General features: G+C 56.3%; 46 protein-coding genes and 10 pseudogenes. 31 read left to right on the forward strand and 25 right to left on the reverse strand.

The annotated features are described in order from the left end of the window. Nucleotides 1-91 precede the first annotated feature (91 nt). The 7 genes and pseudogenes from JCM15764_RS17185 to JCM15764_RS17205 form a co-directional block, all read right to left on the reverse strand. The gene (locus JCM15764_RS17185; protein ID WP_054697928.1) at nt 92-1,282 is read right to left on the reverse strand and encodes a thiolase family protein; all 1,191 of its coding nucleotides are present in this window, start codon (nt 1,280-1,282) and stop codon (nt 92-94) included. 60 nt (nt 1,283-1,342) lie between these two features. Continuing rightward, a pseudogene (locus tag JCM15764_RS17190) lies at nt 1,343-3,293 on the reverse strand (solute symporter family protein). After that, entirely contained in the window at nt 3,290-3,613 is a 324-nt protein-coding gene (locus tag JCM15764_RS17195) for a DUF485 domain-containing protein (protein ID WP_054697931.1), read from the reverse strand. Before JCM15764_RS17195 ends, JCM15764_RS17190 begins: the two are co-directional and overlap by 4 nt. Nucleotides 3,614-3,670: 57 nt before the next feature. Next, nucleotides 3,671-4,312, reverse strand: coding sequence for an acetyl-CoA hydrolase/transferase C-terminal domain-containing protein (locus JCM15764_RS30655; protein WP_500778436.1), 642 nt, complete (start codon nt 4,310-4,312; stop codon nt 3,671-3,673). 300 nt (nt 4,313-4,612) lie between these two features. Further along, nucleotides 4,613-5,262, reverse strand: a pseudogene (locus JCM15764_RS30660) (sugar phosphate isomerase family); the annotation flags it as partial. Nucleotides 5,263-5,537: 275 nt separating this feature from the next. Continuing rightward, a complete protein-coding gene (locus JCM15764_RS24750; protein WP_243689292.1) occupies nt 5,538-5,930 on the reverse strand; it encodes an AAA-type ATPase lid domain-containing protein in 393 nt (130 codons plus the stop codon). Between the two features lie 99 nt (nt 5,931-6,029). After that, nucleotides 6,030-7,528: pseudogene (locus JCM15764_RS17205) on the reverse strand (sigma 54-interacting transcriptional regulator); the annotation flags it as partial. Between the two features lie 199 nt (nt 7,529-7,727). Between JCM15764_RS17205 and JCM15764_RS17210 the strand changes: the two are divergent. The 7 genes from JCM15764_RS17210 to JCM15764_RS17240 all read left to right on the forward strand — a co-directional run bounded on the left by JCM15764_RS17210 (nt 7,728) and on the right by JCM15764_RS17240 (nt 14,560). Then, nucleotides 7,728-8,771, forward strand: a complete 1,044-nt coding sequence (locus tag JCM15764_RS17210) for an MBL fold metallo-hydrolase (protein ID WP_054697934.1) — start codon at nt 7,728-7,730, stop codon at nt 8,769-8,771. 92 nt (nt 8,772-8,863) lie between these two features. Further along, nucleotides 8,864-9,742, forward strand: a complete 879-nt coding sequence (locus tag JCM15764_RS17215; protein ID WP_054697937.1) for an AAA family ATPase — start codon at nt 8,864-8,866, stop codon at nt 9,740-9,742. Nucleotides 9,743-9,773: 31 nt separating this feature from the next. After that, a complete protein-coding gene (locus JCM15764_RS17220) occupies nt 9,774-10,961 on the forward strand; it encodes a VWA domain-containing protein (protein WP_243689294.1) in 1,188 nt (395 codons plus the stop codon). Nucleotides 10,962-11,032: 71 nt separating this feature from the next. Beyond that, the gene (locus JCM15764_RS17225) at nt 11,033-12,229 is read left to right on the forward strand and encodes a Fic family protein (protein WP_054697940.1); all 1,197 of its coding nucleotides are present in this window, start codon (nt 11,033-11,035) and stop codon (nt 12,227-12,229) included. Between the two features lie 429 nt (nt 12,230-12,658). Beyond that, nucleotides 12,659-13,066 carry a hypothetical protein gene (locus tag JCM15764_RS17230; RefSeq protein ID WP_054697943.1) on the forward strand — a complete coding sequence of 136 codons (408 nt, stop codon included), beginning with the start codon at nt 12,659-12,661 and terminating at the stop codon, nt 13,064-13,066. 135 nt (nt 13,067-13,201) lie between these two features. Next, nucleotides 13,202-13,981, forward strand: a complete 780-nt coding sequence (locus tag JCM15764_RS17235) for a helix-turn-helix domain-containing protein (RefSeq protein ID WP_243689309.1) — start codon at nt 13,202-13,204, stop codon at nt 13,979-13,981. A gap of 117 nt (nt 13,982-14,098) precedes the next feature. Next, nucleotides 14,099-14,560: a pyridoxamine 5'-phosphate oxidase family protein gene (locus tag JCM15764_RS17240; RefSeq protein WP_243689295.1), complete on the forward strand. Its 462-nt coding sequence runs from the start codon at nt 14,099-14,101 to the stop codon at nt 14,558-14,560. A gap of 241 nt (nt 14,561-14,801) precedes the next feature. Here the strand turns inward: JCM15764_RS17240 and JCM15764_RS17245 are convergent, their stop codons facing one another. The 11 genes and pseudogenes from JCM15764_RS17245 to JCM15764_RS28745 all read right to left on the reverse strand — a co-directional run. Continuing rightward, entirely contained in the window at nt 14,802-15,215 is a 414-nt protein-coding gene (locus JCM15764_RS17245) for an acyl-CoA thioesterase (protein ID WP_243689296.1), read from the reverse strand. Beyond that, nucleotides 15,212-15,514: an MFS transporter gene (locus JCM15764_RS24755; RefSeq protein WP_243689297.1), complete on the reverse strand. Its 303-nt coding sequence runs from the start codon at nt 15,512-15,514 to the stop codon at nt 15,212-15,214. The genes JCM15764_RS17245 and JCM15764_RS24755 overlap by 4 nt, the downstream gene beginning before the upstream one ends. Then, nucleotides 15,499-16,413, reverse strand: a complete 915-nt coding sequence (locus JCM15764_RS17250) for an MFS transporter (protein WP_243689298.1) — start codon at nt 16,411-16,413, stop codon at nt 15,499-15,501. Before JCM15764_RS17250 ends, JCM15764_RS24755 begins: the two co-directional genes overlap by 16 nt. 32 nt (nt 16,414-16,445) lie before the next feature. After that, a complete protein-coding gene (locus JCM15764_RS17255) occupies nt 16,446-17,705 on the reverse strand; it encodes a putative nucleotidyltransferase substrate binding domain-containing protein (protein WP_243689299.1) in 1,260 nt (419 codons plus the stop codon). Between the two features lie 202 nt (nt 17,706-17,907). Beyond that, nucleotides 17,908-18,948, reverse strand: coding sequence for a TRAP transporter substrate-binding protein (locus JCM15764_RS17260; RefSeq protein WP_054697951.1), 1,041 nt, complete (start codon nt 18,946-18,948; stop codon nt 17,908-17,910). A 20-nt stretch (nt 18,949-18,968) separates the two neighbouring features. Beyond that, a pseudogene (locus tag JCM15764_RS28740) lies at nt 18,969-20,299 on the reverse strand (TRAP transporter large permease). Further along, the gene (locus JCM15764_RS17270) at nt 20,296-20,838 is read right to left on the reverse strand and encodes a TRAP transporter small permease (RefSeq protein ID WP_054697954.1); all 543 of its coding nucleotides are present in this window, start codon (nt 20,836-20,838) and stop codon (nt 20,296-20,298) included. Before JCM15764_RS17270 ends, JCM15764_RS28740 begins: the two are co-directional and overlap by 4 nt. A 262-nt stretch (nt 20,839-21,100) precedes the next feature. Beyond that, entirely contained in the window at nt 21,101-22,450 is a 1,350-nt protein-coding gene (locus JCM15764_RS17275; RefSeq protein ID WP_054697957.1) for a DcaP family trimeric outer membrane transporter, read from the reverse strand. An 88-nt stretch (nt 22,451-22,538) separates the two neighbouring features. After that, nucleotides 22,539-23,087 carry a hypothetical protein gene (locus JCM15764_RS17280; RefSeq protein ID WP_054697959.1) on the reverse strand — a complete coding sequence of 183 codons (549 nt, stop codon included), beginning with the start codon at nt 23,085-23,087 and terminating at the stop codon, nt 22,539-22,541. 36 nt (nt 23,088-23,123) lie between these two features. Beyond that, nucleotides 23,124-23,627 carry an AMP-binding enzyme gene (locus JCM15764_RS30180; protein ID WP_439645326.1) on the reverse strand — a complete coding sequence of 168 codons (504 nt, stop codon included), beginning with the start codon at nt 23,625-23,627 and terminating at the stop codon, nt 23,124-23,126. After that, a pseudogene (locus JCM15764_RS28745) lies at nt 23,616-24,681 on the reverse strand (benzoate-CoA ligase family protein); the annotation flags it as partial. The pseudogene JCM15764_RS28745 and the gene JCM15764_RS30180, both read right to left, overlap by 12 nt. 458 nt (nt 24,682-25,139) lie before the next feature. Between JCM15764_RS28745 and JCM15764_RS24785 the strand changes: the two are divergent. Both JCM15764_RS24785 and JCM15764_RS24790 read left to right on the forward strand, forming a co-directional pair. Beyond that, nucleotides 25,140-26,090 (forward strand): acetyl-CoA hydrolase/transferase family protein, encoded by a 951-nt coding sequence (locus tag JCM15764_RS24785; RefSeq protein WP_243689305.1) that lies wholly within the window; start codon nt 25,140-25,142, stop codon nt 26,088-26,090. Then, nucleotides 26,027-27,025 (forward strand): GNAT family N-acetyltransferase, encoded by a 999-nt coding sequence (locus JCM15764_RS24790; RefSeq protein ID WP_243689310.1) that lies wholly within the window; start codon nt 26,027-26,029, stop codon nt 27,023-27,025. Before JCM15764_RS24785 ends, JCM15764_RS24790 begins: the two co-directional genes overlap by 64 nt. A gap of 144 nt (nt 27,026-27,169) precedes the next feature. Here JCM15764_RS24790 and JCM15764_RS17295 read toward each other — a convergent pair whose 3' ends face one another. Both JCM15764_RS17295 and JCM15764_RS17300 read right to left on the reverse strand, forming a co-directional pair. Beyond that, nucleotides 27,170-27,610, reverse strand: coding sequence for an Rrf2 family transcriptional regulator (locus JCM15764_RS17295; protein WP_054697963.1), 441 nt, complete (start codon nt 27,608-27,610; stop codon nt 27,170-27,172). Nucleotides 27,611-27,651: 41 nt separating this feature from the next. Beyond that, complete coding sequence (locus tag JCM15764_RS17300) at nt 27,652-28,098, reverse strand: GNAT family N-acetyltransferase (protein WP_054697966.1); 447 nt, start codon at nt 28,096-28,098, stop codon at nt 27,652-27,654. A gap of 385 nt (nt 28,099-28,483) precedes the next feature. Here JCM15764_RS17300 and oah point away from each other — a divergent pair, with 385 nt between their 5' ends. The 12 genes and pseudogenes from oah to JCM15764_RS17345 all read left to right on the forward strand — a co-directional run bounded on the left by oah (nt 28,484) and on the right by JCM15764_RS17345 (nt 40,606). Next, entirely contained in the window at nt 28,484-29,383 is a 900-nt protein-coding gene (gene oah, locus JCM15764_RS17305; RefSeq protein WP_243689306.1) for a 6-oxocyclohex-1-ene-1-carbonyl-CoA hydratase, read from the forward strand. Further along, complete coding sequence (locus JCM15764_RS30185) at nt 29,320-29,628, forward strand: Clp protease/crotonase-like domain-containing protein (protein WP_243689307.1); 309 nt, start codon at nt 29,320-29,322, stop codon at nt 29,626-29,628. Before oah ends, JCM15764_RS30185 begins: the two co-directional genes overlap by 64 nt. A 205-nt stretch (nt 29,629-29,833) precedes the next feature. Then, a pseudogene (locus JCM15764_RS17310) lies at nt 29,834-31,791 on the forward strand (aldehyde ferredoxin oxidoreductase N-terminal domain-containing protein). Between the two features lie 47 nt (nt 31,792-31,838). Continuing rightward, nucleotides 31,839-32,379: pseudogene (locus JCM15764_RS28750) on the forward strand (4Fe-4S dicluster domain-containing protein). 10 nt (nt 32,380-32,389) lie between these two features. Further along, the gene (locus JCM15764_RS17320; RefSeq protein WP_054697969.1) at nt 32,390-33,553 is read left to right on the forward strand and encodes a (Fe-S)-binding protein; all 1,164 of its coding nucleotides are present in this window, start codon (nt 32,390-32,392) and stop codon (nt 33,551-33,553) included. A 148-nt stretch (nt 33,554-33,701) separates the two neighbouring features. Beyond that, a complete protein-coding gene (locus JCM15764_RS30665) occupies nt 33,702-34,406 on the forward strand; it encodes a DUF362 domain-containing protein (RefSeq protein ID WP_500778433.1) in 705 nt (234 codons plus the stop codon). Then, nucleotides 34,339-35,652, forward strand: coding sequence for an FAD-dependent oxidoreductase (locus tag JCM15764_RS30670; RefSeq protein WP_500778434.1), 1,314 nt, complete (start codon nt 34,339-34,341; stop codon nt 35,650-35,652). Before JCM15764_RS30665 ends, JCM15764_RS30670 begins: the two co-directional genes overlap by 68 nt. Beyond that, on the forward strand, nt 35,637-36,758 hold the full coding sequence (locus JCM15764_RS30675; protein ID WP_500778435.1) for a CoB--CoM heterodisulfide reductase iron-sulfur subunit A family protein: 1,122 nt from the start codon (nt 35,637-35,639) through the stop codon (nt 36,756-36,758). The genes JCM15764_RS30670 and JCM15764_RS30675 overlap by 16 nt, the downstream gene beginning before the upstream one ends. A gap of 33 nt (nt 36,759-36,791) precedes the next feature. Then, nucleotides 36,792-37,563, forward strand: a pseudogene (locus tag JCM15764_RS17330) (hydrogenase iron-sulfur subunit). 39 nt (nt 37,564-37,602) lie between these two features. Beyond that, nucleotides 37,603-38,055, forward strand: coding sequence for a complex I 24 kDa subunit family protein (locus tag JCM15764_RS17335; RefSeq protein ID WP_012645318.1), 453 nt, complete (start codon nt 37,603-37,605; stop codon nt 38,053-38,055). A 10-nt stretch (nt 38,056-38,065) separates the two neighbouring features. Further along, nucleotides 38,066-39,970, forward strand: coding sequence for an NADH-ubiquinone oxidoreductase-F iron-sulfur binding region domain-containing protein (locus JCM15764_RS17340; protein WP_054697972.1), 1,905 nt, complete (start codon nt 38,066-38,068; stop codon nt 39,968-39,970). Nucleotides 39,971-39,979: 9 nt separating this feature from the next. Then, entirely contained in the window at nt 39,980-40,606 is a 627-nt protein-coding gene (locus JCM15764_RS17345; RefSeq protein WP_054697974.1) for a 2Fe-2S iron-sulfur cluster-binding protein, read from the forward strand. A gap of 137 nt (nt 40,607-40,743) precedes the next feature. Here JCM15764_RS17345 and JCM15764_RS17350 read toward each other — a convergent pair whose 3' ends face one another. From JCM15764_RS17350 to JCM15764_RS17365, 4 genes are all read right to left on the reverse strand, one after another. Next, the gene (locus tag JCM15764_RS17350) at nt 40,744-41,337 is read right to left on the reverse strand and encodes an acyltransferase (protein WP_054698003.1); all 594 of its coding nucleotides are present in this window, start codon (nt 41,335-41,337) and stop codon (nt 40,744-40,746) included. Between the two features lie 237 nt (nt 41,338-41,574). Further along, nucleotides 41,575-42,510 (reverse strand): 3-hydroxyacyl-CoA dehydrogenase family protein, encoded by a 936-nt coding sequence (locus JCM15764_RS17355; protein WP_054697977.1) that lies wholly within the window; start codon nt 42,508-42,510, stop codon nt 41,575-41,577. Between the two features lie 317 nt (nt 42,511-42,827). Then, entirely contained in the window at nt 42,828-45,194 is a 2,367-nt protein-coding gene (locus JCM15764_RS24800) for a sigma 54-interacting transcriptional regulator (protein WP_243689311.1), read from the reverse strand. After that, nucleotides 45,082-45,693, reverse strand: a complete 612-nt coding sequence (locus JCM15764_RS17365) for an RsbRD N-terminal domain-containing protein (RefSeq protein WP_054697979.1) — start codon at nt 45,691-45,693, stop codon at nt 45,082-45,084. The genes JCM15764_RS24800 and JCM15764_RS17365 overlap by 113 nt, the downstream gene beginning before the upstream one ends. Nucleotides 45,694-46,083: 390 nt before the next feature. On the opposite strand from JCM15764_RS17365, the pseudogene JCM15764_RS17370 reads away from it, so the two are divergent. The 5 genes and pseudogenes from JCM15764_RS17370 to JCM15764_RS17390 all read left to right on the forward strand — a co-directional run. After that, nucleotides 46,084-46,911: pseudogene (locus tag JCM15764_RS17370) on the forward strand (AMP-binding protein); the annotation flags it as partial. 107 nt (nt 46,912-47,018) lie between these two features. Next, nucleotides 47,019-47,645 carry an AMP-binding enzyme gene (locus JCM15764_RS27165; RefSeq protein ID WP_279384523.1) on the forward strand — a complete coding sequence of 209 codons (627 nt, stop codon included), beginning with the start codon at nt 47,019-47,021 and terminating at the stop codon, nt 47,643-47,645. A gap of 151 nt (nt 47,646-47,796) precedes the next feature. After that, nucleotides 47,797-48,258 (forward strand): MFS transporter, encoded by a 462-nt coding sequence (locus JCM15764_RS27170; protein ID WP_279384524.1) that lies wholly within the window; start codon nt 47,797-47,799, stop codon nt 48,256-48,258. Next, a complete protein-coding gene (locus JCM15764_RS24810) occupies nt 48,227-48,784 on the forward strand; it encodes an MFS transporter (RefSeq protein ID WP_279384525.1) in 558 nt (185 codons plus the stop codon). Before JCM15764_RS27170 ends, JCM15764_RS24810 begins: the two co-directional genes overlap by 32 nt. 28 nt (nt 48,785-48,812) lie before the next feature. Beyond that, nucleotides 48,813-49,169 (forward strand): MFS transporter, encoded by a 357-nt coding sequence (locus JCM15764_RS17390; protein ID WP_054697991.1) that lies wholly within the window; start codon nt 48,813-48,815, stop codon nt 49,167-49,169. A gap of 9 nt (nt 49,170-49,178) precedes the next feature. Here the strand turns inward: JCM15764_RS17390 and JCM15764_RS27175 are convergent, their stop codons facing one another. After that, nucleotides 49,179-49,313, reverse strand: a complete 135-nt coding sequence (locus tag JCM15764_RS27175; RefSeq protein WP_279384527.1) for a hypothetical protein — start codon at nt 49,311-49,313, stop codon at nt 49,179-49,181. Between the two features lie 62 nt (nt 49,314-49,375). Between JCM15764_RS27175 and JCM15764_RS17395 the strand changes: the two genes are divergently transcribed. The 5 genes and pseudogenes from JCM15764_RS17395 (at nt 49,376) to JCM15764_RS17410 (ending at nt 55,217) form a co-directional block, all read left to right on the forward strand. Beyond that, the gene (locus JCM15764_RS17395; protein ID WP_054697994.1) at nt 49,376-50,179 is read left to right on the forward strand and encodes an IclR family transcriptional regulator; all 804 of its coding nucleotides are present in this window, start codon (nt 49,376-49,378) and stop codon (nt 50,177-50,179) included. 485 nt (nt 50,180-50,664) lie between these two features. Further along, nucleotides 50,665-52,716, forward strand: coding sequence for an aldehyde ferredoxin oxidoreductase N-terminal domain-containing protein (locus JCM15764_RS17400; protein ID WP_243689308.1), 2,052 nt, complete (start codon nt 50,665-50,667; stop codon nt 52,714-52,716). Then, a pseudogene (locus tag JCM15764_RS30190) lies at nt 52,713-53,266 on the forward strand (aldehyde ferredoxin oxidoreductase N-terminal domain-containing protein); the annotation flags it as partial. The gene JCM15764_RS17400 and the pseudogene JCM15764_RS30190, both read left to right, overlap by 4 nt. 156 nt (nt 53,267-53,422) lie before the next feature. Next, nucleotides 53,423-54,625, forward strand: a complete 1,203-nt coding sequence (locus JCM15764_RS30195) for an aldehyde ferredoxin oxidoreductase C-terminal domain-containing protein (RefSeq protein ID WP_243689313.1) — start codon at nt 53,423-53,425, stop codon at nt 54,623-54,625. A 52-nt stretch (nt 54,626-54,677) separates the two neighbouring features. Beyond that, nucleotides 54,678-55,217: a 4Fe-4S binding protein gene (locus JCM15764_RS17410; protein ID WP_054697997.1), complete on the forward strand. Its 540-nt coding sequence runs from the start codon at nt 54,678-54,680 to the stop codon at nt 55,215-55,217. Nucleotides 55,218-55,229: the final 12 nt, after the last annotated feature.

The following is a 55,229-nucleotide window of genomic DNA, read 5'->3' on the forward strand; positions in this document are numbered from 1 at the left end:
CCCCCCCTTTATGTTCTCCGGAGAGGGAACTTAATGCTCCCCTCCCTTTATGTACCCGCAGCATAAAGGAGGGGCTGGGGGAGGGCCGCTTTCAGCTTACCTTCAGCACCACCGAGGCGGCGGTGTCGCCGGCGGCGCAGCCGGAGAAGAGGAGATACCCTCCACCTTTTGTGGCCAGTTCCTCGATTCCTTCGATCATCAGCCTGGCGCCGGTGGGGGCCTGGGGATGACCATAGATGAGGGAGGAGCCGTAGTTGTTCATGGCGTTCACATCCATGCCCAGCTCCTTGGCCATGGCCAGGTCATTGGCGGCAAAGGGGTTGTGGGTCTTCACCGCCTTGATGTCCCCGACCTTGATACCCGCCTTGTCCAGGGCCATCTTTGCCGACGGAGCGACGGCAGCCGCCATGTGCGCCTTTTTAGTGCGGGCGTAGCCGAAGGAAACGAGCTGGACCTCGATGCCGGGGTTGGCGCTCATTTCCTTTGCCTTCTCCCGGGTGGTGACGCAGATGCCGCAATTGCCATCGGCGGGGAAGGTCTGGGCGCCGAAGGTGAGGACGCCATCGGGCAGCACCGGCTTGAGGCCGGCCAGTCCTTCTTTTGTGGTGGCCATAACCCCTTCGTCTGCTTCCAGGGTAATAGTCTTCTTTTTCGAGATCTGGACTTCCACCGGGAACATATAGCGTTTCTGGAACTCCCGGTCGCCGGCCAGGGCCTGTTGGTACTGCTCGTAACGCCTGAGGGTCAGCTCGTCGCACTGCTCGCGGGTGATGCCGAAGTCCTTAGCCACGTTCTCGGCGGTGCGGATCATGGCTTCCCCGGCCCAAGGATCTTTGTTCACGTTGTCCATGAACCAGTCTTCGGCGATGGGCTTGCCACCGGGGCCGGCTGGGTTCGGCCAGACGGCATGGGGACCATTGGAACAGCGGTCAGCCATAAGGCACCAGCTGTTACCGAACATGCCGGTTTCGACGCCCATTCCTGCCTGGTAGAGGGAAAAAGCGGAGGTTGAGCAGGCCTGGGTGATGAGTACGCCGGGAGAGCTTTCTGCCCCCATCATTGCCGCGGCCCACGGGCCGCTGTAGAACCACTGCTGCTGATAGACGGTGCTGCCGACCAGGACATATTCAATAGTCTTCGGGTCCCACCCCTTGCTCTCGAAAAATCTCTTGGAGGTGGCAGCGCCAAGAACGATGGAATGCTCGTTTGCCAGGGTCCCCTGCCACTTGGCGAAGGGGGTGCTGTAGTAACCGCGGTAGGGGATGTAGGCTTTGGTTAACATGTGTATCTCCTTGCTGTTTGGAATAACTTCCCACTGATGGGGAAGCCGTCATGAACGGAATTAATGATCACTGGCGTCGGCCATGCCGTAACCTGTATTCTGCCGGATATACAGCTCATCGAACATCTCCTCTTCCCGGCGACTGCCGAAGAGGAAGGTGCCGGCGATGGCGGCCAGGAAGCCGACCGGCACCGAGAGGATGGCCGGATTCTTCAAGGGGAAGAGCGGTGCATCGAGACCGACCAGGGACTTGCCGTCCTTGTTCTTTTCATAGTCAGCCCGCGCCTTCACCAGAGCCTTCGAGTCCTTGTCGGCCAGCACCATCGGATGCCTGTTTCTTCTCCAACTGCTCGACGATTTTTTTCGCGTCGGCAGCGATCTTTTTCGGATAGGTCATGGTGGGAGAAACCAGGACGACGCCGATGGCGAAAATGGCGCCGACGCTGAGGCCGGTGACGATACCCCCGGCATTGAAGCGCTTCCAGAAGAGGGCGAAGAGGATCACCGGGAAGTTGCTGGAGGCGACCACGGCAAAGGCGAGCACCACCAGGTGGGCGATGTTTTGCTTTTCGCAGGCGATGCCCAGGACAATGGCAATGGCGCCGATGAAAAAGGCGGAGATCCTGGCAATCTTCATCTGTTCCCGCTGGTCGGGCTTGCCGTCCTTGAGGACATTGACGTAGAAGTCATGGGCGACGGCGGCGGAGACCGCCAGGATCAGCCCGGAAACCACGGCGATAATGGTGGAGAAGGCAACGGCACAGACGAAGGCGAGGAAAATGTCGCCGCCGAGGGTACCTGCGCCGCCACCCACAAACTGGGCGATCATCGGGGCTGCCATGTTGCCTCCCTTATCGACAGCCGTGATCTGCTGGGGGGTAATGAACAACGCGGCGCCAAAGCCGATCATCGTCACCATGATCATGAAGCGCCGATGAGCACCATGGAGATGACGACGCTTTTGCGCGCTGCCTGGGCGTTGGGAACGGTAAAAAAGCGCATCATGATGTGGGGCAGCCCGGCAGCGCCGAGGGCGAAGGCTATGCCCAGCGATATCTGGTCCAGCGGGTCCTTGAGGATCAATCCCGGCTCAAGGAAGCGCTGGCCGTAATCAAAACCGGGCTGGGGAGTGGCATGCTTCAGCAGTCCGCGGACATGCTCCTGAATGGCCGGGCTGGAAGCTACCGCATCATAGAAGGCGAAGAGATTGAAGCCGAATTTTCCCAGCATCAGCACCGTGATGGTGACACCGCTCAGGACGAGGAGAAATGCCTTGATTATTTGCACCCAGGTGGTGGCCTTCATGCCGCCGAAGGTAACATAGAGGATCATCAGGCGCCGACGCCGATGACGGAAACACTGTAGGGGATGCCCAGCAGCAGCTGCATCAGTTTGCCGGCGCCTACCATTTGCCCTAAAAGATAGAAGGTGGAGACCACCACCGCCGACAGGGCAGCCGTGCCGCGGACTACCTTTGAAGCAGATCGCAGGGAAAGAATGTCTCCCAGGTATATTTGCCAGCATTGCGGCATGGCTCGGCGATGACCAGCAGGATAGTGACAAAGGAGAAGAAAGGTCCCACCGCATACATGAAGCCGTCGGCGCCGAAAACGGAGGTAATGCCGGCGATGCCGAGGAAGGTGGCGGCCGAGAGGTAATCGCCGGCAATGGCCCAGCCGTTCTGGAACCCGGAAATTCCACCGCCGGCGGCATAGTAGTCGGCGGTGGTCCTGGTGCTTTTTGCTGCCCGGACGACGATATAGCCGGTAAAGAGGATGATTGCCACAAACATGGTCAGGGTAATGGCCTTGTTTGTCTTTACCTCGCTTGCCAGAGGGGCGGCGGTTCTGGTGGTGACCGGGTCCTTTGCGGAAGGGGCAACTGCTGCTGAAAGAGGGACAGGCCCGGCGCTTGTGGAAGTGGCTACCTTTGCCGGCTCATGGGACGGCGCGGCGTAGCAGAGCGGAGCAATGGTCATGCACAGGATCAATGGAATCAATAAACGTTTCATGCCTGACCTCCTCCGTTAATATCTGCCAGCACCTCTTTTGTCAGTGGGTCGAAATAGGTGTTGGCCCGGTGGGTATAGATGATGGCAATTGCCCAGGTCATGATAAATTCGAAGAGGCAGAAGAAGTAGGTTACATTAAGCCGACCCAGAAGCTTCATCTTCATGAAATCCGGCGCATAGCCGGCGCAGATGGGAAGCAGGTAGAACAAGATGGAGCCAATGCACCACAGGGTGAGGAGAAAGGATTTCTTTCTGCTGTGCAGCTCGATAAATTTCGGCATGTTTGCCAGTTTTGCCCAATCTTTGCCAATTGCTGTCATGAATAACTCCTTCTCATAAATTCAGCCCATTACAGTATTGATTGCTTCTTCCCCTGGTCAGTCCCAGTTTTCCAGCTTCATGGTCCCTTTTTCCTCCAGGTTCCGGTACATCTTGAAAACCTTATGGAGCATGTGCGGCTCATGGGCACTGTTACTGGCCAGGCATTCCTTCAGCGCACGATGGAAATAGTCCTGCAAGAGCGGCTTGTACTCGGGATGGGCGCATTTATCGATGATCCTCAACGCCCTTTCCCTTGGTGACAGGCCGCGCAGGTCGGCAAGACCCTGTTCGGTGACCAGGACGTCCATGTCGTGTTCGGTATGGTCCACATGGGTTACCATGGGCACCACGCAGCTGATGCCGTGGAGGTCCGCCTGGGATGGGCGGGTGGAAGGAGTGTGCATGATGGACAGGTAGGCATTGCGCATGAAGTCGCCGGAGCCGCCGACCCCGTTGAGCAGGCGCGAGCCGTTGACGATGGAGGAATTGACGTGGGCGTAGATGTCGAACTCCACCGGGGTGTTCATGGAAATGAGACCAAGGCGTCGTACCGGCTCGGCATGGTTGGTGATCTGGATGGGCCGCAGCAGAGTCCGCGATGTATATTTGTCCCAATTGGCCAGAAGGCGCTTGATACCGCTGTCCGACAGGGAGAAGGAGGCGGTGGTCACGTAGTCGAGCTTTCCCGAATCGAACATGTCCAGCAGGTTGTCCTGAAAGACCTCGGTCCAGACATTGAGGTTCTCGAAGGGACTGGTAAGCAGCCCGCCAATGACCGCATTGGCAATGGAACCGACGCCGGACTGGAGCGGCAGCAGGTTTTTCGGCAGCCGGCCGTTTTTCACCTCGAACTGCAGGAAATCGATGATGTGGTTGGCGATCAGCACCGAATTGCCGTCCGGCGCCCCCAGGGGCCGTCCCACCGGGTCTCTGTAGGACTCGACTATGGCCACGATCTTGTCGGGATTGCAAGGAATGCTGGTGGTGCCGATCCGGTCTTTTACACTGAGGATGTTGTAGACCTGCTTGTTTGGGGGGAGGGTGACGCCGACGCAGTCATGGAGCCCTTCCAGGGAAGGGATCTTGCTGTTGATCTCGATAATGATCTTGTCTGCCCGCTCGACGATTTCGGCAATGATGCCGACCGCCAGGGTCGGCACGATGCTCCCGTCTTCGGTGATGCAGCTCGCTCGATGATGCCGATGTCGATCTTGCCGCCGTTGTCCAGGGTGTAGTAACCATAGCCGAAATCCTGGGCATACATTGACAGGTAGCGGTCGCCGTAAGCGATCTCGCCGGCGTTGATCGCCTTGCGGATGGCATTCCCCTGCTGATGTGGCCAGCGGCGGCCAAGCATTCCCAGCTTCGCCCAGCGGTCATCCACATCGGTGCCGATTGAGGCGCCGGTGTAGACGTTGAACTTCATTTTGCCGATACCATGTTTTTCCACATGGTCTGCCAGCAGTGCCGGAACGGTTTTCGGGTGCCCTTCGGCAAAGCCCGAAAATCCCAGATACATACCATCCTTGAAAAATTGGAGCGTATCTTCCGCATCCATAATCTTGCCGAAAAGGGCAGGATTTCGAATTCGCTTCAAAAACTCGCTTTCCTGTTTAACCGCCAGTTGGTTCATTTCTCGTTCTCCCATTTACAGGTGACATGGAATATTATCATTATGCAAACACTGTTTTGCACAATGCATTCCATTGAGAGATCTTGTTAAAATGATGGCTGCAAACAGCGTGATATTGGTGAGTTAGAAGATAAAATAATATTTTGTAAGGCAAGGGTAGAGGTGTATCTACGAAATATCGGATGATGGTGCAGACGGCAGAGGTCTTATCCTTATGGCAACGGGAGGTAACTGTGTGAAAGCGGAAGAAAATCAGGCGGGCAAAAATAACCTCCGATATTTCGGAGACGTTACGATATTTCGGAGGGTGACAGGCAGCGCTTGATACCCAGCTTTTTCATTCTCGATTCCAGGGTGGTCGGCTTGAGTCCCAGAAGTTCAGCAGCGCCGCTCTTGCCGCGGATGCGCCAGCCTGTTTTTTCCATGATGGAAAGGATATGCAGCTGTTCCACCTCTTTAAGCAGTGCTGCCCTGGCTATAGTTGTCGAGGTACCGTCAGGAATATCAATCTCAAGGACCGGGCCGTTGCTGAGGATCATGGCCCGTTCCACCATGTTGCGCAGTTCACGGATATTCCCCGGCCAGGTGTAATGCACCAGTGCATCCATGTTTTTTTTCGGCACCCGCTCGATGGCCTTGCCGAAAGCACCGGCAAATTCCTTGACCATGGCCGAGACGAGCAAAGGAATATCCTCCTTGCGCTCCCGTAGCGGAGGGACCGAAATGGGGAAAACGTTCAGCCGATAGTAGAGATCCTCCCTGAATCGCCCCTCCTTGACTTCCCTGGCCAGTCCCGGTTGGTGGCGGCAATGACGCGGGTATCGACGTCGATGGGCCTGGTGCTGCCGAGTCTTTCAAACTGCCCCTCCTGAAGAACTCTGAGCAGCTTTGACTGAAGGTCGAGGGGCAGCTCCCCGATTTCGTCCAGGAAAATGGTCGAGCCGTTGGCGGCTTCAAAACGTCCAACATGCCTTGCCGCGGCTCCTGTGTAAGCCCCTTTTTCATGGCCGAACAGTTCGGTTTCGATCAGGGTGGCCGGCAGGGCGGCGCAGTTCACCTTGATCATGGAGCGTTCCCGGCGTCCGCTCAGGTTATGGATGGCGCGGGCCAGCAGTTCCTTTCCCGTACCGGTTTCCCCCAGAAGGAGGACGGTGGAGTCGGTATGGGCCACCTGTTGCAGTTGCCGCAGCACGCCGCGGATAGCCGTCGATTGGCCGATGATATCGTCCGGCTTGTACTCGATGTCGATCTGGTCGCGAAGATAGATATTTTCAGCTTCGAGCCGGTCTTTCAGGGTCTTGATTTCCGCCAGGGCGTGCTGAATCTTCTGATCCGCCCGTTTCCGCTCCAGGGCATTGGCAAAAATCTCCCACAGGATGCGCAGGCGCTGAATGAGATCGTCGGGCCAGGCCCGGATGACGCTGTACGAGACAAAGGTGATGAATCCTTCGACCACACCGCCAACGCGGGAGGGAATGAACATGATCGAACGGATGCCCCCCCGCTCGCGACAGTATTCCTTTTCCCGCCGAAACCTTTCCGGCAATTCGTCGATGTCGGAGATCTTGAAAATCTCACCGGATTTGACCAGGGCGTTCCAGACCGGCACCATCCCGGGGGGGAGCACGGCGAGGGGAGCTTTGATGCCGGGGAGTTCATAGGAATGGGTGCAGATCATCTCGCCGGTGTCGGGATGGACCCTCCAGACGGTACTGCGGTCGAAACCGAGGAAGTCGACAATCTTCTGCAGTCCCTGGACGATCTTGCTGTCAACTTCACTGACCGGTACGTTGATAAAGGTTGTGGAAAGTGTCGAGAGAAGCGATTCGAATTGCAGCCGCTCAATCTGCGCTGCTTCTCTCAGCTTCTGCTCCGTAACGTCCAGTACGACGAGGCTGACACCCAGCACTTCGCCATCATCGGCGTTAAGGGGGTAGCAGCGGACCTGCCAGGTGTTGTCCATTGTCGTGTGGGCTGCGGCGGTGCTGTGTATGTCTACCGCCAGTTCGAAGAACGGCCTGTTGTCCCTCATGACGCGGAACAGAATGGGCTCCATGGCCAGGGCGATCTGCGGGTTTATATCTTCGATGCTTCTTCCGGCATGTTGCTCGACGGGCTTGCCATCAATCTTTGCCAGCTGCCCATTGACGTGTATGAAGTGCAGCTCCCTGTCAAGGACGGCAAAACCAAACTGCAAATCGGCAAACAAATCTTCAAGCTCCCGGAATTTTTCCAGAAAGAAATCAGATGCGCTCTTCATTCGTCGGCCTTTCACTTGCATGAGTGAACCAGTCCTTTGCGGATATATAAAGTCGTTCTACATCAAACATGGTGTGGGTCGTGCAATTTCAGCTTGTGCCATTTCCTGCATTATGATACCAGTTTAGAATAAAAGCAAACCGTTTTATATTTACTCCCTTGCCATCCGAGCGAGGAAGTCTCGCTGAAGTTGAAGCTGTATATCAGCAGTAGGACATACTATGACAGAGCAACATGTTGCCGTTTCATCCCCGGCGCCCCTGACATTTCCCTATGACGCCCCCCAGTCCAAGGCAGAGCTGGTAGATATCAGCCCGGAAATCAAGTGGCTTCGCATGCCCATGCCCTATGCCCTCGATCACGTGAATATCTACCTGCTGCAGGTTGGGGGAGGGTGGCTGATAATAGATACCGGCCTCGATTCGACTGAGGCGCGGGAAATATGGGAGGAGGTATTTTCCGGGCCGCTGCGCGGTGAGAAGGTGGTGGGCGTATGCTGCACCCACTATCATGTGGACCATCTAGGATTGGCAGGTTACCTGACGGAGCGGTGGCGGGTGCCGCTGTTCATCACCTACGAGGAATACTTCACCCTGCGTGGCTGGCCCGACCTGGTAACGGTGCCCTGGCAGCACGCGGAATTCTTCCAAAGAGCCGGCTTCCCGCAGGAACGGCTGCAGGAGACCCTGGTGATGTTTCAGTTTTTTCCCGAGATTTCGCCGATGCCGCCGTCCTTTATCCGTTTGCAGGAGGGAAGCATTCTTCCAATTTGCAAGGACTGGCGGGTCATTATCGGCCGGGGGCATTCACCTGAACATGCCCTGCTGTTCTCTGGGGATCGTGGAGTTCTTATATCCGGCGATCAGCTCCTGCCAACCATCACCACCAATGTATCGGTCAGCGTCATGAACCCGGAGGACGACCCGCTCAGCCACTGGCTTGTTTCCCTCGACCGTCTCGCTGGGATTCCCGACGAGGTCCTGGTGCTTCCCGGGCACGGGCTCCCCTTCCGCGGGGCGAGGAAGCGGGTTGCGGAGTTGCAGAGCCATCATCAGCGAAGGTTCCAGGTGATACGGGATGCCTGTTCCGACAGGGAGCTGTCTGCCTATGAGCTGGTGCAGGTCATGTATCCCGCCCCTCTTTCCGATTTTGATCTGCAACTGGCACTGGGGGAATGTCTTGCCCATGTGCGCTATCAGATTGCAGGCGGGGGATTGACGGTGAGGCTTGATGGGGGCGGGGTCAACCGTTACAGAACACTTTGACGGAGCAGTTTGTTGACAGTAAAAGGGTAAAATGGTACTTTTTTACATGTTTGAAATAGGTATACTTTAAATCACCTAAAGGAGAGATCGCTATGGGCAATCTCCAGTTTCATCAATTCCGCGGCACCGAGGGTTATGTGGCCTCCAGGGCGCTGCAGGACGTGGTCAATGTGGCCATTGCCCTGGAGCGGCCGCTTCTGCTCAAGGGGGAGCCGGGTACCGGCAAGACGCTCCTCGCCCATCACATTGCCGAGGCTCTTGACATGGAAATCATTCTCTGGAATGTGAAATCCACCACCAAGGCCCGTGACGGCCTCTATACCTATGACACGGTCCAGCGCCTCAACGATGCCCGCTTTGGCGACGGCGATGTGAAGGACATCCGCCATTACATCAAGTACGGTCCCCTGGGGCGGGCCTTTGCCAGCGGCAAGCGGGTGGTGCTCCTCATCGACGAGGTGGACAAGGCGGACATCGAGTTTCCCAACGACCTCCTCTTCGAGTTGGACGAGATGCGCTTTCACGTCCTGGAGACCGATGAGTGGGTGAAAGCCGACCAGCGGCCGGTGGTCATCGTCACTTCCAATTCGGAAAAAGAGCTGCCGGATGCCTTCCTGCGACGTTGTGTCTTTCACTATATCGACTTTCCGGACGAGGCACAGATGCGGGCCATTATCGAGGTCCACTTCCCCGATCTTGGCGTGGAACTGATGGCCAAGGCCTGCAAAATCTTCTTTGGCCTGCGCGAGGTGCCGGGGCTGCGCAAACGGCCATCCACCTCCGAGCTTCTTGACTGGATCCGCGTTCTTTTGGCCAGTGGAGCAAAACTGCCCGAGGGGGATGTCCCATCCCTGGAATCGGTGCCGTTTCTCGGTGCACTGGTCAAGATGCAGGAGGATACGGAGACCCTTTCCCGTCACGCCAACCGACCGGCCGATGTGCGTACCGCGGGCCGCCGCTTTTTCAGCTGATGTTTCTGGCGCTATATCATTCACTGCGGGCGTGAAGGTACCGGTCAGCCTTACCGAGTGGCTTACCCTGCTGGAAGGGCTGGCGAAGGGGCTGCATAATGACAGCCTTGAGGATTTCTACTATCTCTCCCGCAGCCTGCTCGTCAAGGACGTGGCCTATTACGACGCCTTCGACCAGGCCTTTGCCTACTGCTTTAAGGAGGGAGCCCTACCCGACGACCTGGCAACCAGGGAAAAGATCCTGGAATGGCTGCAGGACCCGCGAATGCCAAGGCCCTTCTCCCAGGAAGAGCTGGACCGGCTCAAGGCGCTCCCCCTGGATGAGCTGTTGCGGCAGCTGGAAGAACGGTTGCGTGACCAGAAGGAGGCGCACAATGGGGGAAAAAAATGGATCGGCAGCGGCGGTACGAGTCCTTATGGCATCAACGGCAGCCATCCATCGGGCATTTCCTTTTCTGCGGAGCGACAGGGGGGACGGGCGGCGCTGCAGGCCTTTGCCCGCCGCTACCGGAACCTGCGCAATGACCTGACCCTGGACGTGCGCCAGATCGGTGTCGCCCTGAAAAGGCTACGTGATTTGCGGGATTCGGGCGCAGAGGAGATCCTGGACATGGACGCCACCATCGACAAGACCTGCAGGAATGCCGGAGAAATCGACCTGATCTTCGGCCGTGAGCGGGAGAATCAGGTGCGCCTGCTCCTGGTGATGGACTCGGGGGGCTCCATGGAACCGTACCGGGACCTTTCCGAGCGGCTCTTCTCGGCGGCCCACGGGCTCAACCATTTTAAGGACTTCCGAGCCTTCTACTTCCACAACTGTGTCTATGAAAATCTCTATACAAACCTGAATACGGACGAATTCGTGCCGACTGCCGAGGTGCTCCGGGAGTACGGCAAGAACTACCGCCTGGTCATCGTCGGCGACGCCGCCATGTCCCCCTACGAGCTGATGACCCCCCACGGCACCCTGGAGCGCTACCGGACCAGCAACGTCACCGGTCACGAATGGCTCTGCCAGCTCTCCGACGCCTTCCCCAAGCGCGCCTGGTTGAACCCCTCCCGAAACCTACTGGAACCAGTACGAAACCGTTCCCACCGTTGCCGGCCTATTCCCCATGTTCCCCATGACCCTGGAAGGGCTGGGGAGAGCAGTAAGGCAGCTGCACTGACGCTAATCCCATCTTCCTTCCCGAGTCTCTGTCCGGAGCAAAACTTTTAATAACGTTGTTGCTTATTTAAAGTTTCTGGCGTAATTTTAAATAAAAAAATTAGTTGTTAAAGGTTTTGCTTATGCGCAAGAGTGATTTAAGTCCAGAGCGGCGAGGGTTACTTGTCCCTGTCAAGGAGTATCCCGGCAGCTTTGCCCTGGTTCCCCCTCCCACCCCTCGTGCCCGTGATCTGGTCGGATTACAAGGACTGGAGGATAAACTGGTCAGGGCTCGCGAGGCTCTTAACACATTGCAACGGTTATCGGCGGTGCTGCCGAATCCGGATCTGGTTACAAGGACTGCCGATCGCCGGGAGGCGGTCAGAAGCAGCCAGATTGAGGGAACCCAGTCGGGAATCAACGATCTTCTTTCATTCGAGGCGACCGGTAGCGATGAGGGCTTGCCACCGGACGTTCAAGTAACGAAAAATTACGTATATGCACTTGAGTATGGCCTGGAGCAGGTACGGGAGAGCGGTGTTACGGCGTTCAGCTGCAGGCTCATCAAGCAGATTCACGTCCGGCTGATGGAAAAAGTTACAAGTTTTCAGGGAATTCCCGGAGAGTTCAGGGACAGGCAGAACTGGATTGGTGGAGGGTTGAAGATCGATCAGGCAAAGTTCGTTCCCCCCCCTGCCGAGTACATAGACCCCTGTATGGAGGACCTTTTCCAGGTGCTGCATTACACGCCGGAGGAGGAAGATTTCTTCGAATTTTCCATCATCACGAGGATGGCTGTCGTTCATGCCCAGTTCGAAACGATCCATCCCTTCATCGACGGCAATGGAAGGGTCGGGAGGATCCTCCTCCCACTGATGCTGGCCGCCGAGGGCCTGCCCCCGGTGTACCTGGCAGGTTACCTGAAAGAGAACCAGCGGGAATACTACGATGCACTGGCAGGGGTGCAACTGCGCGGAAGATGGGCAGAGTGGCTCCGTTTTTTTTCAGCCGGTGTGGAGGCCGCTGTTCAAGAAGCGATAGATACCTCCATTGGATTGGACGAGATAATCAAGAAATGGGAAGCGATGGTGGCAGATATGGGACTTCGACGACAGTCCGTCTTGCATAGACTTCCCAGACTCATGGCCGGTACACCTGTCCTGACTGCAAACCAGGTCAAAGAGGCTCTCAACATATCCTTCCCGTCGGCAAGTGCGGCCTTAGCGAAGTTCGAAGAAATTGGAGTTTTAGTTCAACGACAACAACATCGGCGCAACAGGTGCTTTTATGCGAAGGAAGTCATAGAGCTTCTTGACCAGGCGCCCAAGGCTTGGAGATGACTGGGGAACCATATTCCATGGACAGCTTTTGATCACCAGATACCAAGCCTAACCCAGTTGCCCCTCAAGTGTCCTTGACCCCGACCCTTTTGCCCCAAGTGGGTACCATATAAAGCAGGTGAAAGTTTTAATAATTAGTGATATCTTCGTCAACGATTATTCCGGAAACCTGGTATTGATATTGCCAGTTTGCTGGTGCAGGAAGGCTATTAACTGCTACTACTGGAAAAACAAATTGTTGGACCTGAAAAGCTTCAACGCACGCTCATGTTTATAGATGTATAAATTCGGCAAGAATGGCGAAAAAGGCAACCTTTATAATAATAGAAACCCAGAAGTTTATAGATGTAGAAATTATTTATACATTTATAACTTCCTAACTGCTCAATAGCGAGTTGGCATTAAAAAACATAAAGAGGACATTTAAAGATGAAAATTAATTTTGCTGAGTTGATGGCCCAACGGACTGACGCGGAGCTAATTGAGATTGTATCCCGCAAGACCGCAGACTATTTACCCGAGGCCCTTGCAGAGGCACAAGCTGAACTGGAAAAAAGAAAACTATCAATAACTCAGATAAATTTAGCAAATGAGTCATTGGACGCTGATGATGCGGCTAGAAAGGCAAAGGCTCTTATCCCGTTGAGCATTCGATTGAAGCTTTGGGCTTTTTTCATACCCAAGCCTGGTAACTTATTAATAGCTAAAACTTTTAAAGCAGAGGGGCATTTAAAAAAGCACGCGGATGTTATCAAATGGACAAGCTTAGGGGGCTGTTTTTACGTAACATTAATCTCACTGCTCTTCCTGCTTGCGAAGTTTGGACTCTTGAAGTAGCCCCTGAAAACAAGGCTGCAATGTCTCAGATTCGCAAGTCTTGGGCGAGAAGATGAATATCAATAAGTCATAATTCGAGGCAATGCGGGCGATCCTCTGTTCTTAGAGGATGGTCACAGGTATCACTTTTACAGGATTCTCCAGGAGGGATCTGCACGCCTCCAATATCGCATCCATGCTTTTTGCCTCATGACTAACCATGTCCACCTTCTCCTTCAGGTGTCGGACATTCCGCTCTCCCGGCTGATGCAGAATCTCATGCTGCGGTACTCGACGTGGTTTAACAGGAAACATCAACGTATTGGTCATTTATTCCAGGGAAGGTACAAGGCCATTCTAATCGATGCCGATGCTTACCTGTTGGAGCTGGTCCGGTATATACACCTGAACCCTGTGCGGGCCAGGATGCTGAAGCTGCCGGATGAGCATCCGTGGTCTGGACATCGGGCGCTACTGGGGAAAGAGGTATTGCCGTGGTATAGTACCGATTACGTACTTTCTCTTTTTGACGGCGAACTCATGACGGCATCGAAAAAATACGCAGAATTTGTCCATGACGGATTACACGAGGGGACCAGACCCGAATTCGGGTGCGGAAGTCACGAGGGGAGGCTTTTGGGCGATGATTCGTTTGCAGATGATGCACTACTGCGTGCGAAAGAGAAGCTCCCCAACCGCGTGACGCTGGACGCGGTAATATCGGAAGTTTGCAGGTGTTACGGCATATCGGAATCTGAGCTCGCCGCAGCAGGCAAGACCCGCTCCGCAAGTGAAGCACGTGCAGTTGCGGCTTATGTTACACGAGAGATCCCACATCTTTCATTGACGGAGCTGGCACAAAGAATGAGGCGGGAGGTTTCCGCAATCAGCCAGGCCGCGCGGGAGGCTGGGAGAGAAGGAGGAAGTGGGTCGTAAAGTTCTGGCAAATCTTCAAATGTCAAACATGACCCCATAGCCCCTGACCCCATAGCCCTGACCCCATAGCCCAATGACCCCATGCCCATGACCTTATCTGAAAGGAATAATGACCTAATGATGAGAAGAAGAGAAAAGGAAATTAAAGATGAAACAACGCTCAGGGCTGTTATTCGACAATCGTTAGTGTGCCGACTTGGACTGTGCGATGGTTATCGACCATATGTTGTGCCCCTCAGTTTTGGATATGAAGATGGGTATTTATATTTCCATGCAGCACACGAAGGAAAAAAAATAGAGATAATCAGGAGAAACAACTCTGTTTGCTTTGAATTTGATGCCAATGCTGAGATTGTTGAAAGCGAAGAGGCATGTGATTGGGGTATGAGATACAAAAGCGTGATAGGATTCGGAAAAGCGGTTATCGTTGATGATGTTGAAGAAAAGCGCAGAGCGCTTGAGATTATAATGAAACAGTATTCAGAGAATTCCTTTTCCTTTTCAGACCAGTCAGTTGCAAGCACAACAGTTATACAGATTGAAATTGAGAGTATGAGCGGGAAACAATCTGGATATTAGCACTGCATTCAGATAACCAAGCGCAGCAGCGGTGAAGAGAATGTAAATTGAACTGGGAAAATCACCGGGGTCAGGGAAAATCACCGGAGGAAAATCGGGGACACAATACGCTTTTTTGATGCTGTTGGAGAAGGTTTCTTGAATACAAATACTTTTATGTGAAGCTTATGCTTTCCACCAGTTTCCTCAAGTCCTCAGGACACTCAATCTTCTCTTGAAAGATAGCCGGCATGGTCCGTAATCATCCCGGGCGCCCGGCTATTAACGCTTCCTTGTGGCGCTCCAGGAGGGGGGTCTTCTGCATGGTCCGCTCATCGATGAGGACGAGGACTGATTCCACCGTGGCCAGTAGGGCATCCTGTCCAGCAATACGGAATTCGGTGGCGAGGGTGAAGGAGGTGGTGCCGATGTGCCTGGTCCAGACGGCAGCCTCGATGACATCATCGAAACGCGCCGGAGCTTTCCATGCGGTGGTCTGCTTGACCCATTGGAAGCCATATGTGCCGCTGCTGAATTCCTGGCGCAGGCCTAAGGCGCGCATGAATTCGGAGATGGCCACGGCAGTGTATTCCCCATAGCGGGCGTTGAATACAACCCGTTGCATATCACAATCAGCATAGCGGACCCGCAGGTAGTAGCGAAAATGGCTTGTCATGGGAATTCCTTTTCCGGGATTCGTTCTTTGAGATCGGCCTTTCCCGCCTGGCGCACGATGTAATAAAAAGGTGTGCAGGCAAGGGTCAGCAGCCCCAGTGAAAGATACACGTTGGCGTAACCGAAGGCAAGGATACTTCCTCCCAGGAGGTAGGCCCCCAGACCGACTCCCCCGTCCAGGCAGGTGAAGACGGTGGCGGTTACCTCACTGGCCCGGTGTGGGGGTGAGATTTGTATCGCCAGGGTCTGGATGGCGGGCACGGCCATGCCGTAACCCGTACCGATCAAGCTGCAGCCCACAGCATGCCTGCAGTAGACTGGATGCAGCCCAGTAGAAGCAGACCGGCTGCCATGGATACAATGGCAGGGTAGATTGTGGCATCGGGTCCGAAGCGATCATACATACGCCCGGTTATAAGCCGGGTGGCAACGGAGACGATCGCCATCACCACAAAAAAATAACTGGCCACGGCCGGCAGTTGCAGTTCCGCAGCATAGACCGCGACAAAGGTCAGTACCCCGCCATAGGCCATGGCAATCACCAGAACGATCAGCGATACCGGAACAGCCTTACCCTCATATAAACCTTGAAAAGAGAATCCTGGTTGAATTTGCGGTCGCTCGTCGGGGATTTTCATTGAGCAGAGAATCAGCATGCCCAGCAAACTGACCAGGGCACTAAAGACGAAAACCGCTTCATATCCCGAAGCCTGTGACAGGCTCAAGCCGATATAGGGACCTATGGCGCCACCGGCCAGCACCATGGTTGTAATATAGGCCAGTCCTTCACCTGTCCTCGACCTGGGTATCAGGCGGCTGCCCATGGCCTGGATGCCGGTATTTGCCACGGCAAAGCAGGCTCCGCTGAAAAATCTGATCAGCATGACCCCTGTCACCGTTGTGGCCGAAAGATAAAGGAGGTTGGTCGCCACGAAGAGAAATCCACTTGCCAGAAGCACGCGGCGGCTGCCGAACCGTGCTTCGAGCCGGGCTGTCTGGGCGCGGAAGAGGACAGCGGCAATAAGAAAAATGCCGTTGACGGCACCGGCGGCCTCCATTGAGCTGTGCAGCTCTTTCAGCAGGTAGACCGGCATGACCGGAAGGTACAGGGCAAAGGGGATGAAGAGAAAAAACATCCCCAGGGTGGTCAGGGTAAAGGTTCGCGACCAGAGGATTTCTTTTGTACCGGTGTGTGCCATAAGTCCCGCACTTCAGCCTGCCTGGATGCTGGTCAGCAGCTGCGATTGATAAAACGATCAGCCGAAGTCGCCATGGAAAACTCGCTGCGGATCATGTTCTGCAGGTCGTCGATGATGCCGATGGCCTTTCTCAACCGTTCCCGTTCAGGTCCCGGGAGTTCGTGTGGATTGATATAACAGGCGTCATCGATGATTCTTTTGCGCAGCCTGTTTTGCTGCAGAAGTCGATGGCCGGTGATGACATGATAGGCGTCGGCCAGCTCGCTTGCCATCTGGTCCGTCAGGCGACCTGTGTCCCTCAGCCGGTCGATCCTGGCCGGGGTGGAAGTCTCCTCTATACCCACGTGGACCGCCAGCAGCCGGATGCACATCACGAGCGGCATCCAGGCCATGACCTTGATATTGAATTCTCCCCGGTGCAGCCCGTCGGCCTCGACGACAAATCGCCTGAGGAACCCTTTGGACAGCCGCATGGAACTGACGACTCTGGCCATGTGCCTGATGGCCTGGGGGTTCTCTCTCACCCGTGACCGGACCGATTTGCCGAAGCCAAGGCCCAGATCACGGTCGCCGCAGATGAAGCGGACGTCCATCAGGGCGATGAGATTGACGATACTCTTTTCCCAGTCGCTCCTTTCCAGGCGGAGCATGTGGGAAAGTCGGCTCTCCCATTGCTGCACGGATCCACGCCATGCCTCATTGACCGGCATGATGCCGCCGCTGCATCTGCTGATGCCGACTGCCTCCAGTTTATTCACGAATACCGAGCCGAGTCTGGCGAAGTAATCGCCTGGCTCCTCCCCCATTTGCACGGATATGACTTCGCCAGAGCCATGGAGAAAGAGGTAATCCTGGTCCGAAAACAGCAGTTCTTCCCTTCGGCCGGCGCTGCCGACCGCGAAAAGCGACAGGGGGGCCTCGCAGTAGGACCCGGCGAAATAGAGCTCCCGGCGGGCCAACTCCAGCACCCGTTCTACAATCGCTTCCCTGGCGGCCGTACAGATCTCCTGAACCATCGGTGCCGAGCCTGTGGCTAGGAAAAGGTCACTGGCCACGCCGACCAGCTGTTCATTGATGGAACGCAGGACAGCCAGCTCTTCTGCAGCGGTAGCCATGGCAACCAGTGACCTAAGCTCGCCTCGGGCTATATCGATGCTACCCTGCAGCGGTTCCAGTGCCCCCCTGACCTGGGCCAGGAACTCCTCCCCCAGGGAGATATCCAGTCGGGACAGCCGTTCGCGCACTATCCGGTCCACCTGGGACAGGGACAGCTCCGTTGGGAGTCGGTCCACATTCACCTCATCGTTTTTTCATCAGGCTGTCTGTATCGTAAGTGTCACAGCCTCAATTTCAAGACATGGGTGGCAGCGTCTGCAAGAGAGCCGGTCATGGCAGTGCCTTGAACGGCAGGAGATGTGATCAGACGAATACGGGCGGGGCTTGAGCCGCCGCCCGTAGACAGACAAAATCAAATGCCCGTTTCCAGGCAGACAATCAATCATGATACTTTTTGAGCAGCGCCCTGGCATCCTTCAACAGGGCCACGCCGTTGCCCCCTTTGGCATTGACCTCCTTGATCCAGTCATTATCCACGTTTTCGCAGGCTTTCACCCAGCGCTTGTATTCGGCATCGGTCAAGACATTGAAGGTGTTGCGGCGCTCGACTGCGATCTTTCTCGCCGCCACCGTAAAGCTGTCGAAGGTCCTGCCCGCCCACTTGGATGCTGCAAGGCCACTGTTGTTGTCGATTACCTTCTTTAATTCGGGAGACAGACGGTTGTACTTGGCCGGGTTCATGGCGAAGGTGAAGATGGAGTAGGCATGCTTGGCCTGTCCGGGACCGGTTTCCGTGTGGGTTTTGCAGATTTCCTGCAGCTTGAAGGCCGTGGTTACCTCCCAGGGGATACTGGCTCCGTCCACCACGCTTTTGGCAATGGATTCGGGAACGGCCGGCGCCGGCATCTGCACCGGCACTGCGCCGAGCGCCGTCAGGGTCTTGGAGCCGATGCGGCTTGGTGCACGAAGTTTCAGCCCCTTCAGGTCTTCCAGGGTCTTGACCGATTTCTTGCCGAAGTGCATCTGGTTGCCGTCATGCAAATGGGTGAAGAGCAGCTTGGTGCCTTTGAATTCATCCTGGGCATTTTTCTGGACATATTCCCATAAGGCCTGACTCCCGCCTTCGGAACTCTTTGCCATGAACGGCAGTTCGAAGACTTCGGCCTTGGTGAAGCGTCCCGCCTGATAGGTGGGCAAGGTCCAGACGATGTCGGCTACCCCGTCACGGACCTGGTCCAGGAGTTGTGCCGGGGTACCCCCCAGCTGCATGGAAGGATAGATCTGGCACTTGAGCTTGCCACCTGACTCCTTGCTTATTTTCTCGCACCAGGGGAGGAGTATTTTTTGATGGAAATTGGAGCTGGTCGGCAGGAAATGGTGCACCTTAAGGGTTACCACGTCCGATGCGGCACCGGCCGGGACGGATACAAGCAACGTGGCGGCAATGGACAACATGATCAATTTTTTCAGCTGTTTCATGACAGGCCTCCTCTTTGGGGTCAGGGTTGGAACGTATGTACCAGGTACAGGGATATGATGGGGAAAAATAGCAACAGGGCAATGCGCACGAAATCGGAGAACAGGAACGGCATCACTCCCTTGAAAGTTTCCGTAAGGGGAACGTCCTTGGCCAGGCGGTTGATGATGTAGACGTTCATTCCCACCGGCGGGTGCACCAGGCCGATCTCTACTACCATCAGGGCCAGAATGCCGAACCAGATGGATTTGTCTTCCGGCGCCAGACCCCAGTAATTCAATCCCATGACGATGGGATAGAAGATGGGAATGGTGAGCAGGATCATGGCCAGGGAGTCCATGACGCAGCCCAGGAAGATATAGATCAAAAGGATCATGATCATGATGAGAAGGGGAGACAGACCGCAGTTCTGCACCCAGGTCGCCAGTTCGGTCGGCATCTGGGAGACGGCAAGCCCGGTGTTGAGCATGTCGGCGCCGAGCAGCACCAGGAAAATCATCGCCGTGGCCTGGGCGGTGCCGACCGCGCTTTCGATTACCCCCTGCAGACGCATGCCCCCGGTGACGACGGCGAGAATGCCGCAGGCAGCAGCGCCGATGGCAGCTGCCTCTGTGGGATTGGTCCAGCCGCCGTAGATGCCGACGATGACCACAACAAAGACAATCAGCACCGGCGTTACCAGCATCAGGCTGCGCAGGCGCTCCGACCAGGGGACGCTGGGGCCGGCCGGACCGGCGGCAGGATTGATGGTGGTGAGAATCCTGACGACGATCATATAGCCGAGCATGGCGATGATGCCCGGCAGGACCGCGGCCATGAACAGCTTGCCGATGGACTCCTGGGTGAGGATGGCGTAGATGACCAGCGGCACCGAGGGGGGATCATGATGCCCAGCGTGCCACCGGCCGCCAGGCAGCCGGTGGCGAGCGAACCTGAATAGCCGTAGCGGCGGAGTTCCGGAAGGGCAACTTGTCCCATGGTGGCGGCGGTGGCCAGTGATGAGCCGCAGATGGCGCCGAATCCGGCACATGCGCCGATGGCCGCCATGGCGATTCCCCCCTTGCGGTGCCCCATAAATGCGCTGACGCAGCGGAAGAGGGCGTTGCTGAGGCCGCCATGGGTGGCAAATTGCCCCATCAGCAGAAACAACGGGATCACCACCAGGTCGTAATTGGACAGCCTGGCATAGGCGAGGTTCTTGAGCGTGGCCATGAGCGGCTGAAGCTCGCAGCCCGAAAGAAAGAAATAACCGCCGGCGCCCACGGTGAACATGGCAATGCCGATGGGAATGCGGATGACCAGAAGGCCCATCATCACCGCGAACATGAGGAAACCGATCTGCGTGCCGCTCATAAGGACCTCCAGACGGCCAGGCGCAGCTGGTGGATGCTCATGTAAAAGCCGGCCACGGCCAGCAGTACGAAACCGGGTACCATGAGTGCCTGGGGGATCCAGACGGGCCAGCTGAGGATGGCCGAAGTTTCCCCAACCTCTTTCAGTGCCAGGGCTCCGGCGGCAGTCCGCCAGGCGATCAAGGCGCCGAACAGGCCGACCATCAGCGAACCAAGGCAATCGAGAAGCGCTACCTTGTGCGGCGCCATTTTATGGGTGAAAAAATCAACTTTGATGTCACCATGGATCAGGTGACAGTAGGCAAAAAAGGTCGACAGGGCCAGTGCTGCACACATTTGCAGGACTTCCACGTCTCCGGGTACGGCAAAGCTGAAGAGCTTGCGGCCGACAACGGAGACCAGAGACATTATCACCAGTCCCATGAAAACCAGTCCACCAGCAAGGGCAAGGGCACGCGACAATCTCAATAGCAAATTGCCGAAAGGCCCGAAACTGTCGGAGGTGGTGAAAGGGGCGTAGGATAGAGGTTCTTCGCGCATGTACTTGTTCCTCCAAGTTTGCCTGGTGATGGAAAGGCTTCGACCTTACACTTACACCATGGTCAAGCAGCTGATCTTTGAAATTCATCTGCTAAATAATGTTTAAGCTGGTAAATCGGCCCCGGGTGAAGTCTTGTGGGACATTGCTACGAGTACGGAATCAAGATGAAGCTCTGGCGTTCTTTTCACAGGGGGAGTCCGTGAAAGTGGGGGCACCCTGTGCAGAGTGCCCATGGTCATCACATTTCAAGCATTAAGAGTTTTAAAAGAAATAATAGGCAGCGAAACGGACAATATTGTTCTGACCGCTGGCGGTGGTAGCTGCGCCGGTGGTTGTGGCCATATACTGGGTTTTGTTGTGCTCGAATTCGGTGGCCAGCCTGATTGCCGCATTCAGATCATAGGTGATGTTGGCGTAGATAAGCTCGTTATACCGCTCGACTCCGTTTACGGCGCCCTGGCTGAGACCTATGGTGGCAGCGGAAAGGCCGTTGTAGTTATCGGAATTAAGCACACTGCGGCGATTGTAGCCACCGGTGATCCCCATATCCTGGGTCGGATAGAATTTGAGCTGGCCATAATAGCCGTATCCCTTGGCGCCGGTCAGGTCAGGTTTAGATCCGACAACCGACAGGGCAGTTGCCCCCTGCATGTCCATCCCTGAGGCGATGTAGGCCTGGGTCTCAAGGGACATGGTCATGGCCCGGTTTTTACCGTCCTTGGACTTGAGGAGCGGGACAAAGCCGTAGACGCCGTAGCCATACACATCAACCTGGTGGTTCCCTGCGATTTTTTGCCTGCCGCCAAGGCCGAACAGGCCAGCCTGAAGCGGACTCATGCCGAGGCCCATGAATCCGGGCGAAACACCGAGTGCTTTGCTGGAGAACATGATTTGTCCGGCTGCGTTAACGATGCTGCCGTAACCGCCAGTTTTGGAGAATGAGGCGGCAGCGACCGAAGCGCTGTCCTGGCCCGGGTTCTGGAGGGAAAGGACCAGCTTCAGGGAGTTGTCTGCGTTCAGATTGTATTTCTGGGTCAGGCGGATCTGGGGTACCCGTGGGTTGTTGGGAGCGCCGGTTGAGCTACCCTGGGAGAAATCGATGGTATCGGCTGCGGCCGGGCCGAAAACATCCCAGAACTGACCGAACAGCACCTGGGTGTTGGCCCAGTCCAGGCTGCCGTAAGCATGGCGCAGCCTGAAGTTGGGGTTTTCGTTCGTTGTGGCGGCTGAACCTCCGCCATAAAAGTCTGCCTCGACAAGGGCGTTGGTTTTTGCCCCCAGAAAGGTCGGACCCGCTACCTTGAACCAGAGCCGGGACTGCTTGGCGGTAAAGATCGATTCATCCTTGCTGCCGTTGATGGGGAGGTTTTGAAAAGCTACCGGACTGCGGGGACCGACGGCATTGGTGTTATGGGCATAGTCGAGTTTGACATAGCCGCCGACGGAAAGATTGAACTTGCTCTTTACCGGCGAAGCCATGGCGCCGTAGACACCTGGAGCCACTTCGCATGATGGTGAATAATCACAGTTGTACGGGGCTGTTTCTTCCGCCAGGGCGGGTGCTGCAAAGAGCAAGAGTGTTGCTGCCGACAAACCTAATCTTTTAATCACAGTTGCCTCCTTCATTGCATCAGTGTCTAAACGTCACTGTGGTTAATAAACTGCCTCACCAAATTTCTTCTACTGCTCCCCCTTCGTGTCAATTTCCGCCAACCAGATCGTTCATCTGTGCAGGGCCTCCCTGCTTCATGACTCCATAACCTCCTTTGCTACCGACAAAGCCAAGGACTTCAATCGTGCCCACCGCTTCACCCGGCGCCAGTCCAAGTCCTTCAACGACAGTTCCCCCACGGAATACCTTCAGTTTCTGTCCGATGTTGATTCCTGCCTCCCGGCCCAGGTTGAAGTAGACCTTGTCCTTATCCACCGCTACGACCAGTCCGAAACGGGGAATGAGTGCGGCCGGGTTGCCGCCCGGTGCAACTATGCCTGCCTCCCCGGCTGGTACAGGCGTCGAGCCCTTGATGGCCTCATAGCCTTGTTTAGCCAGCTCGCTTCCCCGGGGTACGCCGCTGTCCACATAGCTCCGCGGAACCCAGATGGTTTCGGGGGCATTGGGGGACATGGTGAAGGCAGGATTGGCCACCTCAACATAGTCACGCCTGCTGGAGGAACCGGTGTTAGTACCGGCACAGCCGGCCAGAAACAGCAGGCAGAGGGTGATCACTATCTTGTTCAAAGTCCGCATATCTTTCTCCTGTTAGCGCGTGTCGACACCAATCGGTCAGGCTGCCTGGCTATAGACCATGTTGCGTAGCTCAAAACGCTTGATTTTTCCGGTGGCGGTCTTGGGGAGCTCCTCGAGAAAGCGGACCCACCGCGGATATTTATAGAGGGCGAGGGATGATTTGACGAAATCCTGCAGTTCCGCTTCCATGTGCGTTGCGGATTGATCGGGCTTTTTCAGCACCACGAACGCCATGGGTTTGATCAGGTTATTTTCATCGGGAGCGCCGATGACGGCACACTCCAGAACGGCAGGATGCTTGATCAGGCAAGACTCCACTTCGTTGGGGGATACCCAGATCCCACCCACCTTGAGCATATCGTCGGAGCGCCCGGCACAATAAAAGTAGCCCTGCTCGTCCTGGTAATATTTGTCACCGGTATTGACCCATTGTCCCATAATGGTCTGGCGGGTCTTCTGGTGCTTGTTCCAGTAAAAGGCGGCGGCGCTGTCCCCCTTGACCAGCAGGGTGCCGATCTCTCCCGGCGCCACGTCGGTCATCTCCTCGGAAACGATGCGGGCTTCATAGCCGGGAACTACCTTGCCGGAGCTGCCGGCATGGATGTCGCCGGGAAGATTGGAGATGAAGATGTGGGCCATTTCGGTAGAGCCGATGCCGTCCAGAATGTCCAGGTCAAAACGGTCGTTCCAGCGATTGATATAATCTCCGGGGAGTGCTTCTCCTGCCGAAACGCACAGCCTGACATTATTCATGCTTCCTTCCGCTTCCAGCATCTGGCCATAGAGGGTCGGCACGCCGAAGAAGAGGGTGGTCGATGGCGATGAATGGTGCCGTAAACCTGATCGGGGGTTGGTCTTTTCGGCAGGTAGATTGCTGTGGCGCCGACGCCGAAGGGAAAGTAGAGGCCGTTACCCAGGCCGTAGGCGAAGAACAGTTTTGCAGCGGAAAAGCAGTAGTCGTCTTCTTTGATGCCGAGCACCTGCTTGCCGTAGGTTTCGGTGGCATAGACCATGTCGTGCTGGAGGTGGACCGTGCCCTTGGGCGAGCCGGTGGAGCCGGAGCTGTAGAGCCAGAAACAGGCGTCATCGCTGCAGGTGGGCGCCGTTTCCAGGTGAGTTGACTGATTGGCTGTGAGTTGGTCCAGGGAGAGATCACCGGCAGGCGCTTCACCATTGGCGACGATGATCTGTCTGACAAAGAGCAGGTTGTTGCGGATCGGCTCGATCAGTTCCAGCAGCGAGGAGTCCACAACCAGCACCCGTGCCCGGCTGTCATTGAGATAATATTCGAAATCCTTGGAGCGGTTCATGGTATTGAGACAGATGGGGACGCGCCGATCTTGATGGCGCCGAAAAAGGCCTGGGGATAAATTTCCGTGTCCAGGAGGAGCAGTGCGACCCGTTCTTCCATGCGGACATCGAGGGATTTGAGGGCGTTGCCGAAGCGGTTGACATTTTCCTGGAGCTGTCCGTAGGTGAAAGCCCGCTCCTCACAGAGCACTGCCGTTTTATTAGCGCGTCCTTCGCGGATATTGCGGTCAATGAAATAGTCGGCCGCATTGAATTGTTCCGGCAGATTCAGGTTGTAAGGCATGATGCACCTCCTTGGATGTCGATGCTGATTTAGTAAAATAATGTTTTGCAAATTAGGAACCCAATAAATAAAAACAGGGAAATAATTATTGCAACTTTGCGTAATAAAAGAATAAAACAAGATATTATTTTTCTGTTACCTTGTTTTACTAAGTTGTAAATAATGGCGATGTGTAAAATTTTGATCAAGGGATGTAAAGAAATGATCAGGTGAAAACGACCGGGTGGATATGTGGGCCATATGATCTCAGGGGGGGAGGAGGAGTTGCTTGCAGCTGGCATACACGGGTTTTACCCGAATCTGGAAAGAAGGAAGAACATTGTTTTAAGGTGTGATGATATATGTGGCGACAGGCAGGGGGATTCTGCTGTACAATCACAGGGGCCACCGGTTTATTGTTAACGGGCCGACTTGTGATATATAAGGATACTGCCGTTTCACGAGGTCTGGGAGATAGTGTGGACAGTGACCAGGGGGGAGGGCTGATGAATGGCGATATTTTGACGAAGTACGGACGCATGGCGATAACTCCCGATGAGGCGGTTGCGCATATTCGATCGGGCTGGCGGGTGTTCGTGGGGTCGGGCTGTGCTGCGCCCCAGGAACTGGTAGCGGCCCTCTGCCGTGGGGCTGACCGGTTGAATGATGTGGAACTCATCCAGCTGCTCACCTATGGCGATGCTGCCTATCTCCAGGAGGAATTTGCCGGCCATTTCCGGTATAACTCTTTTTTTATCAGCAAAAAGGTGCGGCAGGCGGTCTGCGAGGGGAGAGCCGATTACACCCCGATTTTCCTCAGCGAGATCCCCGAACTGATCAGGAGCGGCCAGCGGGGGAACCAGGCCATGCTGCTGCAGGTCTCGCCTCCGGACAGTCATGGCTACTGCAGCATGGGGGTCAGCGTGGATATCCAGCGCGCAGCCCTGGATCGGGCACAGCTGGTCATCGCCCAAATCAATCCCCGCATGCCCCGCACCCACGGCGATGCCCAGGTGCATCTGAGCCAACTTCACCACCTGGTGGCAGTGGACAGCCCCATTCTGGAATTGGAAATCCCCGAACCGGACGAGGTGGCCCTGCAGATCGGCTACCACATTTCCCGGCTGGTGGAGAACGGCAGTTGCCTACAGATGGGCATAGGTACCAGCCCCGGCTCCGTCCTGAAATTCCTTCACGACAAGCATAATCTGGTATTCATACGGAAATGTTCACCGATGAGCTCATTCCGCTCCTGGAAAACGGCAACATCACCAACAAGGCAAAGGCGGTGCTGCCGGGGAAAACCGTCACCAGTTTTGTCACCGGCACCCGCAGGCTCTACGATTTCATCGATGACAACACCGCTATCGCCTTCCATCCATCTGACTTCGTCAACGATCCCAGGGTCATTGCCCGAAACGACAAGGTAGTGGCGATCAATGCGGCGCTTCAGGTGGACCTGACCGGCCAGGTCTGCGCTGACAGCCTGGGATACCGGTTTTACAGCGGCATTGGCGGCCAGGTGGATTTCATCCGCGGCGCGGCCATGAGCCGGGGGGGCAAGCCGATCGTCGCCGTGCGCAGCACTGCTGCAAACGGCTCCATCAGCCGGATTGTCCATTGCCTTGACGAGGGGGCGGGGGTGGTGACCAGTCGAGGTGATGTGCATTACGTGGTCACCGAGTACGGCATTGCCTATCTGCACGGCAAGACCATCCGGGAACGGGCACTGGCGCTGATTTCCATCGCCCATCCCGATTTTCGCCGGGAGCTTTTGGAGTTCGTCAAAAAGAAACAATATGTCTACGAGGATGAGCAGGTATGGCAGCAGGCTTTGGACCGCTACCCTAAGGAGCTGGAAGAGCAGAAGTTGTTCGGCAAGAAGCGGCTCTTGGTACGGCCGCTCAAGGCTACGGACGAACGGGCACTGCAAGAATTTTTCTACAGTCATTCGCCGGAGACAATATACAACCGTTATTTCGGGCCGAAGCAGCAGCTTGCCCATCTGGAGGCGGCAAAATTATGCTGCGTCGATTACCAGAGCCGCATGGCACTGGCTGTTTTTGAGCAGGAAGATGAAAATGTGGAGAAGATTGTCGCCGTGGCTCGCTATGCGGCCAATCCGCGCAGCAACATGGCGGAAACGGCAGTGGTAGTCCATGAGGACTATCGGCGGCTGGGCATGGCCCGCTACCTGCTGGCCCAGCTGGAGCGCCATGCAAAAGGACAGGGAATCAAGGGGTTTCAAGCGGAGATACTATCGGGCAATGAGGCGATGCTCGCCTATCACAGGCGGCTGGGGCATCCGCTGACCTATTCCAGGGAATCGGACACCTATACCGTCGAGTTCGATTTCGAGCGCTAGTGCCCCGTGCTGTTAGTTCTCAGCAACAATTTTGAGGGATTTTGATCCCGGCAAGGCGCGGCGACACAGGCCCAGCTGGGCCCAAGTCGAGGAGCCGCAGCATGGCAGGGATGATCTGCTAAGGTTGGTTGCGGAAGGGGAGAGTCAGGACGAGGAGCCTGCCTTTTTGCCGGCTTCGCTACGCAGATGCATATTTTTCAAGGCGGCGGCCAGGGTGATGGTTTCCAGTATCGCCTTGGTCACATCATCGATTTCGTTGGTGATGCTTTGCAGCTCAGAAATAATAGGATCGGCGGCCTTGTTCCAATGGGGAAGGTCGAGCTCCGATTCCATGGTTTCGAAGAGCTGGATGATATCCAGGAGGGTCGTGCGGTTCGGGTTGCCGGCAAAGCGGTAGCCCCCGCCGACGCCGCGCATGGCTTGAACCACCCCTTTGTGCACCAGGTTCCGCATAACCTTTGCCAGGTGATGGGTGGAAATATCGTACTTCTCGGCGATATCGGTAGTAGAAAGCTGTTGTTCCGGGTCATCGGCCAGTTCAAGCACCGCTATAAGCCCCAACAGGCTGGCTTTATTCAGTTTCATATCAGGTGTGCTCCTGTTCAGACAAGGTTGATGGATTGCCTTCAATCAAGCTGCTTTTCCAGTTCGATGTAGCGGCCGGTACGCAACCCCATGCTTCGAAGAAAAGACAGGGTCAGTTTCTGGTCCAGATTTGCCATGGTCCGGACCGTAGAGACACCTGTCTTTTTCAGGCGACTGCATATCTCATCCCACATCTTCTTGCCCGTTCCCTGCTCGCGCACATCGGGAGATACTGCCAGGGCGAAGACCCACCCGCACGGCGGCGAGCCGAACTCCCAAGCCCGTACCTCGCCAACTATGAACCCAATGACCGTGCCGGCCTTTTCGGCCACGAGAAAAATACGGTCGGCTCTTCCTTTTACCACATAGTGCTCGAAAATCCCTTGCCAATAATCGGCCTTGTCCGCATCGGGAGTGGTCCGATCCAAAGAGATGATGGCTTCGAGATCGCTTGGCAGGGCATTCCTGATCAATAGATTGTTGCTCATATAGTCGCTCACTTCTGCAATGTCTGACAGGCTGTTAAAGCATTGGTCGCACCTTCGAAGGGAGGGTGCCGGCTTTAGAAAATTGTTAAACGTCCGGTAACAGGCATTTCGTATAACTTGGTAATTAGGTACCATAATTACCATTGAATGGCAAGCGGTTTGAGAAAATATCTGAGCAACGGTAACAGGAAGGGCATAAAGAAGAAAGGGGCACCGGTTTAATCCCGCTCGCTTCACTCGGTGTGGACGCTGTTCGGGAAAAATAAAAAGAGAAAGAAAAAATGCTTGACAGTAAAATGGTATTGTAGTACCAATTTACATAAATAATGTAACGTTGTTTTGTAAATCGATGTTGCAAGCAACATAAAAATAAGGGGGAAAGATAATGGCCACAACAGATGAGATAATTGCCAGAACCGCACCGGGACACCTGATCGATCATAACCTGATCGACCGTGATGTGGAGAGCCTCTGCGACGGCATGGTCCGTTACGAGAAACGCCCGGCCAAGCGCCACGACGGCAGCGTCGCTGAAGGAATCTACAATGCCTGGATCATCTTCAACAACCCGAAGCAGTACAACTCCTACACGACGGAAATGGTCAAGGCGACCATCCTCGCCTTCCGCAGAGCTTCCGCCGACCGTGAGGTAAATGCTGTCGTGTTTACCGGAGTTGGCGACAAGGCATTCTGTACCGGCGGCAACACCAAGGAGTACGCCGAGTACTATGCCGGCAACCCCCAGGAGTACCGTCAGTACATGCGGCTCTTTAACGACATGGTCTCCGCCATCCTCGGTTGTGACAGGCCGGTGGTCTGCCGGGTCAACGGCATGCGCATCGGCGGTGGCCAGGAAATCGGCATGGCCTGCGACTTCAGTATCGCCCAGGACTTGGCCAATTTCGGCCAGGCTGGCCCCAAACATGGTTCTGCCGCCATCGGCGGCGCCACCGATTTCCTCCCGCTGATGATCGGCTGCGAGCAGGCAATGGTCTCCGGCACGCTGTGTGAGCCATTCTCCGCACACAAAGCAGCACGACTCGGTATCATTGCCGATGTGGTACCTGCACTCAAAGTTGGCGGAAAACTTGTAGCAAATCCCACCGTTGTCACCGACCGTTTCCTTGATGAATATGGCCGTGTAGTTCACGGGGAGTTCAAAACCGGTGCTGATTTCAAGGCTGGACAGGCCAGATCAAAGAAGGGGAAATCGATCTCACCATGCTGGATCAGAAGGTCGATGAGTTGTGCGCCAAGCTGCTGGAAACCTTCCCGGAATGCATGACCAAGAGTCTGGAAGAGCTGCGCAAGCCGAAGCTTCAGGCGTGGAATCTCAACAAGGAAAATTCCCGCGCCTGGCTGGCATTGAACATGATGAACGAGGCACGAACCGGCTTCAGAGCCTTCAATGAAGGCACCAAGGAGACCGGCCGTGAGATCGACTTTGTCAAGCTGCGCCAGGGATTGGCCAAGGGCACTCCTTGGACCGAGGAACTGATTGAGAGCCTGATGCCGGCGGTGAAAAAATAACAGCGATATGTGCGCCCGGTACCCTCTTTCACTTGTTGGTAGCGGTGCCGGCGCAAAGATAGAACAGATCTTCTAAAAAATAGCTCAAAATAAAATAACGTTTGACATAAAATAAGCATTGTGGTACTAAATTACTTAAAGAACGTAAACGAGGCATCCTTCCTAGTCGGAGCCCGTATCAAGGTAACCTGCGAGGGGTAACAATATGAGGTATGCAGAAACAGGGTATGTATTAGAAGTTGATCTGACCAAGGGAAGCATCGAGAGAGTGGCGACAGATCCGAAAGACACCGAGCTGTATCTGGGCGGATTGGGCACCAATGCCAAACTGCTCTGGGACCGAGTCCCTCCTGAAGTTGATCCTTTTTCGCCCGACAATCTTCTCATATTCGCTGCGGGCCTTCTGTGCGGCACGCCGGCTACTGGGTGCAACCGGACCATCGTGTCCACCATTTCCCCCCAGACCCGGCTGATGGCCTTTTCCATGATGGGTGGTTCTGGGCTCCGGAACTGAAATATGCCGGTTATGACAAGGTAATCCTCCGCGGCAAGTCCTCCGACCTGGTCTATCTTTACATTAACAACGACAAGGTGGAGATCCGCGACGCCTCCCACCTCAAGGGCAAGGGGGCCATCGAAACGGCGGAGATCATCAAGAAGGAGCTGGATGAGCCGCGGGCCCAGGTGGCGGCCATCGGTCTGGCCGGTGAAAACCGGGTCTACTATGCTTCCATCGAGCAGGGCCGCTCCAGTGCCAGCCGTGGCGGCATCGGCGCCGTCATGGGGGACAAAGGGGTCAAGGCGGTCGTCGTGCGCGGCACCAAGGATCTTTGTGTCGCCAAGCCACAGGAGTATATGGATCTTTGCAACGAGGTGCTCGATTACATCAAGCACCGGGAGGAGAACCCGATCCCCGACGTCATGCCCATTCTGGCCGGGCTGGGTTCGCCCCAGGAGATGAAGGTCCATGATGAGAAGTGGCATACGGAGAACTTCAACTGGGGAAATGCCCGCACCCGCCGCAAGGATTTCTGGACCGAAGAGGTCGATCATGCCTGGGCGGAGACCATGGAGAAGGCCCGGACCCGCCTGATCAGCTGCTATAACTGTCCCATGAAGTGCGGCGCTACCATTTCCATGGAGGGGCTTCCCACCTACATGATGAAATGCTTCACCAAGCTCACCTACACCATGGCTGCCTATTCGGACCTGGATTTCGGCTTGAGGATCGCCCAGAAGGCTACGGAATACGGGCTGGACGGTTTCTCCGCTCCCCAGGTCATGGCCTTTGCCTTTGAACTGTTGGAAAAGGGCATTCTGACAGAAAAAGACTTCCCTGGTCTGCCCGAGGACAATGAGGAGAAGTTCTTCTACCTCCTGGACAAGATCGTCCGGCGGGATGGGATTGGCGATGTGTTGGCCAACGGCACCTACTGGGCGGCGCAGGAAATCGGCAAAGGCGCCGAAGAATACGCCCACAACAACATCAAGAAGCATGAGCAGCTGCCCCTCAAGCTCTCCATGCTCAACCCAATCTACTATCTCATGTACTGCACCGGTGAGAAGATCAATATCACCCAGATCGAAGGGCAGTTCCCCCAAGCGCCGTATCCGAAGCGGGAGCAGCGTGAGGAATTCGTCAAGGATTGGTTCCAGGTTCCCGACGAGAAGTTCAAGCAGATTTTCCTGGACTGGGAGCCGCGCGGCGAAAAGTCCATGCCCCACTACCCGACCGTTGACATGTGCTGCGACATCGTCGACTGGCAGGAGCGTATGCACTATATCGACGATGCCCTGGGACAGTGCGCGGGTCTCTCTTCGTTCCCCCTCAAGCCCCCGTACCATATCCACAACTACCCCAAGTTCATTGAGGCAGGGGCCGGCATCGAGATGGATGAAGAGAAGCTGACCCTTGCGGCCAAGAGATACCGGACCCTGGTACGGGCCATCAACATCAGTAGGGGTATGAGAAGGATCGATGAGACGCCGCCGGCGAACCACTGGAAGAACCGGTTCCCTGAGCTGGAAAAGGAGTTGCTGGATTCGTACTATAAGCTCAAGGGGTGGAATGACGACGGCATCCCCACCAAGGAAACCCTGGATGAACTGGGGCTGGGCTTTGTCAGCGAGGAATTCGTCAAGCGGGGCATCCTGACCAATTGACGGCCGGTTCTGCGGCAACAGAGATCTTAACGTGGAGGGCGAGAACCTTGAACAATGATACGAAAACAAGAACAGTCAAAACCATAAATATCGATGCGGATAAATGCAACGGCTGCCGGGCCTGCGAGGTCATCTGCTCGGCCTTCCATGCCATGCCCAAATACAGCAGCAACAATCCGGCACGGTCGCGGGTCCGGGTGGTCCGTGATCCGCTCAGAGACATCTATGTCCACTGTATGCGGGCGAGTATACGGAATCCGAATGCATCGGCCGGGACAAATACATAATCGACGGCAAGGAGTACGATGAGTGCGGCTTTTGCCGGGCTTCCTGCCCGTCCAGGGACCTTTTCCGGGAACCAGATTCGGGACTGCCGCTCAAATGCGACCTCTGTGACGGCGAAGACGAGCTCTCTGTGTCAAGTGGTGTCTGGTCGGCGCCCTGAGCGTCACCGAAAGGGAAGTGGCCGTAATACCGGAAGAAGAGAAACTGGGCGAGATGGAAATCGGCCTGGAATCGTTGATAAGCAGGTTCGGCATCGACAAGGTCGCCGATACGGTTGCGCAGAAATCCAAAGAGAAACGCTAACCAGAACAGGATGGGTGCTATCGTGGAAACCGTAACTCCATACAAAGAGATTATCGATGTCATAAAAGAAAAGGGTGGCGATTCGCTCAAGTACTGTTATCAGTGCGGTTTGTGCGACTCCGTCTGCCCCTGGAACCGGGTACGCAAGTTCAGCATGCGCAAGATCGTCCGCCAGGGAACATTCGGCCTGACAGAGATCGAGCAGGAAGATATCTGGCGCTGCAGTACCTGCGGCACTTGTCCCAGCCGCTGCCCGCGGGGAGTGAACCAGATCGAGGCCGGTGTTGCCATGCGCAAGGTCGGTGCTGAATACGATGTCTATCCCGGCCATGCAGGTACCATCCGCAACGTGGTGGCCAGCCTGACCTCCGAGGGGAACTCACTGGGGGGGGAACGGACCAAGCGGGCTGAATGGGCAAACGGTCTGCCGGTCAAGACCTATAAGGATGGGATGGAAGTTCTCTACTTCACCGGCTGTTACCTGAGTTACGACCCGAGAATGAGAAAGGTGGCTGCCGCGACGGCCCAGATTCTCAACAAGGCGGGGGTGGAGTTCGGCATCCTCGGTGAAAAGGAAAGCTGCTGCGGGGAGAGCATCCGCAAGACCGGCAACGAGGAGCTCTTTAAGAAGCTGGCCAAGGAGAACATCAAACACTTCATCGACAACGGTGTGAAAAAGGTGCTAGTTTCCTCGCCCCACTGCTACCACACTTTCAAAAACGAGTATCCCGAGTTCATGGTGCACTTCGAGGTGGTTTTCATCTCCCAGTTCATCGCCCAACTCATCAACGAGGGACGGCTTACCATCAGCAAGGAATTTGCAAAGAAGGTCACCTATCACGACCCTTGCTACCTGGGACGCCACAACGGCATCTACGACGAGCCGAGGGAGGTCCTGCAGAAGGTCCCCGGCCTGGAACTGCTGGAGATGGCCGATTCACGGGAAGCCAGCCTTTGCTGCGGTGGCGGCGGCGGCAGGATCTGGATGGAGACCCCGAAGGAAGAGCGATTCGCAGACCTGAGGCTCAGGCAGGCGGTCGATGTGGGGGCCGAGGTTCTGGCAACTTCATGCCCATACTGCATCACCAACTTTACAGACAGCAGCCTGGATCTGGCGGAGCATGAGGCAGTCGAGATCAAAGATCTTACGGAAATCATCCTGGAAGTGATCTAACCCCCCTCAGTCCCCCCTTGTCAGGGGGAGGCATAGAAGTCTCCCCTGACAAGGGGAGATTTAGAGGGGTTAGCGATTTAAACGGTTAGAGTTGACAAGTCAGAACAACCGAGCATTGAAAAGCACTCAAGTCGAAGGATAAACTTCTATGAATACTGAAGACAGAAATATTGGCGATGTACTGATTGTCGGTGGAGGGATCAGCGGTATCCAAGCCTCGCTGGATCTGGCCAATTCAGGGTTCCGGGTTTTTCTGGTCGACAAATCGCCGGCCCTTGGTGGAAAGATGTCCCAACTGGACAAGACCTTCCCCACCAACGACTGTTCCATGTGCATCGAGTCTCCAAAGTTCATCGAATGCGCCAGGAACCCGAACATCGAGATCATCACCTACACGGAAGTGGACCGGGTCGAAGGTGAGGCCGGGGACTTCAAGGTGACCCTGACCAAGAAACCGCGCTACATCTCGGAGGAGAAGTGCACCGGTTGCAACATCTGCGTCGACTACTGCCCGGTAAAGATTTCCGACCCGTTCAACCAGCACCTGTCAGAAAACAAGGCCGTGCATATCTACTTCTCCCAAGCGGTGCCCCTGGTCACATACGTTGACCCGGAAACCTGCTTATATCTCAAGGAAGGGAAGTGTCAGATCTGCGTTGGCGCCTGTAAGACCAATGCCATCGATCTCCATCAGAAACCGGAGACCATGGTGGTTGAAGTGGGGGCGATCATCCTCTCCCCCGGCTACGAAACCTTCAATCCCAAGCTGCGCGGAGACTTCGGCTATGCAGATGAAGAACGTGGTCACCAGCCTCGATTTCGAACGCATTCTCTGCGCCACCGGTCCCTATGAGGGGGAGATCCTGCGTCCTTCGGACGGCAAGCACCCCCACAAGATCGCCTGGATCCAGTGCGTCGGTTCGCGGCAGGTGAACGAAGGCGGGAACAACTACTGCTCGGCGGTCTGCTGTGCCTACAGCCAGAAACAAGTGATCCTTGCCAAGGATCATGATGCCGACCTCAAGGCGACCATCTTCCATAACGATGTCCGCGCCTACGGTAAGGATTTCGAGCGTTTCCATCAGCGGGCGGAGCGGCTGTCCGATGTTCGCTTCATCCGCAGCTACGTGACGGTGGGACGGGAGATAGAGAGCAGCAAAAACGTCACCATCCGCTATTCCACCCTGGATGATGGGGTGAAGGAAGAGGAATTCGACATGGTCGTCCTCTCGGTGGGGCTTAATCCGCCGAAGGATGTGGAGATGCTGGCCCAGAAGATCGGCATCGAGCTTAGCGACCAAAAGTTCTGCAAGAATAACCCCTACAACCCCATCGAGACCTCACGGAAGGGGGTCTTCGTCAGCGGCGCTTTCCAGGGCCCGCTGGACATACCGGAATCGGTCGTCACCGCCAGTGGTGCAGGTGCCCTCTGCGGACAACTCCTCTCCTACCGGCGCCACAGGTTGGAGCGGGAAAGGGTCTATCCGCCGGAGAAGGATGTCTCCAAGGAGGAACTGAAGATCGGAGTTGTCGTCTGTTACTGCGGCGCCAACATCGGCCGGGTAGTCAACATTCCCGAAGTGATCGAATATGCCGCAACCCTGCCCAACGTCTCCTGGGCCGGTGAGAACCTCTTCGCCTGTTCCACGGAAAACGCCAAGCAGATTTCCGATGCCATCGTCGAGAAGGGGTTGAACCGGGTGGTGCTGGCGGCCTGTACACCCAGGACCCACGAGCCGCTCTTCCGGGATACCTGCCGTGAAGCGGGACTGAATCAGTATTTCTTCGAATTTGCCAATATCCGCGAGCACTGCTCCTGGGTCCACTCCCGGGAAAAAGAGGCTGCCACGGCAAAGGCCAAAGAGATCGTCCGGATGTCGGTGGCCAGGGCCGCCCATCTGGAGCCGCTCCAGGAGTTCCAGCTGCCGGTGGATCACACCGGGCTGGTGGTCGGCGGCGGAGTTGCCGGCATGACCGCGGCGTTGAACATGGCCGAGCAGGGCTTCGAGGTCTACCTGATCGAGAAGGACGACGATCTTGGGGGTATGCGCGCAGGCTCCACTATACCCTGGAGGGACTGGACGTGCAGTCCTACCTGAAGGAACTGGTGAAGAAGGTCTACCGGCATCCCCAGGTCCATGTCTGGACCGATGCCACCATCACCGAGGTCACCGGCTACGTGGGGAATTTCGTCACCAAGGTTGTTTCCGAAGGGCGGACCAGGGAAGTGAAGCACGGGGTGGCGGTGATCGCCACCGGCGCCCAGGAATACAAACCGACCGAATACCTGTACGGCACCAGTGACCGGGTCCTGACCCAACTGGAGCTGGAAGGGGAGATCGTCGACAAGACCGACAAGGTGACCGGCGCCCAGAGCGTGGTAATGATCCAGTGCGTCGGCTGCCGCCAGGCGGACCGTAACTATTGCAGCCGCGTCTGCTGCAGCCAGGCCATCAAGAACGCACATAAGCTGAAAGAGATCAATCCGGAGATGGAGATCCAGATCATCTTCAGGGACATGCGGACCTACGGACTCAAGGAGACCTACTACCGCGAGGCTTCGGAGAAAAACGTCAAGTTCATCCGTTATGAGGCCGATACCAAACCGGTGGTGGAAGCTGCCGGAAATGGGTTCAAAGTGACGGTGCCCGATCCGGTCCTGGGGCAGATGATGGAGCTTGAAGCGGACCTGGTGGTCCTGGCCGCAGCGGTCATTCCTTCCCCATCCAGCGCCGATGCCGGGAAATTCTTCAAAGTCTCCAACAACCCGGACGGATTCTTCCAGGAGGCCCATGTGAAGCTCAGACCGGTTGATTTCGCCGCCGACGGGGTCTTCCTGGCTGGAACGGCCCATTATCCCAAGCATCTTACGGAGACCATCAGCCAGGCATACGGCGCGGCCGGACGGGCCGTGGGGATCCTCTCCCGTGAGACAGTCATCGCTTCCGGGGCCGTCTGCGATGTGACCGAGAGCGATTGCGTCTCCTGCGGGGCATGTATCACCGCCTGTAAATACGGCGCCATATCGTTCCACGATACACCCCAAGGGAAAAAGGCCAGGGTTGAGCCGATTCTCTGCAAAGGAGATGGCCTCTGCAATGCCAAGTGCCCGACCGGAGCCATATATTTGAAGCACTACACTGATGAAGAAATTTTTGCCCAGATCGATGCGGCCCTTCCGGCCCATCAGGAAGACCATTTATGAAAGGCAGGGACTACTGCCTGAAAGGAGGAAACAATGGCTGCCGGATTTGAAGATAAACCCAGAGTTGTCGGCTTTCTTTGCACTTGGTGAGCGTACGGCGCTGCCGACCTGGCTGGAGTTTCCAGACTGCAATATACAACTGAAACAAAGATTATCCGTGTAATGTGCACCGGCAGAGTCGATCTGGCCTTCGTGATCCGGGCTTTCTCCAAGGGAGCGGATGGGGTATTTATCGGTGGGTGCTGGCCTGGTGAGTGTCATTATGTCACCGAAGGAAACTTCGATGTATTGAAGAATGTACATATCGCCAAGAAGCTTTTGGAACAGATCGGGATCAATCCTGACCGGCTGAGGCTTGAATGGATTTCTGCCTCGGAGGGGATGCGTTATGCCGAGGTGATGAATGACTTCGGCAAAAAGCTGAAGGAAATGGGACACTGGGCAAGGGGGAAGGAATAGAGGAAAGTGCCCTGAAGCTCAAGCTGGAAGCCGTCACCAAACTGGTTCCCTACATCAAACTGGTGGAACGGGAACGGCTGCGGCAGCGGTTTGATACGGAGGAAGCATACAGCCTGTTTTTTGCCAGTGATGAACTGAATAGGCTCTTTGCCGAGTTGGTGGGTAATAAGCTGGCGGTAAGTCAGATCACCCTGCTGCTGCAGGATAAGCCGCTTTCCACCGGCGAAATTGCCCAGGCTCTCGGTCTCAACGCATCTGAAGTATCACGGCACCTGAAGACCTCCACCATGCACGGGTTGATCAGGTTCGACGAAGGCTGAAGCGCTACGCCCTGGCTCAAGTGTAACGGTGGATCAAACGTAGGAACAATAAGAGGAATGGGACCATGGATATCGCCAAAATAGATCAGATCATTGACAAGCACAACGGTGAGGAGAGTTCCCTGATCCAGATCCTGCTGGATATTCAGAGCGAACATCACTGGCTCCCCAAGGAGGCGCTCAACCGGGTAGCCGAGAAGCTGCAGGTTCCCATGAGCCGCATCCAGCACATAGCCACATTTTACAAAGCCTTCAGCCTGGTGCCCAAGGGGCGCCATGAGGTTCATGTCTGCATGGGCACAGCCTGTCATGTTCGAGGCGCCCAGCGTGTCCTGGATACGGTTCAGGACGCGACCGGCATCAAACCGGGGGAAACCGACGCAGAACTGAAGTTCAGCCTGGAGACAGTCAACTGCCTCGGCTGCTGCGCCTTGGGCCCGGTAATGGAAGTGGACGGCAAGCACCATGGCAATATCGCACCGTCCCAGATCGCATCCGTGTTGAATAACTGTGATTAAGGGTCAAATTATGACAAGGTTAAGCTCACCAGAAAAATTGGAATGCGCCAGGAAGGAAATAATCTCCAAGATAGATCCGGCCAAGCCTTGTATCTCAGTCTGCGCCGGTGCCGGCTGTCTTGCCTCGGGGGCGGCAGATGTCATTGCCGCTTTCAAGACGGAGCTTGAATTCCATAACCTGACGACGGAAGTGAACACCAAGGGAACGGGCTGCCCCGGCTTTTGCGAGCGGGGGCCGATCGTGATGATCTATCCGGAGGAGATCTGCTATCTCCGGGTAAAGCCCGAAGACGTTCCCGAGATCGTCTCCCACACCATCAAGGAGAAGAAGGTGGTGGAGCGCCTCCTCTACGTGGACCCGGCGACAGGAAACAAGGCGACCAAAGAATCGGACATTCCGTTCTACAAGAACCAGCAGCGCAATATCCTCAGCGAGAACATCAGGATCGATTCCAAGAGCATCGATGACTACCTGGCCATCGGCGGCTACTCGGCCCTCTCCAAGGTTCTTTTTCAGATGAAGCCCGAGGATGTCATGGCCGAAATCAAGAAATCGAACCTGCGCGGTCGTGGTGGTGGCGGCTTCCCCGCCTGGCGCAAGTGGGAGGAATCCCGCAATGCGCCCGACCCGATCAAGTACGTGATCGTCAATGCCGACGAGGGGGACCCCGGGGCATTCATGGACCGGGCGCTTATCGAAGGTAATCCCCACTCAATCCTGGAGGGACTGATCATCGGCGCCTATGCTGTCGGCGCCCATGAGGGATTCATCTATGTCCGCCAGGAATATCCCCTGGCCGTGGAGAACATCAACCTGGCCATCAGGCAGGCTGAGGAGCGCGGCCTTGTGGGCAAGAATATCCTCGGCTCCAATTACGATTTTACCGTCAAGGTCCACATGGGGGCCGGCGCCTTTGTCTGCGGCGAGTCTTCGGCACTGATGACCGCCCTTGAGGGGCGGGCAGGCGAGCCAAGGCCCAAGTACATCCATACAGCCGTCAAGGGGGTCTGGGACCATCCGAGCGTGCTTAACAACGTGGAAACCTGGGCCAACGTGACCCAGATCATCAACAAAGGGGCCGACTGGTTTACACAGTTCGGAACCGAGGGGAGCAAGGGGACGAAGATCTTCTCCCTGGTGGGCAAGATCACCAATACCGGCCTTGTTGAAGTTCCCATGGGCGTGACCCTCAAGGACATCATCCAGAACATCGGCGGCGGTATTCCCGGGGGCAAGAAGTTCAAGGCCGTGCAGACCGGCGGTCCTTCCGGAGGCTGCATCCCCGAGGCTCAGCTGGATCTGGTGGTCGACTTCGATCAGCTCACGAAAGCGGGCTCGATGATGGGCTCCGGCGGTATGATCGTCATGGATGAAGATACTTGCATGGTGGATATTGCCCGGTACTTCATCGACTTCCTCAAGGATGAATCCTGCGGCAAGTGTACCCCGTGCCGGGAGGGGATCAGGCAGATGCTCAAGGTCCTGACCAACATCACCACCGGTAAGGGTAAAGAGGGGGACATCGAGCTTCTGGAGGAACTGGCAGAGTCCACGGGTGCCGCTCTGTGCGCACTGGGCAAAAGCGCCCCCAATCCGGTCTTGAGCACCATTCGCTATTTCCGGGATGAATACGAGGCCCATATCCGGCATAAGAAGTGCCCTGCACTTTCATGCAAGGAACTGATCGCCTTTCATATCCAGCCGGACAAGTGCAAGGCCTGCGGCACCTGTTTCAAGCAGTGCCCCGCCGAGGCCATCGAGGGGGGCAAGAAGCGGATTCACATTGTCGACCAGGATAAGTGTACCAAGTGCGGAACCTGTCTTGACGTCTGCCCGAAACAATTCGGTGCGGTGCGGAAAATTTCCGGGGAACCGGTTCCGGCCCCAGTCCCTGAAGAAAAAAGAGCCCTGTGAGAGAAAACTATGAGCGAAATCCACTTGCAGATCGATGGAAAAGAAGTTGTCGCCAGTGAAGGAATGACAATTCTGGAGGCGGCGAAGACGGTGGGCATCTCCATCCCCAGCCTTTGCCACTCTGAAAAGCTGGAGCCTTACGGCGGATGCCGGATTTGTACCGTGGAAGTTGAAGTCCGCGGCTGGCCGAAGTTGGTCGCCGGCTGCATCTACCCGGTTGAGAAGGACCTGGTGGTAAGGACCAAATCGGAGAAGGTGAACAAAATCCGCAAGGTGCTGATAGAAGAGATGCTGGCCCATGCTCCCGACGCCGAATTATTGAAAGAGCTGGCCACGGAGTACGGAGCGGACAAGGATCGCTTTGAAAAACATCCCTCCTTCTGCATTCACTGTGGCCTGTGTGTCAGGTACTGCGCCGAGATCAAGAAAAAGAACGCTGTCGGTTTCGTCGACCGGGGTTCTAACCGGGAGATCAGCTTCATTCCCGAGATTGCAGCCAAGGAATGCTGGGACTGCAAGGAGTGTTTCCCCCTCTGCCCCACCTCGGCGCTGCAGGCGGCATACGTGCTGGCCGAGTCGCTGATGACTCCGCCGGAGAGTATGGGCTGTTCCTGCAGTAGCGGGCAAAAGGGATAGCCGGACCCGCTGAACCCTTGCAGTTGACCGGCAATATACTGGTCAGGCCTTGAGAGGAGCCGAATCGTCCGGTCTTATTTCAAGGCCTTTTTTTTTACCTCCAGCTCACCCCCTGCTCACTGGCGTTCGCTTCCCCCCTATGGAATAGGGGGGATTGAGGGGGGTGGACTTATCCTTCCGCGATTGGGCTCGGCCTCCGTGAGCGGCTTCGCTTCCTTCATGGACACCAGGGACTGGGCCGCCAGCCACTGATAGAGCAGGGTTCCTTGCGCCTTCCTGTTGATCTCTTCTTTTTCCAGCGGACGGATTTCCCTGGCGGGCATCCCCCCGATCAGCATGTTCGCACCGGTCGTCATGCCCGACTTGACGAAAGCCATGGCGGCAACGAAGGAATTCTCACCAATGACTGCGTGGTCCATCACTACGGCGTTCATGCCGATCAGCGCATTCCTGCCGATGGTGCAGCCGTGCAGGATGGCCCCGTGGCCCACATGGCCGTTTTCCCCGACGATGACATCCACCTCTGGAAATGAATGGATGACGCAGGTGTCCTGAATGTTGGCTCCGGCGCCGATGACGATACGGCCGAGATCGCCCCGCAGGCAGGCGCACGCCCCGATGTAGCAGTTCGGCCCGATGATCACGTCGCCGATGAAGACCGCATCGGGATGGACGAATGACGTCGGATCGATTACCGGGATCATTCCACCCATTTCATATACTTTTGCCATGGTTATTATCCTCCGAAAAGCCATTAGCCCCATTCCTCGCGATGCCGGAGAAATGGGGCCGTTTTGGGTCACCCTGTAAGATAACTAGCCATATCAGCAAGTCATTGAAAAATCCAGGTTGTTCAAAAATGGCCAGGTCGTCGCACCCGCAGAAAGCCCTGCGGAGGCGTAGCAGCGCTACGCCGCACAAGGTGGCTTTCGAGGACGGCGGCGAGATGGCCGTTTTTCAACGACCTGCTAAGCTAAGGGCTGCAGCATCTCCTCAGCGGTGCCTATGACATACTTGGACATGTCCAGGGGCTTGGGGTTGCGGGGGTCGCTCCAGTCGTAGAATCCCTTGCCGCTGCTGGCGCCGTACTCTCCGTTCTTCACCATCCGCATGAGCGTCAGGGGCGGATACATGCGGGGATCGTTGGACGCCTGATACATCTGCAGGGCCACCCGCAGCATGGTGGGGGCGGTGACGAAATCATGCAGCTTGAAGGTCCCCTGGGGGTGCCCCAGACTGGTGTACAAGCCGGTATCCCCGTCCTCCACCGTAATCTTTCCCTGCTCCAGCAAGCGCACCGCATCCAGCATCTGGGGCACGAGCAGACGATTGACCCAGAACCCCGGAATGTTCGGCGCCAGGAACGGCGCCTTTTTCATGTTCAGCAGGGTCTGGCGGGTAAATTCAATGGTCTCGCTGCTGGTCTTGGCTCCCGGCACCACCTCGACCCCCGGCATCAGGGGGACCGGATTCATGCCGTGGGTGACGATGGAGCGATCCGGCCGGCCGCCGGCCTGGGCCATGGGGTCGATGTCGAGGCTGCTGCTGTTGGACCAGAACACCACCGATGGGGGAAGCTGGGGCAGGTAGTCGGCAAGCACCGAACATTTCAGCTTCAGATCTTCGAAGATCACCTCCAGAAATACGTCACAACCCTTGGCTGCATCGATAAACGCTCCCTTCTCGTCGTGGACGCGTATCTTTCCCATGGCATTCGAAACAAAGTTCGGGTCGTCGTGCTTGAACTTCTTGGCAGCGGTGGCAGCAAGCTTCTCACAGCCGGCGACCGTCCCGGCCAGTGTCTGCGGGCTGGCGTCGTGACAATGTACTTCGTGTCCGTTCATGGCGCATTGGGTAATCCAGCCGCGTCCCATAATTCCCGTACCCAGAATGGCAAATTTCATAATCTTCCTCCTCCAGTGGATTTACAAATCGGCAACGTGATCAGTATATGGTGCCGCATCTAAATCGGTAATTAAGCACCATAATACATATTTTATGCCAATATGGCCACCTGTCAGCTGACGAAATGCCGTAACCTTGTAACATTACGGAATCGAAAGGTTATTTTTGATGGCTGGGGGCAGGTTGGACGCTGGGGGAGTGGCAGTCGGAAGGGCAACCAGGCGCTCATGTGAAACAAGTTTGCCTGCTGAGGGAAGATAAGGGAGAATTTGCAGCGTTTTCTTTCACATTGTAAAGAAAGAATGGAAAGAAACTTTCACCTCAGCGTTGTTTTTCCCAGCCCATAGGTTCTTATTTTTGCCCGCAGGGTCGGCCGGGAAATCTGCAGGGCCTGACAGGTCTTGCCCAGACTCCATTCGTAGGATTCCAGGGCGAACAGGATATGGTCGCGCTCGGCATCGGCCAGGCTCTTTACCGAGCGCTCCGTGGCCGGCTGGTAGCGGTCTCCGTCCAGGGACGCTGCCAATTCTTCCTCGGACAGTACCGTCGATTTGGTCATCAGGGCGGCACGGGTCAGGGTGTTTTCCAGCTCCCGCACGTTGCCAGGCCAATCGCGCTTCATCAGTTCACCGATCGCCCCTTCCGACAACATCCGGGGGCGCAGGGCGGTGCGTGCGGCAATCTTTTCCAGGAGAAACCGGGCCAGGTCGGGAATATCGGAACGCCTGTCCCGCAGGGGGGGCATATGGATGGTGACGACCTTGAGCCGGAAGTAAAGGTCCTCGCGGAAGGTTCCCTCGGCGACCATGGCCAGGAGGTCGCGATTGGTGGCGGCGATGATCCTGGCGTTGGACTGGATGGGCGCTACTCCCCCCACGCGCACGAATTGCCCCTCCTGCAGGAAGCGCAGCAGGCGGCTCTGCAGGTGCAGCGGCAGTTCACCGATCTCGTCGAAAAACACCGTCCCGTCGCCGGTCAGTTCGATACGCCCGGCGCGGGTCCGGTCGGCCCCGGTGAATGCCCCTTTTTCGTAACCGAACAACTCGCTCTCCACCAGTGACGGCGCCAGGGTGGAGCAGTCCATGACGGTAAAGGGTTTATTGTTCCACGGGCTGTTGCGGTGGATCGCCTGGGCGACCATGTCCTTGCCGGTGCCGCTCTCACCCTGCACCAGCACTGTGACCCTCGCCCCGGAGGCAAGGGCGATCTTCTTGAACACCTCCTTCATCGCCTTGCTTTTGCCGATCAGGTGCAGCGTGTCCAACCCAACTAGCGGCTGGTTTGCCGGCTCATCCTCAACCGTTGCCGGAGCGGCAGTCCTCATCGCACGCAGCCTTTTCAGGACGCTGTCCATCTCGTCGATGTCTATGGGCTTGTGCAGGTAATCGAATGCCCCCGCCTTAATGGCCTGGATGGTGCTCTCCATGTCCTGGTGGGCGGTGATCATGATCACCTCGGCATGGGGCACACGGGAGCGGAGTTCTTTCAGGACCTCCAGGCCATCCATGTCGGGCAGCCTGATGTCCAGAACCACCAGGTCGGGTTGCATCCTTTTAGCCAGAGAAATTCCCTTTTTGCCGTCGGGGGCCGTATGGACGTTCCATGACCGCAACTGGAAGAAGACCTCCATGGACTGGAGGATGGAGGCTGATCGTCGATAACGAGAACCGTATCTGCCATGGTCACTGCTCCAGGGGCAACCGCAGGCAGACCCGGAGTCCCCGCGGTTGACGAATGCCGACTTCCACGCTCCGCCGTGTGCTTCGACGATTTTCTTCACATTGTCCAGTCCCAGGCCGATGCGCCGTTTCTGTTTCTCGTCAAAGTAGTAAGGCAGGAGTTCCACGGGAATGCCCGGCCCGTTGTCGGCGACGCAGATACTCCCCCACCGGCTTCCCTGGTGTTCAACCCTTCCCGATGAAACATAGATCCGACCCCCTCGCGGCACCGCCTCGATGGCATTGAAAAGGAGGTTCACCAGGGTCTGCTCGATGCGGTGGGGGTCGATTCTCAGGCGATCAAGCTTGGGACTCAACCGCAGGGAGACGTGCACTCCCTTATGCTCCATGCGCGTCCGGAGTGCGTCCACGCAATCCTGGATGAAGGGGCGCAGGAGTACGATTTCCCGGTTCAGGCTGAACGGCCGGGCGAGGTGCATCATCTCCAGCACCGAGCGCTCGATGCTCTCCACCTCTTTGCGGGAGATCTCCAGCAGGCGATGGTGGGTGGGATTGCCGTGAAGTTCCGCTGCCAGCATCTGCACATTCATCTTGATGGCGGTCAACGGGTTGCGGATATCGTGGGCCAGGGAGGCAGCCTGTTGGGCGAGGGCGTTGAGCGTCTCCGCCTCCCTTGTTTTCTGCTCTAGTGCTCTACGTTCGCTGATGTCCCTGCAGATCCCAAGGCTGGCCTCTTTCCCTTCATAAAAGGAAATTCTGGACAGTGTTTCTGTCGGCAGTTTCCTGCCGTCTGCCAGCAGGCGGGAGTATTCCACAGGGCTGGACCCCAGGCTGGCACGGGATTGGGTGTAGGAGGTCTCCACATCCCCCCTGGATTCCGGGGTGACCAGCTCAAGAAACGGCATCCCCACAACCTCTTCCACCGAGCGGCCATGCATGGCGCAAAAGGCGCTGTTGGCAAAGACTACCACCCCGTCGTGGAGAACATAATAGCCGTCGCGGATGTCCTCCACCAGCCTTGTACTTGCTCTCCGATTCCGACAGTTCCCTTGTCCTCTTTGCAACTTCATTCTCCAGCACGACGGTCTGCTGCCGCATATACTCTTCATGGAGCCCCTGGAAAAAATCGCTGAATTTTCCCACCGTCTGGGAGATGCAGCTCCCCAGCCGGGCGATGGCCTCGTCCCGCTCTCCATCCCGTGCATTCCTGATGATAAGCGGCGTCACCACCTGCTGATAGAGCATGAAGGCCTTTTGCACGTCGGACAGTTTGTATCCCTGGGCAAGTCTCCTGCGCGCAATGAAGGTGATGAAGGCATCGAGCTCGTCCCAGCCTCCTCCGTCGAGAACCAGGCTATAGGCAGCAGTCGCCTGACTGACAAGTGGTCTCAGATCGGACTCATTTTCGTGAGAGTAGGGAGCCGCCTGATCGGAAAGCAACCTGCTGACCCAGACATCGATTATCTCTGACTGGTATGTATCCAGTATTTTAAAAATATCCATTACAACTCCCGGTTGTCCGATTCTTCCGGGACAACGGCGCGCACTGCCTGGTGAAAGTAATTTTCCCTGTATTTCCGCGCGAGTTCATTCTCATGAAGTAAAAAACGATGTTATTGAAAAGAATCATCACGTCCTAACTATACCATTGAAAGATTCTTTCCACAACCATTTAAAAGACCGCAACAAAACACTGTTTCCGTATGGCATGATGCTTGCTGATCCTCTCATAAACAGGCCAAAACGATGAATGATTATCGGATGGGTGGTTGCCATGAACAATACTGAAAGGAGGATTACTAGTATGATAAAAAACGGTTTTATTGATTGGCCGGAAGATTTTGCACAGCGGTACCGGGATGCGGGCTACTGGCGAGATCAGACAATAGCGAGGTGCTGGCAGAAAGCTTCGGACGTTTCGCTGACAGAACCGCCCTCATCGCCGAAGACGGGACACGCTATACCTATGCCGATCTGGAGCGGCTCTCCACCCGCCTTGCCCTGCATTTCAATCACCTGGGACTCCAACCGTACGATCGGGTCATCCACCAGATTCCCAACAGCCCGGTGAGCGTCCTGACGTTTCTCGGGCTGCTCAAGGCGGGCGCCGTGCCGGTGATGACATTGCCTCCCCACCGGGAGGCCGAGGTCGGCCACTTTGCCAAGCTTTCCGGGGCGCGCGGCTATGCCATAGCCAGCCAGGTGCGTGAGTTCGACTTCCAGGCCCTGGCCGGAACGATCCAGGAACAGAATCCGTCCCTGGAATTTGTACTGGTAACCGGCGGCATGCCCCGTCCCGGCTACCAGTCCATCGATGCCATGCTGCTCGACCACATCGAGGAACGGGCAGACAGTACCAGCCTGCCGCGACCCGATCCGGATTTTCCTGCCGTGCTGCTCCTGTCCGGGGGGACCACCGGCATTCCGAAGCTCATACCGAGAACCCACAACGACTATGCCTACAACTTTCTCCGCTGCGCAGAAGTATGCGGGCTGGACGGGGAGACCTCCGTTCTCGTCGCGGTGCCGCAGGCACACAATTTTGCCCTTGCCTGTCCGGGGCTTTTGGGCACCCTTGCCACCGGCGGCTGCGAACTGCTGTCGGCAAACACCGCTACCGAGCGCCTCATGAGGCTGATAGAGCAGCACCGGTTGACCCATTTCATTGCCGTGCCGACGATGATTCTCGGACTCCTCGACCACCCCGAGCGGCACAGGTACGATCTCTCTTCCCTGCGGATGATCCTTACCGGCGGCTCGAAGCTCAACCCGGAAGTGCCCTGCGTCTGTGTCCGGAACTGGGGTGTGACGTCCTGCAGGTCCTGGGCATGGCGGAAGGGCCGCTCTATTGGACACGTCTGGAAGACCCGGACGAGGTTCGGCTGCACACCCAGGGGCGTCCCCAGTCCCCTGGCGACGAATTCCGCATCGTCGACCCGGAGAGTGGCAAGGAAGTGGCGCCGGGGGAAGTGGGAGAGCTCTGGTGCCGGGGTCCCCATACCATCCGTGGTTACTACCGCGCCGACGAGCACAATGCACGTGCTTTCAGCCCCGATGGCTTCTACAAGTCGGGAGACCTGGTGCGGCTGCACCCCAGCGGCAACATTGTTGTCGAAGGGCGGAACAAGGACTGCATCAACAGGGGAGGGGAAAAGATCAGCGCCGAAGAAATCGAGAATCATCTCATCGCCCATGGATCGGTGCTCAACTGTGCAGTCGTCGCCATGCCGGACGCCATTTTCGGTGAAAAATGCTGTGCCTTTGTCGTCCCCGCTCCGGGCGCTTCCCTGACCCTGGAGGGTCTGTGCGAATTTCTCATCAAGGAAAGAAAGATCGCCCGCTTCAAGCTTCCGGAGCGGTTGGAGACCTTGGACGCCCTTCCCCTGACCAACGTGGGCAAGGTCAACAAAAAAGCCCTGCGTGAGATCATCGTGCAACTCCAGCAGGCAGCATGATCACCTGGTGACATGCCCGCAAAGGGGCGCATGGCAGGACATTTCAACATTTTTATGCATATATCGCTTTCCGGCGATTCGGACCACCTTCAACCATGGGGCGGCCGGCAGAGGGAAAAGCCGATGCCGCCCGGAATCTGAGAGGATCAACATGACAACAAACACCCAGACAAAACCCTGCGTAAGCTTTACCCAATGGTGCGACAGCTTGTCGTTCAACCGGTTCCACGCCATGGTCATGGGGCTCGCCGCCCTGATCCTCATCTTCGACGGTTTTGACGCACAGATTATTGCCTACGTCATGCCGCAACTGGTCAAGGAGTGGCACCTGACGCCGGTTGCCGCCGGTTCAATGGCTTCCTATGGTTTCATCGGCCTCATGATCGGCGCGGCCGGCTTCGGTACCTTCGCCGACCGCCTTGGCCGCAAGAAGGGGTTGATGATCGCCCTGGTCGTTTTTTCCGTCTTCAGCGGGGCGGCATACTGGGCGCCCAATTTCCAGGTATTCTGTTTGCTTCGCTTTCTTGCCGGCATCGGCATGGGGGGGGCGATGCCCCTGACGATCACGCTGGTGACGGAGTTTGCCCCTGCCAAGCACGGGCCAAGGCGGTGAGCGCCATGTTCGCCGGATTTACCCTGGATGGGGAGTCGCAGCTCTGGTGGCCATGGTCGGCATACCCGCCCTGGGATGGCGGATGGTGCTTCTTTTCGGCTTTCTGCCGGTGCTTATTCTTCCCCTTTTGCAGAAGGCACTGCCGGAGTCGGTGCGCTTCCTGGCATCGAAAGGGCGTCACGAGGAGGCGATACTTGAAATACAGCGGATGGAAAAAGCCGCAGGATTTCCACCGGCTGCGTGGACCAAGGAGTCGTTTCAAACCGGACCGGTTGAGCCAGGCAGCAGCCTGACCCAGCTTTTCTCTCCCGGATTTTCATTTATGACACCGCTCATCTGGGCAACTTACTTCCTGAACCTCCTGGTGGTCTACGGGCTGGCTACCTGGCTCCCGTCGCTTCTCGTAAAGGCAGGGTTTTCCCTGGTCAAGAGTTACAGTTTCGGCATGGTCCAGGCAGTAGGCGCTTCCCTCGGCGGATTCCTTCTCGGCTGGATGATGGACCGTTTCGGCCGGAAGAGCGCCTGATCTTTGCTACATGGCCGGAGGGGTAGTCGTGGCATTGTTCGGCACCGTATCGAGCAATGCCGCCTTGTATATTATCGGCGCAGCAACGGGCGTTTTCGTCATCGGCGCCCAGATAGCCCAACATGTGGTGACCGGCGAACTCTATCCCACCAACATTCGTTCCACCGGGGTCGGCTGTGCCCTCACCGCAGGGAGGCTCGGTTCGATAGCTGGCCCCTTGCTGGGCGGAGCGCTACAGATGGCGGGCGTTACCTTCAGCCAGTATTTCCTGATCTTCGCGGTTCCCAGCTTCCTGTGCGCCGGGCTGGTCTATTTGTATCGGGTCAATGTGAAAGACGAAGGACTTGAAACTGTCCATGAAAGACTGGTATCCGTTGAAGACTAGGTAATTGCTTCACTGCCACCTGTCCTCGGCCATGCCGGGGGCAGGTGCGCCTCGCGGGCTCACCGGCGGCACCGCCTGGGCTGTAGTCTGGCCTGCAATACGTGCCCTCCTGCTGTTGTGTTCCACAAAAAAGTAGCGTTTCATGTGACGAAATGCTATTACAAGGGGAAAAGCCGGGTGACTGGCAGGAAGGTCGACAGGTTTCGATGACCGGAAACAACTCCCCAACCAAGATCAAGGAAGACGAAAAATACAACATTCGCGCCATCGAGCGCGCCCTTTCAGTGCTGGAAGCCTTTTCCATCGAGCGCCGCAAGCTCTCCCTCGATGAACTCACCAAGCTGATCGGGCTTTCCAAACCCACCGTCTTTCGCATCCTTTCCACACTGCAGAGCAGGAAATTTATTTATCTGGACAAAGGCGACGGGCGCTACCGGTTGGGCTCTGTTTTTCTCACCCTCGCCTCCGCGGTCCACGGCTCATCCGGTCTCGGGGCCATTGCCCGTCCGCATCTGACCACATTGCGCAATTCCACTCAGGCGACGGTCCTTCTTGGCGCCCTCCTGGAGGATCATCTTGTCTACCTGGACAAGACGGAAGGTCGGGGTCCGGTGCGCCTGGCCAACGATATCGCCTGGCGGCGTGATCCCGCCCACTACGGCATGCTGGGTATGACCCTCATGGCTTATCTGGAGCCCTCGGAGGTGGAACGTTTGCTTGACGAATTTCCCCTTGCTCCCCATACCCTGAAGACCCTGACCGACAGAAACCTTTTCCTCCAGCGGATTGGGGACATCCGCCGCATCGGCTATGCCCTGGAATTCGAGGAGGCCATTGACGGCGTCTGGGGGGTGGCCGCACCGATCCGGAATGCAGGTGGTGAGGTGGTCGCTGCTGTCGGCGTGGCATTGCCCATGTCCACCTGCAGCGAGGAACACATCGCCGAGACCATTGCCAGCGTCACTGCCTGTGCCGCAGCTATTTCCTCGGATCTTGGCCACAGAAGATAACCCCATCCTTTCATGGGGAAAATGCTGCCCGATCCTTCCTTTTTATTTCACTCCTGTATACCTGTGCAATAGACCCACACACTTTACTTCTGCTGATCAGTGTCCATCTTGTGCAACCGCCAAGTCCCCTTTGCAAAGGGGGATTCAGGGGGATTTCACTGGATCACCGATGCGGTAGAAATCCCCTTTCTCCAAGGGCCTAATGTAGGTCTTCTGGCGTTTCATCGCAAAAAGTAATTCAGTAAAACATTATTTTATTGACAAGTAAATTACAGCGTGGATAATAATATCAAAAATAAAATCCTATTTCATACAATGAAATTTAAACAAGACGGGTACGCTGGCAGGGAAGTATGGAAACACGAGTGAACCGTCTTTGGGTTGAGAAGCGAAGAGAACAGGAATTTTTTTGACGGTCTAATGGTATTAGAGTACTGGGTTACCGTTTTGATGGCGAAAGTTTTAACCCGGGAAGGGGTAAGCGAATGAAGTTTGCAGAGACTGGCTTTGCGCTGGAAATCGATCTGAGCAGAGGAAACATAGAAAAGGCCCCGACAGACCCGAAGAAGACCGGGCTCCATCTGGGTGGGGACGGTGTTGCCGCTGCCATTCTTTGGGAACGGGTCCCACCTGAGATGGACCCCCATTCACCCGCCAATCTGCTCATTTTCAGTGCAGGGCTCCTGGCAGGCACCCCCGTTCCCGGCGCCAACCGCACCTGCGTCAGCAGTATCAGTCCTCTTTCAAACCTCCACGTCAATACCAGCTTCGAGGGCTTTTTCGCTCCCGAGCTGAAGCATGCCGGCTATGACCGGGTTGTCATCCGTGGCAAGTCACCCAGCCTTGTGTATGTGTGGATTCATGACGACAAGGTGGAGATACGTGATGCCGGTCATCTTCAGGGGAAAAGCGCTCTGGAAACCACAGCCATTCTCCGCAAGGAGTTGAAGGACCCTAACATTCAGGTGGCTGCCATTGGCGTGGCCGGGGAAAACATGGTTGCCCAGGCCAGCATCGAACATGCCAACAGCAGTGTTTCCCAGGGGGTCGGCCTGATCATGGGGGAGAAGGGGCTGAAGGCAATAGCGGTCCGGGGCACCAAGGACCTGGCTGTTGCCCACCCGGATGAGCTGTTTGCCCGCTGCAACGCCCTCTATGGGGAGATTTATGATAACCCTTCCTGCGGTGACCTTCTCCTGAGCGAGGATGACAAGGCCTGGCATGTGGCAAACCTTCCCTGGACTGCTGCAGAGCAGCGGGTCAAGGGGTTCTGGGAGCCTGAGCTTGGACAGAAATGGGGAGTGCGGGTCGAACGGGAAGAGATCAGCTACCAGTGGGAAAACTATAGCCAGGAAATGGAAGAGGTGCGGGAGACGGTTGTCGAGAAGAGCGAGCTGTTGCGCGGCACCGGTTGCTACAACTGCCCGAAGAATTGCCATAAGGTGATTTCCCTGCCAGGTGAGCGCCAGTATTTTCTCAAGTCATATGGCAAACATGCATACGCCATGGCTGCCTACGGAGACCTGAAGCTCAATTACGACGTTCTTTTTGCCATGCAGGAACTGGGTCTGGACGAAAACGCCATGGTACAGCTGTTCGCCTTTGTCCAGGACCTGCAGCAAGCGGGCATTCTGACCGAAAACGAGCTTCCCGGTTTTCCTGCCGATGACATGGGCAGATACCTCTACCTGCTGAAAAAAGTGGCTCACCGCCAGGATATCGGCGCCATACTAGCCGAGGGCCTTTGTCAGGCGGCGGGGCAGATTGGCAAGGGTGCGGAAGCGCACATCCGTGGAATTAAAAAGACCGGACAACTCCCCCTTAAGTGGAAAGAAGCCCATTACCCATCTTTCCTCATGTACGCCACCGGGGACAAAATGGATATCACCCAGGTTGAAGGCTCCTTTCCCCAGCTGCCTATTCCGGACAGGAAAGAGCGGGAGGCATTTGTCGAAGGCTGGGATGCTGCGCCCCAACGGTTCAAGGAGTGGTTTCTGGGCTGGGAGCCGGGCCAGCAGCTTCCTCTTGAGGCGGCTGTGGAGATCGTTGATTGGAACGAGGCCATGCATTACGGGGACGACATTCTGGGGATCTGCCCGCTGCTCTCCTCCTTCAGGGGTCAGTTCGGCGGTCGGCCTCCCTATCACCTGAACAACCTGCCCCAGCTCATTTTCCTGGCGACCGGAATTGAACTTGATGTGGACGGGCTATTGGAAGTATTACGCCGCAATCGACAGCTGATAAGGGCCTTGAATGCAGGAAGAGGACAGAAAAGGGCCGATGAAGCCATCTCTGCAGAACTCTGGGAAAACAGAAATCCGGAGATGGAGCAGCAGCACCTGGACGCATACTATTCCTTCAAGGGATGGAATGCAGAAGGGATACCGACGCGGGAGACATTGGATGGAGCGGGACTGGATCATGTGAGTACAGCTCTGCTGGCACGGGGAATCCTGCATAGCCTTGGTGGGTTTGGAGGCAGTTTCGGGACCCGCAACAGTGTGCAGACATCAACAAACGGAAGAGGTAGACAATGAGGTACGCAGAGACAGGGTTTAATTTAGAGGTTGATCTGTCGCAGGGCAGCGTGAAGAGGGTGCCGACCGACCGGAAACTGACTGAGCTTCATCTGGGGGGACAAGGTACTGCCGCAAGGATACTGTGGGACCGGGTTCCACCGGAAACCGATCCACTGTCCCCGGAAAATATGCTCATCTTCAGTACCGGACTTCTGCACGGCACTCCGGTGCCCGGCGCCAACCGTACCTCCATCAGCACCTTTTCTCCCCTGACGGGCTCTATGTCAATTCGCTGATGGGGGGGTGGTTCGGGCCGGAACTGAAATTTGCCGGTTATGACAAAATCATCGTCAGCGGCGAGTCACCCAACCTGGTCTATCTCTACATCAACAACGACAAAGTGGAGATCCGTGATGCCAGCCATCTCCAGGGCCAGGGGTGCCAGGAGGTCGCAACCCTGCTGCAGAAGGAGCTGAAGGAGCCGAAGCTTCAGGTTGCCGCCATCGGGCTGGCGGGCGAAAACAAAGTCTTTCAGGCCACGATCGAGCATGCCAACTCCAGTGCATCCCGCCACGGGGTGGGGGCGGTCATGGGGGCCAAGCGGCTGAAGGCGATTGCGGTACGCGGGACAAAGGATGTCTATGTTTCCGGTGCAGCAGAGCTCTGGGAATTGTGCCGCGGCAAGTACCAGGAGATCTACGATAACAAGAACTGCGGCGACCCCATGGCCCACGATCACAATGAAAGCTTCCATGTGGACAACTTTGCCTGGGGCAACGCACGGACCAGGAGAAAAGACTACTGGAACAAGGAGCGCGAGGAGCAGTGGGTAGGGCTCTGGAAAGAGGTCCGCAGCCGTGATTCCGGATGCTACAACTGCCCGAAGGATTGCCACTACACGATTTCCTATCCGGGGCGCCATACCTATTTCCTCAAATGTTTCAACAAGCTTACCTACAGCATGGCGGCCTTTGAGGAAATCGACTTCAATTACAACATCCTGGGGCTGACCAGCGCCTATGGCATGGATGGTTTTTCAACGCCACAGGTGCTCGCCTTTGCCATCGAGCTTTTCGAGGCGGGCATCCTGACCGAGAAGGAGCTGCCCGGTTTTCCCGAAGGCGGCGCGGATCGGTTCTTTTACCTCCTGGACAAGGTCGTGCATCGGGAAGGGATCGGCGACATCCTTGCCAATGGCGTCTATCAGGCGGCCCGGCAGATTGGCAACGGGGCTGAGGAATACGACCATAACACCACGAAAAAGGTGGAGCAGGTGCCCCTCAAGCTGGGGGTGGTCAACTACCCGTTCTTCCTCATGTACTGCACCGGCGAGAAGATGAACATCACCCAGATTGAAGGCTCCTTCCCCCAGGCCCCCATTGCCAATCCGGAGAAGCGCAAAAAGTTCGTGGAAAACTGGTCGGCGGCTCCGGAGCGGTTCAAGAAATGGCTTTTGGAGTGGGAACCGAAACAGCATATGCCCATTGAGGCCTCGGTCAATGTCTGCGACTGGAACGAGGCGATGCACTACGTCGACGACGCCATCGGCACCTGTGCCTGGCTGTCATCGTTCCGCGGGCAGTTCGGCGGGTCCCCCCCCTATCACCTGTTTAACCTCCCGCAGATTATCGGGCTGGCGGCCGGCATCGAGCTCGATTCGGACGGGCTCCTGGAAATATCCAGAAGGAACCGCAACCTGGTTAGAGCCCTCAACATCAGAAGAGGGCTGAGGCGGGATGTGGAGAAGCCGCCGGAGGATCACTGGAAAGTAAGGGATGCCGAGATGGAGCAGAAGCACCTGGACGCCTATTATGAGTTCAAAGGGTGGACCAATGACGGCATTCCCACCAAGGAGACGCTGGACCGATTGCAGCTTGAGTATGTGAGCGAGGATTTCATCGGTCGGGGAATCCTGCCGGCCGACTGAGGCTCAGGGCCATCAGGATAGGAATAGAACTACAGTCAAGAGGATAGCAGCCATGAGCGATCAGCCAAAGAAGAAGATGGTCAAGGAAGTAAAGGTGGATCTTGATAAATGCATCGGGTGCCGGGCGTGCGAAGTGGCATGCTCCGGGTTTCATGCCAGCCCGAAATACAGCAGCTTCAATCCGGCCCGGTCCCGGATCCGGGTAGTCCAGGATCTGGTCAATGATGTCTATGTGCCGCTGCGGGCAGCTGAGTATACGCCGGCCGAGTGTACGGGCAGGCAGACCTTCAAGATCCACGGCAAGCAATACAGCGAGTGTAATTTCTGTCCGGCTTCCTGCCCGTCGCGGGACCTGTTCAAGGAGCCCGATTCCGGCCTGCCCCTGAAATGCGACATGTGCGAGGACGAAGAAATGCCCCTCTGTGTCCAGGTGTGTCGACCCGGTGCCCTGACCTATGAAGAACGCGAAGAGGAGCGGGCTGAGGAAGAACCTGCATTGGGTGAGGTGGAGGTCGGCTTGAAATCCCTGCTCCACAAGCATGGAGCCCAAAAGGTTCTGGATACCATTGCCCGCCTGTCGCAGAACGACTGATGCCTAAACCCA

Source organism: Geotalea toluenoxydans JCM 15764, from assembly GCF_001311985.1.
In the GTDB taxonomy this organism is placed as follows: domain Bacteria; phylum Desulfobacterota; class Desulfuromonadia; order Geobacterales; family Geobacteraceae; genus Geotalea; species Geotalea toluenoxydans.

Coding starts and splice junctions, on each gene's coding strand:
- JCM15764_RS17185 (WP_054697928.1), bottom strand. CDS start 1,282: ATGTTAACCAAAGCCTACATCCCCTACCGCGGTTACTACAGCACCCCC.
- JCM15764_RS17195 (WP_054697931.1), bottom strand. CDS start 3,613: ATGACAGCAATTGGCAAAGATTGGGCAAAACTGGCAAACATGCCGAAA.
- JCM15764_RS30655 (WP_500778436.1), bottom strand. CDS start 4,312: ATGTTCGATTCGGGAAAGCTCGACTACGTGACCACCGCCTCCTTCTCC.
- JCM15764_RS17210 (WP_054697934.1), top strand. CDS start 7,728: ATGACAGAGCAACATGTTGCCGTTTCATCCCCGGCGCCCCTGACATTT.
- JCM15764_RS17215 (WP_054697937.1), top strand. CDS start 8,864: ATGGGCAATCTCCAGTTTCATCAATTCCGCGGCACCGAGGGTTATGTG.
- JCM15764_RS17225 (WP_054697940.1), top strand. CDS start 11,033: ATGCGCAAGAGTGATTTAAGTCCAGAGCGGCGAGGGTTACTTGTCCCT.
- JCM15764_RS17230 (WP_054697943.1), top strand. CDS start 12,659: ATGAAAATTAATTTTGCTGAGTTGATGGCCCAACGGACTGACGCGGAG.
- JCM15764_RS17240 (WP_243689295.1), top strand. CDS start 14,099: ATGATGAGAAGAAGAGAAAAGGAAATTAAAGATGAAACAACGCTCAGG.
- JCM15764_RS17245 (WP_243689296.1), bottom strand. CDS start 15,215: ATGACAAGCCATTTTCGCTACTACCTGCGGGTCCGCTATGCTGATTGT.
- JCM15764_RS17250 (WP_243689298.1), bottom strand. CDS start 16,413: ATGGCACACACCGGTACAAAAGAAATCCTCTGGTCGCGAACCTTTACC.
- JCM15764_RS17260 (WP_054697951.1), bottom strand. CDS start 18,948: ATGAAACAGCTGAAAAAATTGATCATGTTGTCCATTGCCGCCACGTTG.
- JCM15764_RS17270 (WP_054697954.1), bottom strand. CDS start 20,838: ATGCGCGAAGAACCTCTATCCTACGCCCCTTTCACCACCTCCGACAGT.
- JCM15764_RS17280 (WP_054697959.1), bottom strand. CDS start 23,087: ATGCGGACTTTGAACAAGATAGTGATCACCCTCTGCCTGCTGTTTCTG.
- JCM15764_RS30180 (WP_439645326.1), bottom strand. CDS start 23,627: ATGACCGACGTGGCGCCGGGAGAGATCGGCACCCTGCTGGTCAAGGGG.
- JCM15764_RS17295 (WP_054697963.1), bottom strand. CDS start 27,610: ATGAAACTGAATAAAGCCAGCCTGTTGGGGCTTATAGCGGTGCTTGAA.
- JCM15764_RS17300 (WP_054697966.1), bottom strand. CDS start 28,098: ATGAGCAACAATCTATTGATCAGGAATGCCCTGCCAAGCGATCTCGAA.
- oah (WP_243689306.1), top strand. CDS start 28,484: ATGGCCACAACAGATGAGATAATTGCCAGAACCGCACCGGGACACCTG.
- JCM15764_RS30185 (WP_243689307.1), top strand. CDS start 29,320: ATGCTGGATCAGAAGGTCGATGAGTTGTGCGCCAAGCTGCTGGAAACC.
- JCM15764_RS17320 (WP_054697969.1), top strand. CDS start 32,390: ATGGGTGCTATCGTGGAAACCGTAACTCCATACAAAGAGATTATCGAT.
- JCM15764_RS30665 (WP_500778433.1), top strand. CDS start 33,702: ATGAATACTGAAGACAGAAATATTGGCGATGTACTGATTGTCGGTGGA.
- JCM15764_RS30670 (WP_500778434.1), top strand. CDS start 34,339: ATGCAGATGAAGAACGTGGTCACCAGCCTCGATTTCGAACGCATTCTC.
- JCM15764_RS17335 (WP_012645318.1), top strand. CDS start 37,603: ATGGATATCGCCAAAATAGATCAGATCATTGACAAGCACAACGGTGAG.
- JCM15764_RS17340 (WP_054697972.1), top strand. CDS start 38,066: ATGACAAGGTTAAGCTCACCAGAAAAATTGGAATGCGCCAGGAAGGAA.
- JCM15764_RS17345 (WP_054697974.1), top strand. CDS start 39,980: ATGAGCGAAATCCACTTGCAGATCGATGGAAAAGAAGTTGTCGCCAGT.
- JCM15764_RS17350 (WP_054698003.1), bottom strand. CDS start 41,337: ATGGCAAAAGTATATGAAATGGGTGGAATGATCCCGGTAATCGATCCG.
- JCM15764_RS17355 (WP_054697977.1), bottom strand. CDS start 42,510: ATGAAATTTGCCATTCTGGGTACGGGAATTATGGGACGCGGCTGGATT.
- JCM15764_RS17365 (WP_054697979.1), bottom strand. CDS start 45,693: ATGGATATTTTTAAAATACTGGATACATACCAGTCAGAGATAATCGAT.
- JCM15764_RS27165 (WP_279384523.1), top strand. CDS start 47,019: ATGGCGGAAGGGCCGCTCTATTGGACACGTCTGGAAGACCCGGACGAG.
- JCM15764_RS27170 (WP_279384524.1), top strand. CDS start 47,797: ATGACAACAAACACCCAGACAAAACCCTGCGTAAGCTTTACCCAATGG.
- JCM15764_RS27175 (WP_279384527.1), bottom strand. CDS start 49,313: ATGAAACGCTACTTTTTTGTGGAACACAACAGCAGGAGGGCACGTATT.
- JCM15764_RS17395 (WP_054697994.1), top strand. CDS start 49,376: ATGACCGGAAACAACTCCCCAACCAAGATCAAGGAAGACGAAAAATAC.
- JCM15764_RS17400 (WP_243689308.1), top strand. CDS start 50,665: ATGAAGTTTGCAGAGACTGGCTTTGCGCTGGAAATCGATCTGAGCAGA.
- JCM15764_RS30195 (WP_243689313.1), top strand. CDS start 53,423: ATGGCCCACGATCACAATGAAAGCTTCCATGTGGACAACTTTGCCTGG.
- JCM15764_RS17410 (WP_054697997.1), top strand. CDS start 54,678: ATGAGCGATCAGCCAAAGAAGAAGATGGTCAAGGAAGTAAAGGTGGAT.